Here is a 57671-nt window from a genome sequence, read left to right as displayed (position 1 = left end):
TCCGCGGTGACGCCGACGCGTGCGGCGACCTCCTCGTTGCTCACCTCGTGCTTGGGCACGTAGGAGCCGGTGGACAGGATGCCTATGCCGGTGGCGGTCATGACAGGGCGCCTTGCGCGGGGCGGGGCGTCGCGCCCAGGCCGCGCAGCGGGTTGAGCCGGGCGGCCCCGATCCTCTCCCGCAGGGCGGGGTCGGTGACGCCGAGTCCTTCCTCGGGGGCGAGGCACAGCACGCCCACCTTGCCGATGTGCCGGTTGAGCTGGACGAGGCGCGCCGCCTCGCCCACCTCGTCGAGCGGGAAGACGTCGGAGAGCACGGGGGCCAGGTGGCCGAGGCGGAACAGGCGGTTGCACTCGGCCTGTTCCTGGAGGTTCGCGGCGTGGCTGCCGATGACCTTCTTGAGGTTCATCCACAGGTAGCGGTTGTCGAAGTGGTGGTCGTAGCCGGTGCTCGATCCGCAGGTGACGACCGTGCCGCCCTTGCGGACGACGAACACGGAGATCCCGAACGTGGCGCGGCCGACGTAGTCGAAGACGACGTGCGGGTCCTCGCCGACCTGGCGGCGGATCTCCCGGCCGAGGCGCTTGCCCAGCTCGATGGTGCGTTCCGGGCCGGGCGCGCTGTCGTCGCCGAGGCCGATCTCGCTGCGGTCGATGACGACGTCGCAGCCGAGCCGGCGCAGCGCCGCGGCCTTGTGCTCGGAGCCGACGACGCCGACGGGGATGCCGCCCGCGTTCTTCACCATCTGCACCGCGTAGGCGCCGAGTCCGCCGGTGGCGCCCCAGACGAGCACGATGTCGCCCTGTTTGATGCGGGCGCCGTTGTCGCTGACGAGCATCCGGTAGGAGGTGGCCGCGGTGAGCAGGACGCTCGCGGACTCCTCCCAGGTCAGGTGGGGCGGTTTGGGCAGGAGCTGGCTGGCGCGGACCACCGCGTAGTGGGCGAGCCCGCCGAAGTTGGTCTCGTAGCCCCAGATGCGCTGTCCTGTGCCGAGCATGGCGTCGGCGTGGGTGGCCGGTTCCTGGTCGTCGACCTGGACGCAACTGGCCACCACGTGGTCGCCGGGCTTCCAGTGGCGTACGCCGGACCCGGCGCGCACGACGACGCCGGAGGCGTCCGATCCGACGATCTGGTACGGCAGGTCGTGCCGGGCGGCCCAACCGCCCTGCCGCGCATGGCGCTTGAGGAAGCCGAAGGTGGGCACCGGTTCGAACGTCGCCGACCAGACGGTGTTGTAGTTGATGGAGCTCGCCATGACGGCGACGACCACCTCGTCCGGGGCGAGCTCCGGCATCGGGACGGATCCGACGTGCAGCGACTTGCGCACGTCGGGATCGCTCACCCCGTCGAACATGCCGATGTCGGCGGCCAGCAGATGCGCGGCCCGGTACTGCGTGGGAAGCGCGTATCGCCCGATGTCGTCCGGGGCGGCCCCGGACAGCAGGGCTTCTGTCAAAGAATCCATGATTCCCTTCTCCTCCCCCGCTGATCGGGGCACTCGGTGGTCACAGGACTGCGCCGTCCCTGGTCCGCCTGCGCAGACTGGGCCTGCGGGCCTGCCCGAGGTCCTTCCACATGTCCGAGAGGCCGGTGACGGTACGGGCCGCGAACAGGCGGCGGATGGAGACTTCCTGCTTGAGTTCGGAGCGGATCAGGCCGACGAGACGGATCGCCCGCAGCGAGTTGCCGCCCAGGTCGAAGAAGTCGTCGTCGATGCCGACCCGGTCGAGTTCGAGGACCTCGGCGAAGGCCTTGGCCAGGATGCGTTCGGTGTCGTTGCGCGGGGCCCGGTAGGTGTCCTCGCCGGAGGCGGGCTCGGGCAGCGCCGCGAGGTCCACCCGGCCGCCCGGCGTCACCGGCAGCCCGTCGAGGACGGTGAACACCGACGGCACCATCGACTCGGGCAGCCGGCCCGCGACGAACGGGCGCAGCTCGTCGGCCGTGACGGTCCGGCCCGCGGCCAACGCGACGTAGGCGACCAGGCGCTGCTGGCCCGAGCCGTCGGCCGCGGCGAGGACGACGGATCCGGCGACGTGGTCGTGGTCGGCCAGCACCTCCTCGACCTCGGCCGGTTCGACGCGTACGCCGCGCACGTCGGCCTGGGCGGCGGCCCGGCCCACGTACTCGAGGCGGTCGTCGCTGCCCCAGCGCGCGCGGTCCCCGGTCCGGTACATGACCGTCCCGGCCGGTCCGAACGGGCAGGCCACGAAGTGCTCGGCGGTCGCCGCGGCCCGTCCGGTGTAGCCGCGCGCCAGGCCGGGCCCGGCCACGTACAGCTCGCCGGTCACGCCGGCGGGCACCGGGGCGAGGCCGGGGCCGAGGACGTGGAGGGAGGTGTGGTCCAGGGGGCGGCCGACCGTGCCCGCGGGGCCCGCCGGTTCCCCGGCGGCCAGGCGGTGGGACGCGGCGAACACGGTCGACTCGGTCGGGCCGTGGCCGTGGACGACGGTCAGGCCGGGGCATGCCTCGCGGACCCGGCGCAGCGCGGCGGCGGGCACCCGGTCGCCGCCGGTGACGACCTCCCGCAGCCCGGCCAGTGCCTCGGGGCGTTCGGCGGCGAGCGCCGAGAACGCGCCCGCGGGCAGCCACAGCGTGGTGATGCCGTGGGCGGCGCGGGCGGCGGTCAGGGCGTCGGCGTCGAGGTGGTCGCCTGCGGCGACGACCACGCGGCCACCGGCGAGCAGGGGCGCCCACAGTTCGAGGGCGAGCGCGTCGGAGGTGTGCGGGGTGTGCCACAGCACCGTGCTGTCCTCGGCGCCGCGCCACCGCCGGTCCTGGGTGAAGCGCTCCAGGTTCCGGTGGGTGAGGGCCACGGCCCCGTCGGTGCCGGAGGTCGCGGAGTCGGGGAGGACGGCCAGCAGGTTGTCCGGGTGGAGGACGGCCGGGGTGGCCGGGGCGTCAGCGGGGACCTCGGACAGGAGTGCGTCGACGGTGGTCATGGGGGCGCCCGCACCCGCGCCGAGGCGTTCGGCCGTCGCCGCGTCGGTGAGCAGCAGGCGCGCGGCGGCGCCGGTGATCCGCGCGGTGACCTGGTCGGCCGGGGCCGCCGGGTCGACGGGCAGGTAGGCGCCGCCCGCCTTCACCACACCGAGGAGGGCCGCGGCGAGTTCCGCCGAGCGCGGCAGCGCCACGGCGACGACCGTCTCGGGCGCCACGCCCTGTCCGCGCAGCGCCCGGGCCAGCCGGTCGGAGCGTGCGGCCAGGTCGCCGTAGGACACCTCGCCCTCCGCGTCGACCAGGGCGACGGCGTCGGGGGTGCGCTCGGCCCGGCGGGTGAACAGTTCGGGGAGCGTCAGGCCGGGCAGCGGCTCCCGCGTGCCGTGCGCCGCCGCGAGCACCCGGTCGCGGTGCTCGCCGCCGAGCACGTCCAGGGAGCCGACCGGCTTGTCGCCCGCGGCGAGGACGGCCCGGATGTGGGCGATCAACTCCTCGCCGATGAAACGGAGTTCGGCGCGGTCGTAGAGGCGGGCCGGGGCGTCGAGCCGGACGAACAGGTCGCTGTCGGGGCCGCCGTCGGTGTAGACGCCGATGGACAGTTCCTCGAAGGTCCCCGTGGTCGCGCCGCAGTAGCGGGCGGGGCTGTCGCCGAAGGACAGCCGCTCGACGAACTCGACGACGTTGACGACGGCGCCGTAACTGCCCCGGTCGCTCAGGGGCGTTCCGGCGGCGCGCTGGATGTCGGAGTAGTGGCAGGAGGTGTGGTCGAAGATCTCGTACGTGTCGTCGACGAGCGCGTCGGCGATGTCCGCGAAGGAGGTGTTCAGGCCGACCTTGGCGTGCACCGGGACCACGTTGACGGCGAGGCCCGGGGTGCGGCTGGCCACGCCGATCCGGTTGCCCACCGCCAGCGAGAGCAGGAACTCGGGGCGCTCGCAGCGGTGCCTCAGGTACACGGCCGTGGCGGCGGTGACCAGTTGCGACATCCACAGGCCCAGGTCCTGCGCGGTCTGTGTCCAGGTGTCGGCCTCGGCGCGGGGCACGGTCAGCGTGCGGGAGACCATGCCGATGGTCCCGGCCACCTCGGACCACCGGTCGGCGCTGCTGAGCGGCTCGGACAGGGCGGCGCGCCGCTCGTCGGAGAGGACCACGCGCGGGATCTGTGCGGGCGCGGGCGCGTCCTTGAGGTAGTCGCGCCAGAAGGCGGAGTCCTCGGTGAACTTCTCGGAGCCGAGGTAGTCGGTGGCCTCGGCGGCGAACGACGCGGTGTCCCAGGGGTGTTCGAGCTCGGGCACCGGCTCGCCGCGCACCAGGGCCGTGTACACGTCGGCGAGGCGGCGGGAGAGCAGGCCGCCCGCCCCGAACCCGTCGGATATCAGGTGGTGGTAGGCGATCACCAGCAGGTGGCGGGTGGCCGACAGCGTGACCACGCCGAGGCGGAACAGCAGGTCCTGGCCGAGGTCGAAGGGCCGGCGCACCAGCTCCGCGAGGGCGTCGCGGGCGGCCTGCTCGGGATCGGCCTCGGCGCTGAGGTCCAGGGTGAAGGGGCGCCAGTCGCCCAGTTCCCTGGGGACCAGGCGCAGCCCCTCCCCCTCGTCGCGGAAGGTGACGCGCAGCACCTCCGCCTCGCCCATGACGTGCAGGAACGCGGACTCGATGGCTTCCTGGTCCAGGTCACCGTCCACGTCCCACATGGTCAGGGCGTGGTTCGGAGTGTCAGGAGCCATTTCCTGCGCCCGCCACATGCCCTTGTGCGCAGAGGACGCACCGAATGAACGCACACAGATCAACCCCTAGACAAAAAGGCCCGGAAACCGGAGGAATTCGCAGATCACCCCCATGGTCGGGAGAGCGGGCCGGGCGTACAAGACAGTTCGGAACCCGGCGGGACACCGGGCCGTGACGGCTTGCGGTGTCCCGCCGGCGGGACAGGTGCCCGGGCGTGCCGTGCGCGGCCTACGCGGACAGCAGGGTCGTGAGGTATCCGGCGATGCGGCGCGGCGACGGGTGGCGCAGCACCAGGTTCGGCCGCAGCTTCTGCCCGGTCGAGGTGGACAGGCGCTTGCTGAGCTCCACCGAGAGCAGCGAGTCGAAGCCGAGCTCCTTGAACTCGCGGTCGGCGTCGACCGAGCCGCCGGAGGCGTGCCCGAGCACCACGGCGACCTTCTGGAGGACGTGGTCGAGCACGAGTTCCTTCGCCTCGTCGCCGCCGAGCGCGGCGACCCGTTCGGCCAAGGGGAGTTCGGCGTCGTCGGGCGCGGGCGGCTCGGCGACCGCCACCTGAGCGGTGGCCACGGTGTGCGCGGAGCTGAGCCAGTAGCGCTGCCGCTGGAACGCGTACGTCGGCAGGTCCACGCGGCGGCGCGGGCCGAACAGGGCGGCCCAGTCCACGGCGCCGCCGCGCGTGTGCAGCGTGGCCAGCGACGTCAGCACGGACTCCACCTCGCCTCTGCCGCGCCTCGACGACGACAGGACCAGCGCGTCGTCGGCGCCGCCCGCGTCGACGGCCTCGGCGGCGTCCTCGAGGATCTCCTGCACCGGCACCGTCAGCACGGGGTGCGGGCTCACCTCGACGAAGACCCGGAACCCGGCCTCGGCCAACTGCCGGGCGGAGGGCTCGAAGAGGACCTTCTCGCGCAGGTTCTCGTACCAGTAACCGGCGTCGAGGCGCGCGGTGTCGATGACCTCGCCGTACAGGGTCGAGTAGAACGGCACCGTCGACGTCGCGGGACGCACCTCGGACAGGGCGTCGACCACGCGGTCCCTGACCCGCGCCACATGGTGGGAGTGCGAGGCGTAGTCGACCTTGATCCGGCGGGCCTGGACGCCCTCGGCGTTCATCTTCTCCACGAACTCGTCGAGCGCCTCCGGTTCACCGGAGACCACGACCGAGGACGGGCCGTTGACGACGGCGACGCTCACCTGGTCGCCCCAGGGCGCCAGGTGCCGCTCCACCTCGTCCGCGGAGGCGCCCACCGACGCCATCCCGCCGTGTCCGATCAGGTCCACCAGGGCCTTGCTGCGCAGCGCCACGACCCTGGTGGCGTCGCGCAGGGACAGCGCGCCGCTCACGTACGCCGCCGCGATCTCGCCCTGGCTGTGGCCGATCACCGCGGACGGCTCGATGCCCCAGGACCGCCACAGGGCCGCCGTGGACACCATCACCGCGAACAGCGCCGGCTGCACCACGTCGACCCGGTCGAGGCCCGGGGCGTCGTCCGCGCCGCGGATGACGTCGAGCAGCGACCAGTCGACCCACTCGGACAGCGCCTCGGCGCAGGCGTCGACGCTTCGCGCGAAGACCGGGAACGCCTCGTACAGCTCGCGTCCCATCCCGGCCCACTGGGAGCCCTGGCCGGGGAAGACGAAGGCGACGCCGCCGAGCTTGCCCGCGCTGCCGCGGACGACCGCGGGGGACTCGGTGCCCTCGCTCAACGCGCCGAGGACGGCGAGGAGTTCGTCGCGGTCGCGGCCGAGGACCACGGCCCGGTGGGTGAACCGGGAGCGGTTCGACACCAGCGACCAGCCCGCGTCGGCGAGGTCCAGGGACGGATCGGCGGCGACGAACTCGCGCAGTTTCGCGGCCTGTTGCCGCAGGGCCTGCTCGCTCTTGGCGGACAGCGCCCAGGGCAGAAGACCACCGGGTACGGCGGCGGTGACCTCGGCGGGCACCTCCTCGGGCTCCGCCTCCTCCAGGACGACGTGCGCGTTGGTGCCGCTGACGCCGAACGAGGAGACGCCCGCCCGGCGCGGGCCGCCGGCGCGATCCCACTCCCGGCCCTCGGCGAGGACCTCGACGGCGCCGGACTCCCAGTCGACGTGCGACGTCGGCGCCTTCACGTGCAGGGTCTTGGGCAGGTAGCCGTTGCGCAGCGCCATCACGGCCTTGATGACGCCGCCGACCCCGGCCGCCGCCTGGGCGTGCCCCATGTTCGACTTCAGGGAGCCGAGCCACAGCGGCCTGCCCTCGGGGCGGCCCTGCCCGTAGGTGGCGAGCAGGGCGCCCGCCTCGATCGGGTCGCCCAGCTTGGTGCCGGTGCCGTGCGCCTCGACCAGGTCCACGTCGGCGGGGTCCACGCCCGCGTTGGCCAGGGCCGCGCGGATGACCTTCTCCTGGGCGCGGCCGTTGGGGGCGGTCAGGCCGTTGCTGGCGCCGTCCTGGTTGACCGCGCTGCCTCGTACGACGGCGAGGACGGGGTGGCCGTTGCGGCGGGCGTCGGAGAGCCGTTCGAGGAGGAGGACGCCCGCGCCCTCCGCCCAGCCGGTGCCGTCGGCGCCGTCGGCGAACGCCTTGCAGCGGCCGTCGGCGGACAGGGCGCGCTGCCGGGAGAACTCGACGAACATCGCGGGCGTCGCCATGACCAGCGCGCCGCCCGCCAGCGCGAGCGAGCACTCGCCCGAGCGCAGCGACTGCATCGCCATGTGCAGCGACACCAGCGACGACGAGCACGCCGTGTCCAGGGAGATCGCGGGCCCGGTGAGGCCCAGTTCGTACGCCACACGGCCCGAGGCCACACTGAGGGCGCTGCCGTACAGCAGGTAGCCCTCCAGGTCCTTCTGGCCGCCCTCCAGGAAGCGCCACCCGTACTCGGAGGAGCTGACGCCCGTGAAGACGCCGACGTCGCTTCCCCGTACGTCGGCGGGGACGATGCCCGCCCGCTCGAACGCCTCCCACGACGTCTCCAGGAGCAGCCGGTGGTGCGGGTCGACGGCCAGCGCCTCGCGCGGGCTGATGTTGAAGAACCCGGCGTCGAACCCGGCCACGTCCGTCAGGAACCCGCCCTGGCGGGTGTACGCCTTGCCGGTGGCGTCGGGGTCGGCGTCGTACACGTCGCGCCAGCCGCGGTCGTCGGGGAAGTCGCCCACGAGGTCGCGGCCCTCGCGGACCACCTCCCACAGCTCCTCCGGCGAGGCCACGCCTCCCGGGTAGCGGCAGGCCATGGACACCACCGCGATCGGCTCGCCGCGGCCCGCCTTCAGCGCGTCGTTCTCCCGGCGGAGCCGGTCGCGCTCCTCAAGGAGCGTGCGCAAGGCCCGCTGGACCCGGTCCGCGCCGTCCGCCGTGCGATCGGTCGAGTCGGTCATGCCGTTCACCTCTTCTCGTCCAGGGCCAGGTCGATCAGTGAATCCAGGTCGAGGTCCGACAGCGCGTCGGCCGGTTCGCCGGGTTCGGGGTCCCCGGCCGTCCCGGCCAGGGCGAGGACCGGTTCGAGCAGGCCCGCGGCGCGCAGGTCCTCGATCGGTACGGTGCGCAGCACCTCGCGGACGCGCGCCTCCTCGGTCTCGTCCGTCACGGGTGCGGCGTCTTCCTCGTCGCTCTCGGGGCGCAGCAGGCCGTAGAGGTGCTCGCCCAGTTCGCGCGGGGTCGGGTAGCTGAAGACGAGGGTGGACGGCAGGCGCAGTCCGGTCTCGGCCGCCAGCAGGTTGCAGAGTTCGACCGCGGTCAGCGAGTCGAAGCCGAGCTGGGTGAAGGCCTGGTCGGCGTCGACGCCCGCGCCCGAGCTGTGTCCGAGGACGACGGCGGCCTGCTCGCGGATCCGGTCCAGGAGCGCCTCGCGCGCCTGCGGCGCGGGCAGGGTGGCCAGCCGGTCCACGAGCCCCGCCGGGCCGGCGGAGGCGGTGGCGGCGGTCGCGGCGCGGCGGGGGCGGGCCGCCTCGACGAGGTCGCGAAGGAGCGGCGGCACGTCGTCGGCGGGCCTGCCGCGCAGCGCGGCGAGGTCGATGCGGGCGGGTACGAGGACGGGCCTGCTCTCGGCGCACGCGGCGTCGAACAGGGCCAGTGCCTCGTCGGTCGGCATCGCGGCGATGCCCGCGCGGCGCAGCCGGGACAGGTCGGCGCGGTGCAGTTCGCCGGTCATGCCGCTGCTCTCCTCCCACCAGCCCCAGCACAGGGAGGTGGCGGGCAGGCCCTCGGACCTGCGCCGGGCGGCGAGGCCGTCGAGGAAGGTGTTGGCGGCGGCGTAGTTGGCCTGTCCCGCGTTGCCGATCTGTCCGGCGAAGGCGGAGAACTCGACGAACGCCGACAGGGGCCGTTCGCGGGTCAGTTCGTGCAGGTGGTGGGCGCCGCCCGCCTTGGCGTCGAGGACGTGGTCGACGCTCTTCGCGGTCAGCGACTCCACGGTGCCGTCGGCGAGGGCGCCCGCGGCGTGCACGACGGCGGTCAGCGGGTGGCTGCCCGGCAGGTCGGCGAGGAGCGCGGCCACGGCGTCGCGGTCCGCCACGTCGCAGGCCACGGCCCGTACCCGGGCGCCCGCCGCCTCCAGTTCGGCGACGAGCTCGGCCACGCCGTCGGCGGCCGGTCCGCTGCGGCTGGCCAGCACCAGGCTGCGTACGCCGTGCCCGGTCACGAGGTGGCGGGCGACGAGGGAGCCCACTCCCCCGGTGCCGCCCGTGACGAGCACGGTGCCGCCGCCGAAGCCGCCGCCCACCTCCAGGACCAGCTTGCCGATGTGGCGTCCCTGGCTCATCTCGCGGAAGGTGCGGCGGGCGTCGCGGATGCCGGTCAGGGAGATCGGGCCCCGCTGTATCCGGCCGTCCGCGAACAGCTCCATGACGGCGCGGAACATCTCCTGGAGGGCGTCGGGGCCCGCTTCCCAGAGGTCGAACGCCTCGTAGCGGACGCCGGGGTGGTCGGCGGCCACCGTCTCCGGCTCGCGGATGTCCGTCTTGCCCATCTCGGCGAAGTGCCCGCCACGGGGAAGCAGGGTCAGCGAGGCGTCGACGAACTCGTGCGCGAGGGAGTTGAGGACGACGTCCACGCCCCGGCCGTCGGTGGCGCGCAGGAACTTGTCCGCGAACTCCAGGTCGCGGGAGGACGCCAGGTGGTCGTCGTCGATGCCCAGGGCGCGCAGCGCGGGCCACTTGGCCTCGCTGGCGGTGGCGTAGATCTCGGCGCCGACGTGGCGGGCCAGTTGCACGGCGGCCATGCCGACGCCGCCCGCCGCCGCGTGGATGAGGACCCGCTGCCCCTTCTCGAGCCGGGCCACGCGCAGCAGCCCGTGGTAGGCGGTGAGGAACGTGCACGGCACGGAGGCCGCCTCGGCGAAGCTCCAGCCGTCGGGCACGGGCACGAGCATGCGGTGGTCGGCGACGGCGGTGCGGCCGAAGGCGCCGGTGAAGATGCCGGTGACGCGGTCGCCGGGGGCGAGGTCGGTGACGTCGTCGGCGACGTCGAGGACGATCCCGGCGCCCTCGCTGCCGAGCCCGGCGTCGATGGCGGTCCTGCCGACGAGGCCGAGGGCGATGGTGATGTCCCGGAAGTTGAGCCCGGCGGCCTGGACGGCGATGCGGACCTGGCCGCTCTCCAGGGGCGCGTCGACCTCGGGGCACGGCACCCAGGTCAGGTTCTCGACGGTGCCCCGGTCCGTGATGCCGAGGCGGTGCGGGCCTGCGGGCGGCTCCGGGAGCCGGTGCTCGTCGGGCGTGGCGGCGGCGAGCCGCGGCACGAGCAACGCGCCCTCGCGCAGGGCGAGTTGGGGCTCGTCGCTGCCGAGCGCGTCGGCGATCCGCGCCCAGGAGGCGTCGGCGTCGTCGAGGTCCACGAGCCGGAACCTGGCGGGGTGCTCGCTCTGCGCCGAGCGGACCAGACCCCACACGGAGGCGCCGGGCAACGACTCGACGCGCTCCCCCGCGCCCGCGCCGACGGCCAGGCGGGTGACCACCGCCAGGGTGGACCCGGCCAGGCGGTCGTCGGCGAGGAACTGCTGGAGCAGGTCCAGGACGTGCTTGTCGGCATCGCGGGTGGCGGCGAGCGGGGAGGACGCCGCGCTCTCGGTGACGATGTCGTCCAGGCACAGGGCGATGTGCGCGGGCGGCTGCTGTCCGGCGAGGAGGGCGTCGAGGGAGGTGTGCGCGGTGGTGTCGCCGCCCTGCGCCGCGCACACCTGGCCGGCCTGGCCGTGCGGGGTGCCGATGACGGCCCACGGCACGCGCCCGGCCTGGGGCGCCGTCTCCTTCAGGGGACGCCACCGCACCTCGTACAGCGGCTGTCGTCCGCTGCCGCGTGCGGAGCGCACCTGCTGCGCACTGGCCGGGCGGAAGGCCAGCGCGCCGATTTCGGCGACGGGGCGGCCGTGCTCGTCGGCGACGGTCAGCGCGACCGTCTCCTCGCCCGCCGAGGTGAGGCGGACCCGTACGGTCGGGGCGCCGGGCCCGTCCGTCCGCACGCCGGACCAGGAGAACGGCATCACGCTCCGCTCGCCGCTCACCTCCACGAGACCACCGGCGATCGAGGCGTGCAGGACGGTGTCGAGGAGGGCGGGGTGCAGCGCGAACTCCTCGGCGGCGACGCCGTCGGCGGTGTCCGGCAGGGTGGCCAGGGCGAACAGCTCGTCGCCCCGGCGCCACACCTCGCGCAGGCCGCGGAAGCCGGGGCCGTAGTCGAAGCCCGCGTCGGCGAACGTGTCGTAGAGGGAGCCGATGTCGACCGCTCGGGCGCCGGCGGGCGGCCAGGAGGCCAGGGCGCGCGCGGCGTCGGCGTGTTCGGGTGCCGGTGCCGCGGCGGGCAGCACCGTGCCCATCGCGTGCCGGGTCCAGCCGTCCGCCCGCTGCTCCTCGTCGGCGGGGCGCGAGTACACGTCCAGGGTGCGGCGTCCGTCGTCGTCCGCCGCGCCGACGACGACGCGGATCCGTACGTCGCCGGAGTCCGGCAGGATCAGCGGCACTTCCAGGGTCAGTTGTTCCACCGCGCCGCATCCGACGTGGGCTGCGGCCGACAGCGCGAGGTCCAGGTGGGCGGTGGCCGGGACGACGACGGCGCCGAAGGCGGCGTGGTCGGCGAGCCAGCCGTGGGTGGCGAGCGACCAGGAGGCGGTGAAGACCGTCTCGTCGGTGCCGGGGAGGTCCACGACGGCGCCGAGCAGCGGGTGCCCGGGGGCGGTCAGCCCGGCGGAGGCGACGTCGGCCGTCCGCATGTCGGCCAGGAAGTCCAGCCAGTAGCGCTGGTGCTGGAAGGCGTAGGTCGGCAGGTCGACCCGGCGGCGGGTGCCGAACAGGGCGGCCCAGTCGACGCCCGCGCCGTGGACGTGCAGCCCGGCGAGGGCGGCGAGCAGGGCCTGCGGGCCGGGGCGGCCCTTGCGCGACGCCGACACGATGACCGCGTCGTGCACGCCCTGCCCGGCGAACGACTCCTTGGTGATGCTCGCGAGCGTCGCGCCCGGACCGACCTCGACGAAGACACCCGCCCCTGCGGCACGGGCACACTCCACGGCCTCGTGGAAGCGCACGGGCTCGCGCACGTGGTCCACCCAGTACCGGGCGGAGGTCAGCTCCCGCGCGGTGGCCTCGCGGCCGAGGCGGGTCGAGACGATCGGGATCGTCATCGCGCCGTCCGTGGGCAGTTCGCCGAGCGCGTCGGTGAACGCGTCCAGGACCGGGTCCATGAGCGGCGAGTGGAAGGCGTGGTCGACCGGGAGGAGTTTCGCCTGCACGCCGTCGGCGGTGAACCGGTCGCGGATCGCGTGGACCTGCTCGCGCAGGCCCGACACCACCACCGACTCGGGGCCGTTGACGGCGGCGACACCGACCCGGTCGTACGCGCCGAGCACCGCCTCCACCCGGTCCTGCGAGGCGCGCACGGCCAGCATGGCGCCGCGCTCGGTGACCGCCTGCATCGTGCGGCCGCGCGCGGCGACCAGCCGGACCGCGGTGTCCAGGTCGAGGACGCCGGTGACGTGGGCCGCGGCGATCTCGCCGACCGAGTGGCCGATGAGGCGGTCGGGGCGCGGGACGTACTGGGTGATCAGCCGGTAGAGGCCGACCTGGAGGGCGAACAGCGCCGCCTGCGCCATGTCGGTGCGCTCGCGCCGGGTGGCCTCGTCGATCCGGTCGGTGTCGCCCTCCCCGGCGAGGAGCAGCGGTTTGAGGGCGAACGGCAGATGGGCGTCGAACCGTGCGCAGGTCTCGTCGAGGCTCCGCGCGAACACCGGGTACGTGTCGTACAACTCCCGTGCCACGTCCGTCCACTGCGTGCCCTGGCCCGGGAACATGAAGACGGTGGAGCCGGGTTCGCCGGCGGTGCCGTGCACGACCGCGGGGGACTCCTCGCCCTCGCTCAGGGCGGTCAGCGCGGTCAGCAGCTCGTCGCGGTCCCGGCCGACGACGACGGCGCGGTGCTCGAACGGGGTCCGGCTCGACAGCAGCGACCAGCCCAGGTCGGTGAGGTCCTGGCCGGTGTCGGCGGCGGCGAAGTCGCGCAGCTTTCGGGCCTGCGCCTCAAGGGCCCGGCGCGAGCGCGCCGACAGCACCCACGGCACCGCGTCACCGCCGCGGTACGGAAGCTCCTCCTGCCCGGAGGTCTGGTCCTCCTCCGCGGGCGGCTCCTCCAGGATCACGTGGGCGTTGGTGCCGCTGACCCCGAAGGCGGAGACGCCCGCGCGGCGCGGCCGGTCCTCGGGGGTGGTCCAGTCGCGGGCCTCGGTCAGCAGCTCGACGGCCCCGGCCTCCCAGTCGACGTGCGAGGACGGGCGGTCCACGTGCAGCGTCCTGGGCAGGACGCCGTGGCGCATCGCCATGACCATCTTGATGATGCCGCCGACCCCCGCCGCGGCCTGCGCGTGCCCCAGGTTCGACTTCAGGGAGCCGAGCCACAGCGGGTCACGGCCCTCCCGCTCCTGGCCGTAGGTGGCCAGCAGGGCGCCCGCCTCGATGGGGTCGCCGAGCTTGGTGCCGGTGCCGTGTGCCTCCACCGCGTCCACGTCGCCCGCCTGGAGATGGGCGTCGGCGAGCGCGGCGCGGATGACGCGCTGCTGGGCGGGGCCGCTCGGTGCGGTCAGTCCGTTGGACGCGCCGTCCTGGTTGATGGCGCTGCCCCGGATCACCGCCCACACCTGGTGGCCATTGCGCCGGGCGTCCGACAGCCGCTCCAGGACGAGGACGCCCACGCCCTCGGAGAAGCCGGTGCCGTCCGCCGCGTCGGCGAACGCCCTGCACCGGCCGTCCTCCGACAGGCCGCGCAAGGTGGTCATCTCGCGGAACACCTGCGGCGTCCCCATGACGGTGACGCCGCCGGCCAGCGCGAGACCGCATTCGCCCTGCCGCAGCGACCGCACCGCCTGATGGACCGTCACCAGCGAGGAGGAGCACGCCGTGTCCGTCGACACGGCCGGGCCCTGGAGGCCCAGCGCGTACGCCACCCGCCCGGACGCCACGCTCAGCAGCGAACCCGTCTGCGCGTAGCCCGTGATGGCCTCGGGAGTGGCGAAGAAGTTCCCGTACCCGAAGTAGGCGATGCCCGCGAAGACGCCGGTGTCGCTGCCCTGGAGGCTCTGCGGGTCGATGCCCGCGCGCTCAAGGGCCTCCCACGACGTCTCCAGGAGCAGCCGGTGCTGCGGGTCGGCGGAGAGCGCCTCGCGCGGGCTGAGCCCGAAGAACTCGGCGTCGAAGTCGCCCGCGTCGTACAGGAACCCGCCCGCGCGGGCGGCGGAGCTGCCGGGCCCGGGGCCCTTCGGGGCGTGCAGGTCCTCCAGGTCCCAGCCCCGGTCGTCGGGGAAGTCGGAGACGACGTCCGCGCCGTCCCGCACCACCTCCCACAGGTGCTCGGGGGAGCTGACCCCGCCCGGGTAGCGGCAGGCGACGCCGACGATCGCGATCGGCTCGGCGGCGGCGTCGGTCAGCTCCTGGAGGCGCTTGCGCGTCTCCAGCAGCTCGATCGACGTCCGCTTCAGGTAGTCGAGGACCTCGGCATTGTTGTCGTGTGTCATGGCTCTCCCCTAGCCGAGCTCTTTGTCGAGCAGCGCGAGAAGGTCCCCCGCGGAGGCCGCACTGATCTGGTCGACGACGGTGGTGGGCGCTCGGTCGCCCGCCATCGAACGGACGCGGCCCTGCAACTCGCCGAGCAGCGTGGAAATGGTGGCCCGCTCGTCCTGGGCGAGCCTGGCGAACGCGTCCTCCAGCCGGGCGCCCAGTTGCTCGATCTCCTTGACCAGGTGCTCCGCCGGGTCCCCCGCGCCGGTGTCGGCTTCGGGGCGCCGGGTGATGCGCGAGGCCAGCAGCTCGGCGACGGCGGCCGGGTTCGGGTGGTCGAAGACGAGCGTGGCAGGCAGCTTCAGGCCGGTCGCCGCGGTCAGCTTGTTGCGCAGTTCGAGGGCGGTGAGCGAGTCGACACCGAGCTTCTTGAACGGTTCGGTGGCACTGACGCGCGCGGCGTCGGCATGGCCGAGAACGAGCGCGGTGTGGGTGCGTACGGTCTCCAGGAGCACCGCCCCGGCCTCCTCGGGCGACAGCGACGCCAACTGCTCGGCGAGCGCGGCGCCGGTGGGCTCCGGCTCGGCCGGGTCACCGGGCGCGGCGGACGCGGCGGCCAGGGTGGCCAGCAGCGGTGAGGCCATCTCACCGAGCGCCGTGAGGGTGAGGCGCACCGGCACGACGACCGGGTCGCCCGTCGTCATGGCCGCGTCGAAGAGCGCGAGCCCTTCCGCCGAGGCGAGCGGCTGCACGCCCTGGCGCTGCATGCGGACCACGTCGGCGTCGCCGAGGGCGGCGCTCATCTCGCTGCGCTCGGCCCAGAAGCCCCAGCACATCGAGGTGGCGGGCAGTCCTTCGGCGCGGCGGGTCTCGGCGAGTCCGTTGAGGAACGCGTTGGCCGCCGCGTAGTTGGCCTGGCCCGCGGTGCCGAGCACGCTGGCGATCGAGGAGAACAGGACGAACGCGGTGAGACCGAGGTCCTTCGTCAGCTCGTGCAGGTGCCAGGCGCCGCGCACCTTCGGGGCGAGCACCGTGTCCACCCGCTCCTCGGTGAGGGCTTCGACCACGCCGTCGTCGAGCAGGCCCGCGCAGTGGACCACCGCCGTCAGCGGGGCCTCGCGGGGCACGGCGGCCAGCAGTTCGGCCACGGCGTCGCGGTCGGTCATGTCGCAGGCCACGATCGCGACGTCGGCGCCGGCCGCCGTCAGCTCCTCGCGCAGCGCCGCCGCCGCGGGGGCGGCGGGGCCGCGCCTGCTGCTGAGTACGAGGCTGCGGACGCCGTGCTGTGCGACGAGGTGCCGGGCGAGCATCGCGCCGAGGCCGCTGGTGCCGCCGGTGATCAGTACGGAGCCGGTCCCGAGCGCGGGCACCTCGTCCGCGGGCCGTGCGGCGGCGTGGGCGAGGCGCGGCGCGCTCAGGGCGCCGGAGCCGATCCTGACCTGTGCCTCCCCGGTGGCGGCTGCCGTCGGGACGAGGGCCCGCGAGGCTTCCTGCCCGTCGGTGTCGACGAGGGTGAAACGGCCCGGGTTCTCGGTCTGCGCGGACCGTACGAAGCCCCAGACCGCGGCCGCGACGGGGTCGGGGCGGCGGCCGGTGGCGGCGTCGGCGAAGGCGTGCTCGGTGACGAGGGCCAGGCGCGAGCCGGCGAACCGCTCGTCGGTCAGCCAGCGCCCGGTCCACCGCAGTACGTCGTGGAGCGTGCGCTCGACAGCGCCGGGGACATCGCCGCCGAGCGGGCCGTCATCCGCCGTCGCGCTGCCGACGAAGGCGAGGACGACCGGCGGCAACTCGCCTTCGGTCGCCGCGAGTTGATCGATGTCCGGGTAGACGTCCGCGCCCTGCGGGACCGCCGCGGGGATGCCCAGGACCGCGTACCGGCCCTCGGGCCCGTCGCCCGGCGTCGGCACGGTGGCCCAGTCCACGCGGAACAGCGCGTCCTGCCGGTCGAAGCTCAGCTCGGTCAGCCGTGCCACGTCGGCCGGGGCGAGGGTCAGCTCCTCGATGGCGCCGACCGGTGTTCCGTTCTGGTCCGCGAGCGTCACCGACAGGGCGTGCTCGCCCGCGGGGGCGAGGCGTACGCGCAGCGCGGTCGCCCGCCGGGGGCCGATGCGCAGTCCGGTGCAGCGCTGCGGCAGCCAGCCCCCGGGGCGTGCGGACTCGACGAAGTCGCCGAGCCCCAGCGGCAGGAGGGCGGCGTGCAGCAGCGCCGGGTGGAGACGGAACCGGCTCTGGTCCGCCGCGTGCGTCTCCGGCAGCTCCACCTCCGCGTACAGGGCCTCGCCGTGCCGCCACACCTGCTTCGGGCCGCGCAGCAGCGGGCCGTGGGTGAAGCCGAGGGCGGCGAGCCGGGTGTACTCGTCCTCGAAGGGCACGGGGTCCGCGCCCGCGGGCGGCCATGCGGTGAGGCTGTCGGCGGTGGCGGGAGCGGTGGCCTTCTGGGCGGTGCCGACAGCGTTGCGTGTCCACGCGCTCTCGCCCTCGGGGCGCGAGTGCACGGTGATGGTGCGGTCGGCGTCGACGGTGATCCGCAGTTCGCGCTCGGCGGTGCGGGAGAGCACCAGGGGCGTCTCCAGGGTGAGTTCGCCGACGGTGTCGCATCCGGTGCGGTGTGCGGCCCAGGCGGCCAGTTCCACGAGGACGCCCGCGGGCAGGAGGACCGCGCCGTGGACGACGTGTTCGCCGAGCCACGGGTGGCGTTCGAGGGAGAGGCGTCCGCTGCCGACGACACCGCCCGACCCGTCCGGGCCGTCGCCGGGCAGGTCGATCACGGCGTCGAGGAGCGGGTGGTCCGAGGTACGGGCGGTGGTGGTCTCCTCAGGAGTGTCGAGCCAGTAGCGCCGGCGCTGGAACGGGTAGGTCGGCAGGGCGACCGGCTCGGCCGGCCGGGTGCCGCGCGGTGCGAACACCTCCCGCCACGCCACGTCCAGGCCCGCCACGAAGGCCTCGGCCGCCGACCGGTGGAGGCGGGCGAGGCCGCCCTCGTCGCGGCGCAGGGTGCCCACCGCGAACCCGGTGGCCCCGGGGGTCTCGTCGAACATCTCCTGGATGTTCATGACGAGCAGCGGGTGCGGGCTGACCTCGATGGCGACGCTGTCGCGCTCCCGCTCGACCAGGCGGCCCATGGCGGTGCCGAACTGGACCGGTTCCCGCAGGTTGCGGTACCAGTAGCCGGTGTCGAGCGCGGCGGGGTCGATGATGTCGCCGGTCACGGTCGAGTAGATCGTCACCGGTGTGGGCCGCGGGGTGATGCGGCCCAACTCCTCCTGGAGACGGCCGTCGAAGCGGTCCATGAGCGGCGAGTGGCCCGGCACGCTGGACTTGATGGCGCGGGCGCGGGCGCCCTCGGCCTCGCAGGCCGCGATCAGTTCCGCGACCGCCTCGCTCTCGCCCGAGACCGTCGTCGCGTTCGGCCCGTTGACCGCGGCGATCCCGATGCGCGCCTCCTTGCCCGCCAGCAGTTCCCGCACCCGCTGCTCCGGCAGCAGGATCCCGGCCATGGCGCCCTGCCCGGTGACGGTGGCGAGGAGCCGGGAGCGCAGGGCCACGATCTTGGCGGCGTCCTGGAGGGTGAGGGCGCCCGCGATGTGGGCGGCGGCGATCTCGCCCTGGGAGTGGCCGATCACCACGTCCGGTGTGACACCGAGCGAGCGCCACACCTGGGCCAGGGACACCATCACCGCGAACAGCGCGGGCTGGACGACGTCGATGTCCGCGAGGTCGGCCGCGTCACGGCCGCCGCACACGGTGTCGATGAGCGACCAGGAGATCCACGGCTCCAACGCCTCGGCGCAGGCGCGCAGGTGGTCGGCGAAGACCGGTGACGTCTCGTACAGTTCCCGGCCCATCGCGAGCCACTGGCCGCCCTGGCCGGGGAAGACGAACACCGTCCTGCCGACCGGCCGGGCGACGCCGGACACCGCGGCGGCGGTGCCGGGCTCCTCGCCCGCGGCGACGGCGGTCAGCGCGGCGAGCAGGTCGGCTCGTCCCGCGCCGATGACGACCTGGCGGTGGTCGAAGCGCGAGCGGGTCGTCACCAGGGCGTGGCCCACGGCCTCGGCCGGCACGTCCGGGTCGGCGGTCAGAGCGTCGCGCAGGCGCTCCGCCTGGTGGCGCAGTGCCTGCTCGGAGCGGGCCGACAGCACCCAGGGCACCGAGGAACCGGTGAAGGGCTGCCGGTTCTCCTCGGTGGTCCCCGGCGCCGGGGCCTGTTCGAGGATCACGTGGGCGTTGGTGCCGCTGATGCCGAACCCGGAGACGCCCGCGCGGCGCGGCCGGTCCTCGGGGGTGGTCCAGTCGCGGGCCTCGGTCAGCAGCTCGACGGCCCCTGCCTCCCAGTCGACGTGGGACGAGGGACGGTCCACGTGCAGTGTCCTGGGCAGGACGCCGTGGCGCATCGCCATGATCATCTTGATGATGCCGCCGACCCCCGCCGCCGCCTGCGTGTGGCCGAGGTTGGACTTCAGGGAGCCGAGCCACAGCGGGTCACGGCCCTCCCGCTCCTGGCCGTAGGTGGCGAGCAGGGCCTCGGCCTCGATGGGGTCGCCGAGGCGGGTGCCGGTGCCGTGCGCCTCCACCGCGTCGATGTCGCCGACGCTCAGGCCCGCGTCGGCCAGGGCGGCGCGGATGACGCGCTGCTGCGCCTGCCCGTTCGGCGCGCTCAGGCCGTTGGACGCGCCGTCCTGGTTGATGGCGCTGCCCCGGATCACCGCCCACACCTGGTGGCCGTTGCGCCGGGCGTCCGAGAGTCGTTCCAGGACGAGGACGCCCGCGCCCTCGGAGAAGCCGGTGCCGTCCGCCGCGTCGGCGAACGCCTTGCAGCGGCCGTCCTCCGACAGGCCCCGCTGGCGGGCGAGTTCCACGAACATGCCGGGGGTCGGCATCACCGAGACACCACCGGCCAGCGCCATCGAGCACTCGCCGGAGCGCAGCGACCGCACGGCCTGGTGGACGGCGACGAGCGAGGCCGAGCACGCGGTGTCCGTCGACACGGCCGGGCCGTGCAGTCCCAGGGTGTACGCGACCCTGCCCGAGGCGGCGCTGAGGTAGGTGCCGGTGAGCCGGAAGCCCTCCACCTCACCGGCGGCGCCGCCGCCGACCCGCGGGCCGTAGTCGACGTCGTACAGGCCGGTGAAGACCCCGGTCTGCGTGGAGCGCAGGGACTCCGGGTCGATGCCCGCGCGCTCGAGCGCCTCCCACGACGTCTCCAGCATCAGCCGCTGCTGCGGGTCCATGGCCAGCGCCTCGCGGGGGCTGATACCGAAGAACGACGCGTCGAAGTCGGCCAGTCCTTCGAGGAATCCACCGGAGCGGGTGTACGTCTTCCCGTGCGCCTCGGGATCCGGGTCGTAGAGCCCCTCCAGGTCCCAGCCGCGGTCCGACGGGAAGGTGCCCATCGCGTCCACGCCACCGGAGACGAGGTCCCAGAGCGCTTCGGGGGAGGTCACACCGCCCGGGAAGCGGCATCCCGCGCCGACGACGGCGATGGGCTCGCGCGCGGACTCCTCCAGCTCGCGCACCCGGTCGCGCAGCTCCTGCGCGTCACCGACCGCGCGTCGCAGATAGGACCGGAGCTTGTCGACTTCCTCCACCAGGGGCCTCCCTCAACGGAACACGTTGCATGTCAAAAGGTGTGGGCGCGGGCACGGCCTAGACGTATCCGCGGTCGATCAGTGCGTAGAGGTCGTCGTCGCTGCGGTCCTCCAGGTCGCTCCCCGCCGCGGGCTCCGGCTCGTCGGACGGCTGCGGTGCGAGGAGCGCGTGCAGGTGGAGGGCGAGTTCGTGGGCGGTGGGGCGGCTGAAGGCGACGGTGGCCGCGAGGCGCACGCCGGCCGCCGCGTTGAGCCGGTTGCGCAGCTCGACCGCCAGCGTGGAGTCGAAGCCGAGGGCCTTGAAGGTCTCGGTCGACCGGGCCCGCAGGTCCGCCCCGGTCAGGGCGGCGCCCTTGGTGCGCAGCAGGGCCGCCGTCTCGTCGCAGACCAGGGCGAGGACCGCGGCGGGCGAGGCGAGTTCCGCCGCGCGTGAGCCGGGCTGTTCCGCCTCGGCCCGCGCGCCCGCTGCGTCGGCGGTGTCGGTCGCGGTCAGCCAGTGCCGCCGCCGCTGGAACGGATAGGTCGGCAGGGGCACCCTGGGCGCCCCGGCCCCCGCGAACGTCGCCTTCCAGTTGACCGGCGCGCCGCACACGTGCAGCGCGGCGAGCGACTCCACCACCTTGGCGAGGCTGCCGTCGTGCCTGCTGAGGGTGGGGACCAGGGGCGGCGGGTGGGGCAGCGCGTCGGCGGCCTCCGCCATCGCGACCTGGAGGATGGGGTGCGGGCTGACCTCCACGTACACGCCGCCGCGCGCCCGCATGAGCTGGTCGACGGTCTCGCCGAAGCGGACCGGCAGGCGCAGGTTGTCGTACCAGTACGAGGCGTCGAGGCGGCGCGTGTCGAGCGGTCCCGCGGTGACCGTGGAGTGGAACTCGACCGCGGTCTCGCGCGGTGTGATCCCGGTGGCGGCCGCCAGGACCTCGTCGCGGATGCGTTCGACGTGCGGGGAGTGGGACGCGTACCTGACCTTGATCCGGCGCGCCCGTACGCCGTCGTCGCCCGCGAGCGCGGTGAACTCGTCCACGGCTGCGGGGTCGCCCGCGATCACCACGGACTCCGGTCCGTTGACCACCGCCACGGACAGCCGTCCCGGCCACCGGGTGAGGCGCTCCTCCACCCAGCTCACGGGCGCGGCCACGGCGCTCATCGCGCCGTGGCCGGCCAGCGCGGACAGGGCGCGGCTGCGCAGCGCGATGACGCGGGCGGCGTCCTCCAGGCTCAGGGCGCCGGCCGCGCAGGCCGCGGCGATCTCGCCCTGCGAGTGGCCCATGACCACGTCGGGGACCACGCCGAGGGAGCGCCACAACCGGGCCAGGGACACCATCATCGCGAAGAGCGCGGGCTGCACCACGGCGTCGCCGTCGTCGAGCGTGGGGCCCGATCCGGCGCCCGTCACCAGGTCGAGGAGGCTCCAGTCCAGCCACGGCTCCAGGGCCTTCGCGCAGGCGTCGACCGACTCGGCGAAGACCGGCGACTCCGCGTACAACTGCCGCCCCATGCCCAGCCATTGGCCGCCCTGGCCGGGGAAGACGAAGACGACGGGTCCCCTCGCGGCGGGGGCCGTGCCGCGCAGCGCGCGGGCCGACGTGTCGCCCTGTGCCAGCAGGTCGAGACCGGCGAGCGCCTCCGCACGGTCCCCGGCGACGACGGCCGCGCGGTGCGCGAACGTGGTCCGTGCGGTGGCCAGCGCGTGTCCGACGGCGGCCGTCGGCTGCGCGGGGTGGGCGGTCAGGACGTCGCGCAGGCGGGCGGCCTGGTCGCGCAGGGCCGCGTCCGTACGGGCCGACAGCACCCACGGGACGACGGCGGGGGCCTGCGCGGGCGCCGGGGCCGGGGGCTCGGGGGCCTGTTCGAGGATGAGGTGGGCGTTGGTGCCGCCCATGCCGATCGACGACACACCGGCCCGGCGCGGCCGTCCCGGCTCGCCGGTCCAGGGCCGCGGGGCCGTCAGGACCTCGAAGTCCGCCGCGAAGTCGGGCACGGCGGGGTTCGGGGCGCGGAAGTTCGGGTTGGGGACCAGCAGGCCGCGGTCCAGGCAGAGCACGGTCTTGACGAAGCCGGCCAGTCCCGCGGCGGGCTCCAGGTGGCCGACGTTCGCCTTCACCGAGCCGACCACCAGGGGGCGTTCGCGGCCGTGCTCGGCCCGCACCTCGCGGAGCCCCGCCAGCTCGGCCGGGTCGCCGAGCCGGGTGCCGGTGCCGTGCGCCTCGACGTAGTCGACGGAGTCGAAGGTGATGTCCGCGGCGCGCAGGGCGGACAGCACGGCCGACGCCTGGCCGGTGGGGCTCGGGTCGGGCATCCGGGACGAGGAGCCGCCGCTGCGGACGCCCCAGCCGCGCACCACGGCGTAGATGTGGTCGCCGTCGGCGACGGCGAGGTCGAGCCGCTTGAGCAGGACGAACGCGCCCCCCTCGCCGCGCACGAAGCCGCCCGCCCGTTCGTCGAAGGGGAAGCAGTGTCCGTCGGGCGAGAGGGCGCCCAGGTTGGCCAGAGCGGTGCCGGACGCGGGGTCCGTGATCAGGTGCACGCCGCCCGCGAGCGCCAGGTCGACGGCGCCGGACCGGATGCGGTCGCAGGTCAGCGCGAGGGACACCAGGGAGGAGGACTGACCGGAGTCGGCGCACAGGCTCATGCCGCGCACGTCGAAGAGGTGCGAGATGCGGTTCGCGATCAGCGCGCCGCTGGAGCCGAGGGCGGCGTAGTGGTCGTCCTGGTCGCTGCCGGTCCGCTTGCGCACCTGGTCGTAGCCGGAGGGCGCGGCGCCGACGACGACGTCGATCTCCCGGCCGGCGAGCGCGGGAGCCGCGATGCCCGCGTCCTCGACGGCCTCCCAGGCGAGTTCGAGGCCGAGGCGCTGCACGGGGTCCATGGCGGCCGCCTCCGCGGCGGACACGCCGAAGAACTCCGCGTCGAAACCGTCGACGGAGTCGAGGAAGGAGCCGGTGGTCAGGGTGGCGGCGTCCGGGTGGCCGGTGAGGTCCACCCGGGCGTCCGCCGCGCGGCTCGCGGGGAACCGGCCGACCGTCGACGCCCCGTCGGCCAGCAGACGCCAGAACTCGTCCGGGCCCTGCACACCGGGGAACCGGCACGACAGTCCGACGACGGCGATATCGGTGGCTGCGCCACTCATGTTGTGTCCTTCCGATTCTGCCGGGCCCCGCCGTCCGGCGGTCACGGCCAGCGGGTCAGCAGGTCGCGCAGTTCGCCGGGTGCGTCCATGAAGTCGTAGTGGCCGCCCTCGACCACGCGGAACTCGACGGAGTCCGCGTAGCGGCGCCAGCCCTGGAGGTCGTCGAGACTCACGTCGGTGTCGTCGCGCCAGTGCAGGACGACGACGGGGCAGTCCAGCGCCACCGGCTTCGCGCGCCGGTAGGCGAGGGCCGCCGCGGTGTCCCGCAGCAGCACCATGACGCCGAGGTCGAGCATGTCCTCGCGCGGTTCGATGCCCCGGCCACGGATGAACGACCGCACCTCGGCGCGCAGTTCGGGCTCGGTCATGGTGAGCATGCGGTCGCGGGACGCGTCGTGCGGGGCGGGCTGGCCGGACACGAACAGGCACCGCGGCGTGGGCAGTCCCGCCTCGGCGAGCCGCAGGGCGGTCTCGTAGGCGGGGACCACGCCCGAGCAGTGCCCGAAGAACGCGAACGGCCGGTCGAGCAGCGGCGTGAGCGGTTCGACCAGGGACTCGGCGAGGTTCTCGTACGTGCCGTAGTGCGGGTGGCCGAGCCGGTTCTCGCGGCCGGGGAACTGCACCGGGCAGATCTCGACGTCGTCGAGCGCGGCCGGCCAGGCGCTGAACGCCGACGCCCCGGATCCGGAGAAGGGGAAACAGAACAGCCGCGCGCCGTGGTCGGTGGACGGCGGCCGGACGAACCACGGCGAGGTGGTGATCGTGGAGGAGCCGGTTGTCATGGCGTCTGCCGTTTCTGCGCGACGACGGGGAAGCGGGTCAGACCGGCGATGAAGTACGAGCGCAGGTGCTCGGGATCGCCGGCGAGTTCCAGCGACGCGCAGCGCTGGAACAGTTCCTCGAAGAAGACCCGCAGGGTGAGCCGGGCCAGGGGCGCGCCGATGCAGAAGTGCGGTCCGAAGCCGAAGGCGACGTGGCGCTTGGCGTTGGGCCGGGTGAGGTCGAAGGCGTGCGGGTCGGCGAAGAGTTCGGGGTCCCGGTTGGCCGAGCCGATCCAGGCGACGACGGCGGCCCGGGCCGGGATGGTGCCCCCGGCGAGTTCGATGTCGTCGACGGCGTACCGCATGAAGTTGCAGGCGGCGGAGGTCCAGCGCAGCCCCTCCTCGACGAGGTTGGGGATCAGCGTCGGGTCGGCCTGCGCCTTGTCGAACTGCTCGGGCCGCTCGATGAGCGCCTGCACGGTTCCCGAGACGGTGTGCGGTGTCGTGACGTTGGCGCCGAGCAGGATGCTGTAGCCGTCGAGGGCGATCTCCTCGTCGGTCAGCGGCGCGTCGCCCGCGCGCACGCTCATGAGGTGGTGCAGCAGGCTGTCGTCCGCGAGGCCGCTGGCGCGGCGTCCCTTGACCCACTCGGTGACGTAAGTGACCAGCTCGTGGTGGGCGATGGCCAGTGTGGTGGCCTCGGTGCCGACCTGGAAGTGCGGATCGGAGGGGGCCGTCACCATCGCGGTGAGCTGGACGAGTTCCTCCCAGTCCGCGGCCGGGATGCCGAGGAGCGGTCCCGTGACCATCGCGGGGAGCAGCAGCGCCCGCTCCGCCAGGTCGAACACCTCGCCTTCGAGGGCGGGTTCGAGGAAGCGGGCGACCGTCCCGCGGATGGAGTCCTCCCAGGACTTCACGGCGCGGGCGGTGAGCTTGGCACCGAGCGGCCTGCGGACCTCGGTGTGCCGGGGCGGGTCGGTGGAGGTGAGGAGCTTGCCCGCGGCCGGGTCGTCGATGCCGACGTGGGTGGGGGTGGTGCCGCGCTCCGAGGTGAACTCGCGGTGGTCGCCGAGCACCCGGCAGACGTCCTCGTACCGGGTCACCGACCAGAACTCCCGCCCGTCGGGCAGGACTTGGTGGTGCACGGGGGCCTTGTCCCGCATGACGTCCCAGACGGGGTGGGGGTCGCCCGAGGTGTACAGGTCGAGATCGAACAGGTCGAGGGCGTCGAGGTCGACGTCGCGCGGGGCTCCCGGCGTCAGCCTCACGCCGCCGCCCTCCCCTGCTCTATCAGCGCGGCGACCCGCGCCGGGGTCTGGGCCAGGTAGAAGTCGCGCACGGAGAGCCGTACGCCGTAGTCCTGCGCCACCTGGTCGATGATCTTGATGCCGGACAGCGAGTTGCCGCCGAGCGTGAAGAAGTCGTCGTCGACCCCGACCTCGGCGCGGTCGAGGTGCTGGGCCCACAGCTTCGCGATGTCGTGTCCGAGCGCATCCATTGCCAGTCTTTCCTTCCTTCACCGACCGGGAGCACCCGCTCGTGTCCTTTTCGGTCCCGGATAGCGCGGCCCGTCCGCTGTCTCGCCGGCGGGACACGTCTCCCCGCCCCGCCGCGGCCCGCTGCATGGACCGAGCCTCGTCCCGCCGGCGGGACGGCGACAAGCGCTCCCGCGTCCCGCACGCCCCAGGGACGAGGTGTCTTGAACGGGTGGCGGGCCGGGCCCGACGGTGAGGGTCAGACACCCATGCCACAGGCGCGCGGGCGCACGGCGGGATCACCGGGATTGAGGGGAACGACGTGGCAGACACCGGCTGGGACACGGACGTGGTGATCGCGGGGGCCGGGCCCACGGGCCTGATGCTCGCCTGCGAACTGCGGCTCGCGGGCGTCGATGTGACGGTGGTCGAACCGCTCGCGCGGCGCTCGGGCGAGTCGCGGGCCGGCGGGATCCACTCCCGCACCCTGGAGATCCTCGACCAGCGCGGCATCGTGGACCGCTTCCTCGACGAGGGCGAACTCCAGCCGGTGGGTCACTTCTCCGGCCTCTACCTGGACTTCGACGAGTCCGAGTCGCGCCACCCCTACCCGCTGATGATCCTGCAGTCCGCCGTCGAACGGCTCCTGGAGGAGCGGGCCGACGAGCTGGGCGCGCGGGTGCGCCGCTCGTGCGAGGTCACCGGCCTCGTACAGGACGCGACCGGAGTCACGGTCGAGCTGCGCTCGGGCGAGGCGGTGTCCGCGCCGCTGCGCGCCCGCTACCTGGTGGGCTGCGACGGCGGTCGCAGTACGGTGCGCAGGCTGGCGGGGATCGGCTTCCCCGGCACCGAGGCGACGATGACCGCGCTGATCGGTGACGTGGAGGTGCCCGATCTGCCCGAGGACTACGTGTGGGTGCGGCGCACCCCGGCAGGTGACTACTCGGCGATCGCGTTCGAGCCGGGCTGGCACCGGGTCATCACGTCCGAGTTCGACCGGGTGGCGGGGCGCGACGAGCCCGTCACGTTCGAGCAGTTGCGGGAGTCGATGGTGCGGGTCGCGGGCACCGACTTCGGCATGCGCAACCCGCGGTGGGTCTCGCGGTTCAGCGACGCCGCGCGCCAGGCCGACCGGTACCGGGCGGGCCGGGTGCTCCTCGCGGGCGACGCCGCCCACATCCACTTCCCGGCCGGCGGCCAGGGTCTGAACATGGGTGTGCAGGACGCGGTCAACCTGGGCTGGAAGCTCGGCGCCGTGGTCCGCGGCGACGCCCCGGACGGCCTGCTCGACACCTACCACGCCGAACGGCACCCGGTCGCCGAGCGGGTGCTCCAGAACACGCGGGCGCAGTCGGCGCTCGTGCGGCCCGGGCCGCAGACGGAGGCGCTGCGCGAGGTGTTCGGCGCGCTGATGGTCTTCGACGACGTCAACCGGTACCTGCGCCACCTGCTGACCGCCCTCGACCTGCGCTACCCGGTCGACGGGGACCATCCGCTGGCGGGGCGGCGGGTGCCGGACGCCGACCTGAAGACGCCCGAGGGCATCGTGGGCGTCCACGAGCTGCTGCACGCCGCCCGGCCCGTCCTGCTCGTCCTGGACGGCGGCGGCTGGGCGGCGCGGGCGGCCGAGGGCTGGGCCGACCGCGTCGACGTGGTCGAGGCACACAGCGAGGACGACCACTGGCCGGTCCCCGCCGTCGGTGACGTCCCGGCGCCCGCCGCGCTCCTGGTGCGGCCCGACGGCCACGTGGCCTGGGCCACCGACAGCGACGAGACACCCGACACGGCGGCGCTCCGGGCGGCGCTGACCACCTGGGTCGGAGCCGAACGGCCCCGGTGACCCGCAGGCCACCGGGGCGGGGGCGGTGCGGTCAGGACGGGTGCGCCGCCCCTGCGCCGGCGACGCCCCGGACGGCGCCGGCGATGATCTCGTTGACCGCCGCGCCGTGCTCGTCGAGGTAGAAGTGACCGCCCTGGAAGACGTGCAGGTCGAACTCGGCGGTGGTGTGCTCGCGCCAGGACTCGGCCTCGGTGAGCGTGGTGTGCGGGTCGTCGGTGCCGACCAGCATGGTGATCGGGCAGTCGAGCCGGACGCCGGTCGCCCGGGGGTGGGTCTCGATCGCCGTGTAGTCGCCCCGGAGGGCGGAGAGGATGGACGCCCTCAGGTGTGCGTTCTCCAGGTAGACGGGGTCGGTGCCGCCGACCAGGAGCAGTTCCTCGACGAGACCGGCGTCGTCACGGAGGTGGACCGTGCCACCGCGCAGCAGGGACGGCGGGGGGTAGCCGGAGGCGACGAGGTGGACCGGCGGGGCGCCCGCGTCGTCCTGGTAGCGGCGCGCCACCTCGAAGGCGAGGATCGAGCCCATGCTGTGGCCGAAGAAGACCAGGGGTCGGCCGTCCTCGCAGCGCCGCAGGGCCGCGTAGGTGAGGTCGGCGAGTTCGGCGAGGTTCTCGACGCAGCCCTCGGCGCGCCGGTCCTGCCGTCCCGGGTACTGCACGACGAGCGTGTCCAGGTGCGGTGAGAGCGCTTCGGAGAGCGCGTAGAAGTAGCTCGCCGAGCCTCCCGCGTGCGGGAAGCAGACGAGGCGGAAGTCGCTGTCGTCGGTGGGGTGGAAGCGGTGCACCCACTGCCCGTCGTAGGTCCCTGACCCTGTCATGGCCGGCCTTTCCGTGTGTACCGATACGTCGATGGGGCGGCCCGGCGGGGCCGGTTCACGTGGGGTTGTTCAGGAGCTTCGCCACGAGGGCCGTCTCGACGTTCCCGCCCGAGACCAGCACCCCGATGTCGCGGGCGCGGCCCTCGGCGGCGAGGCGCAGCGCGCCGGCCACCGCGGTGGCCGCCGCCGGTTCCACGAGCAGCCGGGCGTGGACGAGCACGAGACGCAGCGCCTCCGCGATGGCGCTCTCCTCGATGGTGTAGACGCCGGTGACCGCGTCGTGGGCCAGGTCGTACGGGAGTTGGCCGATGCGGTCGGGTCGCAGACCGTCGGCGATCGTGGGCCGCGCGTCCACGGTGACGGGACCGCCGGCCCGCAGCGCCGCGGTCAGGGCGGGGACGGCGGCGGGCTCGGCGCCGTAGACGTCGATGCCCTGCCCCGCGGTGGCGAGGCAGGCACCGGCCAGCGCGCTGCCGCCCCCGACGGGCAGCACCACGGCGTCCAGGCGGTCGCCCGCCGCCGCCACCTGGTGCAGCAGATCCGCGGTCGCGGTGCCCTGACCGGCCACCACGTCCAGGTTCTGGTACGGGTCGATCTCGTCGTAGCCGCGGGCGCTCCTGACCTCCTCCAGGACCGCGATCCGCTCGGCCAGTGTGGTGCCTGCCTGGAGCACCTCGGCGCCTGCCTCGCGGATGCGCCGCACCTTGGTCGGTGGGGCGTCGACGGGCAGCACGAGGACGGCCGGGAGCCGGTGCTGGGCGGCGGCCATGGCCACGGCGATGGCGTGGTTGCCGGTGGACTGCGCGACCACGCCGAGGCTGCCGGCCGCCACGAGCCGCTCGACGGCCAGGAGCGCGCCGCGCATCTTGAAGGAGCCGCCGCGCTGGAGGTTCTCCGCCTTCAGCCACAGCCGGGCGCCGGCCACGCGGTCCAGTTCCTCGCTGCGTACGACGGGCGTCTGGAGCACACGGCCCGCGATACGGTCCCGGGCGTCGTGCACGCCTTCGTAGCTCAGCAGGGGCTGGTCGACGACGGCCACGAGGTGCGCGGCGATCGACATGATGGGTCTCCGTTTCTCCTCGGCTTCGAGGCGTCGTCGGGTCGTCGGGGCGTCGGGCGTCGGGGCTCAGTGGCCGGGCGCCGACTGGGCCTCGATCACGTCGAGCACCTGGCGGCCGCTGTCGACCAGGTACATGTGGTCTCCGGGGAACTCCGCGTAGGTGAAGTCGCCCGTGGTCGCGGATCGCCACTGCCGGGCCTCCTCGGCGGTGACCAGGCCGTCGCGGTCGCCCCGCAGCGAGCAGATCGGCACCGACAGCGGCTCGTCGGTGCTCGGCACGTACGCCTCGTGCATCGTGCAGTCGGCGTGCAGCGCGGGGAGGATCATCTCCCGCATCTCCGGGTGGTCGAGGGCCTCGTGGCGGAAGCCCGCGAACTCCTCGACCCTGGCGAGGAACTCGTCGCCGCTCAGGCCCGCCGCCCGCCGCTCGCGCTGGGTCCACGGCCCCGGCGAACCGCTGACGACCAGCCGCTCGACGCGCACGCCGCGGGCGCCCAGCAGGTGCGCCAGTTCGTAGGCGAGCACCGCGCCGAGGCTGTGCCCGAACAACACCGTGCGCGCGCCTTCGCCGAGGTCGCGGGCGATGGTGTCGATCTCGGCCTTGGCCGCCTCGACGACGTTCAGGTACGGCTCCTCCAGGAACCGGCGCTCCCTGCCGGGGAGTTCGACCGACGTCACCCGCCACCGGCCGGCGGACAGCTCCCGCCAGGGGTGGAAGAACGAGGGACCTGCTCCGGCGAACGGCACGCACAGCAGCGTGGTCCGGTCCCCGTCTTGCTCCGACATGCCGGGCCTTGTCACCCCGACCAACCCCAATCGTCCGTAGGAAAGTGCGTCGCACCGGTCGCGCGCACGCGCTGCCGTGTCATCCCGCCAACTTGCGGTTGAGTACCTCGAAGACCTCGGCCACGGGTCCCGGCATGTGCATCTCGTGGTGCACGGCGCGCACGTCGTGGACCTCGATGTCGCCGAGCACGTACGGCCGCCACAGGTGCGCGTACGTCTCGTCCTGGAGCGTCGCGCTGAAGAAGACGACGTCGCCGCGGTAGACCGGCGACTCGAAATCCATCATGAGCGTCGTGTTGTTGGTCAGCACCTTCGCCATGGTGTCCAGGAAGTCGCCCTGGTTGCCGGTGCCGATGTACTGGCCGAAGTACTCCTCCAGCTCGCCCCGGTAGTCGGCCTCCGTCTTGCCGGCGTGGATCTCGGTGAACCCGTGGCCGCCCGGCTGCGAGTCCAGGATGGCGACGAAGGAGATCTCGTGCCCGCGCCGGTCGAGCGCTTCGGCGACCGCGTGCACCACCGTGCCGCCGTAGGACCAGCCGATGAGGTGGAAGGGCCCCTCGGGCTGGATCTTCAGCATCTCGGTGACGTAGTCCTCGACCATCTCCTCGACCGACCCCGCCAGCTTGTCCTCGCCGTCGGAGCCGCGGGCCTGGAGCGCGTAGGCCTGCCGGTCCTCCACGTGCAGGACGAAGCTGAAGTAGGCCCAGCCGAGGCCGCCGCCGCCGTGGAAGAACCAGACCGGTTCCTTGCCCGTGCCGGGGTCGGCGTTGAGCGGCAGCACGACCGCGAACGGGTTGGCGGTCTCCACGGGGATGTCGCCGGTGAGCAGCAGCGCGGCCAGTTCGGCGACCGTGGGGAACTTGATGATGGTCTTGAGCGGGACGTCGACGCCGAACGTGTTGCGGATGCCGGCGCTGAGCCGGGTGGCGAGCAGGGAGTGCCCGCCGAGTGCGAAGAAGTCGTCGTCGATGGCGATGTTCTCGCGGTCGAGCAGTTCACCGAAGAGCGCGCACAGCTTCTCCTCGTGGGAGTTGCGCGGTCCCCGGCCGGTCCGGGTGCTCGTCTCCTCCGCGGGGAGTGCCGCGCGGTCGAGCTTGCCGTTCGGGTTGAGCGGGATCTCCGCGAGGGGGATCACCGCGGCGGGCACCATGTACTCCGGGAGGCGGCGGCGCAGGTGGTCGGTGAGCCGGGTGATCAGTTCCTCGCTCGCGTCGCCTTGCCCCGCGGCGTCCGACTCGGGCACCACGTAGGCCACGATGCGCTTGTCGCCGTCGTGGTTCTCGCGGACCACGACCGCCGCCCTGGCCACCGCGGGGTGCCCGTCGAGGGCGTGCTCGATCTCGCCCAGCTCGATCCTGAATCCGCGGATCTTGACCTGGAAGTCGGTGCGGGCGATGTACTCCAGTTGCCCGTTGCGGTCCCATCGCACCAGGTCGCCGGTGCGGTACATCCGGGTGCCCGCGGGGCCGAACGGGCAGGCCACGAACCGCTCGGCACTCAGGTCGGGGCGGTTCTGGTAGCCGCGGGCCATCCCGGCCCCGGCGATGTACAGCTCGCCCTCCACGCCGCGCGGGACCGGGCGCAGCCGCGCGTCGAGGACGTACATCTGGAAGTTGCCCATCGGCCGTCCGATCGGGGCGCCCTCCCCCGGCACGACGAGCGCCTGGGTGCACCACGTGACGGTCTCGGTCGGGCCGTACATGTTGAAGACCTCGGTGGCCTGCTTCGCCAGGGTCTCGGCCAGGCGTACGGGGACGGCCTCCGCGCCGATAATGATGCGCAGCCCCTTCGCGGCGAGCGGGTCGTGCATGAGGAGCATCTGGAAGAAGGCGGGGGTGGCCTGTACGGCGGTGATGTCGTGGCGGCGTATCAGCGCCAGCACGGCGGCCGGGTCGGAGACGGTGCCCTTGTCCGCGACGACCATGGTCGCGCCGGAGACGAAGGGCAGGTACAGCTCGGTGTTGGCCATGTCGAACGCCACGGTGGTGCTGAACAGCATCCGCTCGCCCGCCGCCAGCGGGAAGGTGCGCCCCGCCGTGGCCAGGTAGTTGGCGACCGCGCCGCGCGGGATCGTGACGCCCTTCGGCTTGCCCGTCGAGCCCGATGTGTAGATCACGTACTGGGTGTTCTCGGGCCGGACGGTGACCTGCGGGGCTTCCTCGGAGAGTGCCGACCAGTCCACGCCTGCCAGCGCCTCGGCGTCGAGCACGAGGACCGGGTCCGCGTGCTGGAGGATGTAGTCGATGCGGGAACGCGGGTGGTCCGGGTCGATCGGGACGTAGGCACCGCCGGACTTGATCACCGCGAGCAGCGCCACCACCAGGTTGACGGTCCGGGGCAGGGACACGGCGACGCGTGACTCCGTCCGCACGCCCTGCTCGATCAGCCAGTGCGCCAGGCGGTTCGAGCGTGCTTCCAGCTCCTGGTAGGTGAGCGTCTCCTCCTCGCCGATGACGGCGAGCGCCCCCGGTGTGGCCCGGACCCGCTCGCGGATCGCCGACACCAGCTCCAGGGTCGGCTCGGCGGTGTCGTTGACCTCGACGAGCAGGTGGTGACGTTCCTCGGCGCTCAGTACGTCGACATCGCCGACGCGCACGCCGGGGTCGGCGACGAGCTGTTCGAGGACGCGCGCGAACCGTCCGGCGATGGCCTCGACCGTGTCCCGGTCGAACAGGTCGGTCGCGTACTGGATGTCGCCGCGCAGCGCTCCCGTGGCGTCCGTGATCACGTTGAAGAACAGGTCGACCTTGGAGGTGGAGGGGGTGGCCTGCTCGACCTCCACCGTGAGTCCGGCGAGTTCGAGGTCCGGCCGCTCGTAGTTCTGCACACCGAGCATCACCTGGAACAACGGCTGGTACGCGGCGGAGCGCTCCGGGTTGATCGCCTCGACCAGCATGTCGAACGGCACGTCCTGGTGCTCGTAGGCCGCCAGTGCCTTGTCCCGCACCTGTCCGAGAAGGTCGGTGAAGGTGGGGTCGCCGGACAGGTCCACCCGCAGCACCTGGGTGTTGACGAAGAACCCGATCAGGTCGTTGAGGGCTTCGTCGGTGCGTCCGGCGATCGAGCTGCCGATCGTCACGTCCTGGCCGCCGCCGAGCTGCTTCAGCAGGACCGCGAGCGCGGCCTGCAGAAGCATCGACAGGGTCGATCCGCGCCGGTCGGCCAGCTTCTGCAGCTCCGTCGCCACCTCCGCCTTGATCACGAGGTCGACGGTGGCGCCGCGCCCGCTCGCCTCGGCGGGCCGCGGGCGGTCGAGCGGCAGGTTCAACGGCTGGGGGACCCCGGCCAGTTCCTTGCGCCAGTACTCGACCTGCGCGGCGGCGAGGCTCTCGGGGTCGGTCACGTCGCCGAGGACCTCGCGCTGCCACATCGTGTAGTCCTTGTACTGCACGGGCAGCGGCTCCCAGGCCGGTGCCTCGCCGCCGCGTCGGGCGGTGTAGGCGGCGGCGAGGTCGCGCACCAGCGGGGCGCCCGAGCTGCCGTCCGTGGCGATGTGGTGGATGACCAGGACCAGGACGTGTTCCTCGGGTGCGCAGCGGAACAGGTGTGCCCGCAAGGGGAGTTCGGCCGCCAGGTCGAACCGGTGGGCGATGGCTCCGTCGACGGCGGCGGCCACCTCGTCCTGTGCCACCTCGGTGAGCGGGAGCTCCGGCGACGCCTGCGCGATCGGGAGGATGCGCTGGTGCGGCTCGCCGTTGTCGTCCGTCGTGTAGAGGGTGCGCAGGATCTCGTGCCGCTCGACCACGTCGCGGATCGCCGCGGCGAGGACGTCCCGGTCCAGGGATCCGGTGAGCCGGAAGGCGGCCGCCATGTTCCAGGAGTCCGAGCCTCCCTCCAGCTCATGCAGGACCCACATGCGGCGTTGGGCGAATGACAGCGGAATCATTGCTTCACTCCTCTACGAACATCTTGCGCAAACCGGGACGACGGGGAGCGGCCAGTTCCTCTGTCCACGCGGCGAGCGCGGCCACCGTCGGAAGGTCGAAGATCTTGCGAATCGGTATCTCGATGCCCATCTCGGCGCGGGCCCGGCTGATCAGCCGGGTCGCGAGCAGGGAGTGCCCGCCGAGCTCGAAGAACCCGTCGTCGGCGCCGACCCGGTCCACACCGAGCACCTCGGCGAAGAGGGCGGCCAGACCCTTCTCGCGGGCGGTGCCGGGCGCCCGGTAGGCGGCGCCGGTGAACTCCGGCTCGGGCAGGGCGGCCCGGTCCAGCTTGCCGTTGGGGGCGAGCGGGAGCCGGTCCAGGGCCACGAAGGCGGACGGCACCATGAACTCCGGCAGCCGCTCGGCGACGAAGGCCTGGAGCTCCCTGGCGTCCGGGGCGGCGCGGCCGTCGCCGGTGGGCACGACGTAGGCGACAAGCAGCTTGCCGGCGCCGTCGCCGCGTCCGTCGCGGGCGATGACGGTGGCCTGCGCGAGGTCGGGGTGCGCGGTGAGAGCGGCCTCGACCTCGGCGGGCTCGATGCGGAAACCGCGCACCTTCACCTGTGCGTCGCCGCGGCCCACGTACTCCAGTTGTCCTTCGTCGTTCCAGCGGGCCAGGTCGCCGGTGCGGTACATGCGGGCGCCCGCCGGGCCGAACGGGTCGGCGAGGAAGCGCTCGGCGGTCAGTGCGGTGCGGCCGTGGTAGCCGCGGCCCACGCTCCCGCCGACGTACAGGTCGCCGACGGCGCCGGGCGGCACCGGGGTGAGGCCGGGGCCGAGGACGTAGACCCGCATGTTGCCGAGCGGGGTGCCGACGGGGGCGCTGCCCGCCGCGTCGCCCGGCTCGCCGGTGACGGTGCAGGTAGTGGCGTAGAAGGTTTCGCTCTGCCCGTAGGCGTTGACGATCCGGGCGCCGGGGAAGGCGCCCCGCACCTTCGCGACCAGGGGTGCGGGCAGTGCCTCACCGGCGAAGACGAGTGTGTCGACGTCGGTGCGGCCGGCGATCTCGTCGACGAGTTCCGCGAAGGCGGACGGGACGGTGGAGATGACGCCACCGCTCCAGCCCTCCTTGCGCTCGCCCAGGACCAGGACGTCCCGGACCAGTTCGACGACGCCGCCGACGGCGAGGGCCGTGAAGATCTCGAACGCGGAGACGTCGAAGTTGACCGAGGTGCCCGCGAGGATCCGCTTCCCCGGCGCCATGCCCACGCGGTCGGCGAGGCGCAGCACGCCGTTGACCACGTTGGCGTGGGTGATGGCGACGCCCTTGGGCCTGCCCGTGGAACCGGAGGTGTACATCACGTACGCCAACTGTTGGGCTCGGGCCGGGTGTTCGAGCGCCGGACCGTCTCCCTCGGACAGGCCGGACAGGTCGGTCAGGTCGGACAGGTCGAGCGTGTCGAGGAGGACGTCCGGGGCGTCGTGCTCCGGCAGCGCCCCGGCCGTCGCCGTGTCCGTCAGGACCAGGCGCGGTCGCGCCTCGCCGAGGATGGCCGCCAGGCGGTGTCCGGGGTACTTGGGGTCGACGGGCAGATAGGCGCCGCCCGCCTTCAGGACGGCGAGCAGGGCGATCACCAGGTCGGCGGTGCGCGGCAGGGACACCGCGACAAGGGACTCGGCGCCCACCCCGCGGCCGGCCAGCTCACGCGCCAGGCGGTCGGCCCTGGCGTTCACCTCGCGGTAGGTGAGCGAGACGCCCTCGGCGATCACGGCGACCTCGTCCGGTGTCCGTGCCGCCTGCGCCTCGACGAGCCCGGCGATCGTGACGTCCGGGGTCGGGGCGTCGGTGTCGTTGACCGTGACGAGCAGGCGCTCGCGTTCGGCCGGGTCCAGGACGTCGAGCTGGGCGACCATCCGTTCGGGCGCGGCGGCCAACTGCTCCAGGATGCGGACCAGGCGGGCCGCGTACGCCTCCACGGTCTCCTGGGTGAACACGCCGTGCGCGTACTGGAGGATGAACTGGAGGTTCGGTTCGACCGCCGCCATCAGGCCGAGTGGGTAGTGGGTGCCGTTGGACGGGCGCAGGCCGGTGAAGGCGACGCCGTCGGCGGCCTCGGTCGCGGCGCTGATGCCCTCCTCGTCGACCGGGTAGGACTCGAAGACGACCAGGGTGTCGAAGAGGGACGGCAGGTTCGCGGCCTGCTGGATCTGGGCGAGCCCGTGGTGATGGTGGTCCATCAGGGCGGCCTGCCGCTCCTGGAGCCGGGTCAGGACCTCGGCGAGGGTGTCGCCGGGGGCGTACGCGACGCGGACCGGGAGGGTGTTGATGAACATCCCGACCATCGTCTCGACCTCCGCCACGGCGGGCGGGCGACCGGAGACGGTGGCGCCGAACAGCAGGTCGCGGCGGCCGGTGAGTTGCCCGAGCAGCAGGCCCCAGGCGCCCTGGACCATCGTGTTGACGGTGACGCCCAGTTCGGCGGCGCGCCGGTCGAGCCGGGCCGACACCTCGGCGGGCAGCGCGAACTCGACCTGCCCCAGGCCCTCGTCGGTGCCCTGGGAGCCGGGCGCGAGCAGCGTCGGCTCCTCGACCCCGGCGATCTCGGCGGCCCAGGCGCGGGCCGCCTCCGCCTCGTCCTGCCGGACCCGCCAGGCCAGGAAGTCTCCGTAGCTGCGGGTGGCGGGCAGACCGGACGGGTCGCCGTGGGCCGCGTAGAGGAGCAGGAGGTCCCGCATCAGGAGCGGGATGGACCAGCCGTCGAACAGGATGTGGTGGGCGGTCACGACGAGTTCGGCGCGGCCGGGTTCGAGCACGGCCAGGGCGAGCCGCATCAGCGGCGGGGCGGTCATGTCGAAGTGGTCGGCCCGGTCCTGGGTGAGGAACTCCTCGAACGTGTCGGTCGCCTCGGCCGCGCCGACGGAGGTCAGGTCGAGGTGGCGCCAGGGCAGGGTCACCCCGTGCGCCGGAACCACCTGGACGATGTCGCCGTCGGCCCCGGCGACGAAGGCGGCGCGCAGGTTGGTGTAGCGCTCGATGAGCGCCTGCCCGGCCCGGTGCATCCGCTCCGCGTCGACGTCTCCGGAGAGGTGGAACACCAACTGCATGTGGTAGGCGTCGAACGACGATCCGGCCATCTGGGTGTGGAAGTGGATGCCGGACTGGGCGGGGGTCGTCGGCCATATCTCGGCGAGCGCGCCGTAGCGGGCCTCCCAGCCGTCGATCGTCTCCTGGTCCACATCGACCAGGGGTGCGTCCGACGGGGTCAGGCCACCGGCCTCGTCCGTCTCGGCGTACCGGGCGAGCGCGGTCAGGGCCCGCACCCACAGTCCGGCGAGCTCGGTCACCTCGTCGTGGGAGAGGACGCCGGTCGGGAAGCCGAAGTAGGCGGTGAGTTCGTCGCCGTCACCGGTGTCGGTGGCCACCGCGTTGATCTCCAGGGCGGAGAGGACCGGCATGTCGGCGTCCGGGGCGGCGATCAGGTCCTGGTAGGTGCTGTCCGGGGTCCAGCCCGCGCTCTCCTGCCCGGCGGGGGCGGCGGAGGTGCGGCCCAGGTAGTTGAAGCCGATCTGCGGTTCCCGTGCGGCGGCGAGCACCGCGCCGGTCTCCGCGTTGAGGTGGCGCAGCACGCCGTAGCCGATGCCGTTGTCCGGCACCGCCCGGAGCTGTTCCTTGACGGCCTTGAGCGCGCGGCCCGCGGCGGCGCCGCCGGCGAGCGCGTCCACCACGTCGACGCCGGTCAGGTCCAGGCGGACGGGGAACACCGAGGTGAACCAGCCGACCGTGCTCGACAGGTCCGCGCCGGGTATCACGTGCTCCTCGCGGCCGTGGCCCTCCATGCGCACGAGCGCCGAGGAGCCCGACTCGCCGCGGGTGCGGCGCCAGTGGGTCAGGGCCAGCGCGAGCGCGGCGAGCAGCCCGTCGTCGACCCGGCCGCGGAAGACCGCGGGCACCTGGGTCAGCAGGGTCTCCGTGACGTCCGCGGGGAGTTGGACACGCACGGTCTCCACGGTGGCCGCGACGTCCCGTGTGCGGTCCAGGGCGCGGGCGCCGAGCACGGGCTCGTCACCGTCCAAAATCTCCTGCCACACCGGCAGTTGGGCCGTGGCCTTCTCCTGGTCGGCCGCCAGGTCGACCAGGGCGTGCGTCCAGCGGCGCAGGGAGGTGCCCTTCGGTGCGGGTTCCTGCGCGCCACCGTCGCGGACCCGCTGCCAGGCGGCGGCGAAGTCGGGCACCAGGATCCGCCACGACACCCCGTCGACGACGAGGTGGTGCAGGACGATCAGCAGCCGGTCGGCGTCCGTGGCGGAGGTGAACCACACGAACTGGGCCATGACACCGGCGTCCGGGTCGAGGCGGCCCGCGGCGGCGTCCAGTTCGGCGTGCACGTCGGCGCCGTCGAGGGGGACCTCGCGGAGCAGTGCGGCGGGGTCGACGCCGCCGGGCGGCGCGATCAGCAGTCCGGGCTCGTCCCGGTCGAGCCGGGAGCGCAGGGCGTCGTGCCGGTCGAGGACGGCCCGGAGGGTGGCGAGCAGGCCCGCGCGGTCGATGTCGTCGGGCAGGGTCAGCATGCCGGACATGGAGAACCGGCCGATGCCGCCGCCCAGCGCGAGGACGTGTGCCGCCATGGGGGGCAGCGGGGTCCGGCCGACGCCGCCGCCGGGCAGCTCGGCCAGGGTGACGCTCGTGTCCTCGCGGCCCTCGACCAGTTCGGCGAGGCGCGCGACCGTGCGGTACTCGAAGACTTCCCGCGTGCTGACGGCCATGCCGAGCGCCCGGGCGCGGGCGACGACCTGGATGGAGCGGATGCTGTCGCCGCCCGTGGTGAAGAAGTCGTCGTCGATGCCGACGGTCCGCAGGCCGAGCACCTCGGCGAACAGCGCGCAGAAGGACTCCTCGATCTTGTTGCGCGGCGCGCGTCCGGTCGAGGCCCGTGCGTAGTCCGGCGGCGGCAGCACGCGCCGGTTCAGCTTGCCGCTCGGGGTCAGCGGGATCTCCGAGAGCGGGACGAGCGCTGCGGGCACCATGTAGCCGGGCAGCCGCTCGCTCAGGTAGTCGGGGAGTCCGGCGAGGAGCGGGCCGATCGCCTTGGCGAGGGCCGGGGCGTTGGGCCTGGCCCGACGGCCCGCGGGGGTGGCGAGGAACGTGCCGGTGACGGCTGCCTCGGCGGGCAGCTCGGGCAGCAGCACCGCGTCGTAGCAGCGCGGGTCCTCGCCGGAGAGCGTGAGGACGGCTTCGAGGCCGTTGTCGCGGGCCCAGTCGGACAGGTCCTGCGGGTCGACCGCTTCGCCGGGCAGCGCCGTCGGGTCGAGGAGCCCGGCCGCGACCGCCACGGCGGCCTCCTCGGCGAGGCGGGCGCTGGGGATGCCGGTGACGCGCAGGGGACCTGCGTCCGTGCGCCCCGCCAGGTCGGCGGGGGCGGTGAGCTGGCCGCCCCACGGCACCGTCGGCAGGCCGGCGAGGTCGAGCACGTCGGCGGGTGCCTTGTGCAGGACGACCTCGTAGCGGTGCCGGGTCAGTTCGTTGTGGGCCCGTCCGGGCTTGAGGCGGATGTCGACGGGGACGGAGTGCCGGGCCGCCCAGTCGGCGAACCACTCCGGGGGCACCACGAGTTCCCGCTCGGCGAGCAGTTCCTTCTCCACGAACGTCCGCAGCTCGTCGTGGGAGGCGTGCGGGTGTGCCGCACGCTGGACGGCGGTGAGCAGGACGCGCAGGGTCGAGGCGTTGCGCACGTCACCGACGATCATTCGGCCGCCGGGTTCGAGCAGCTCCATGACCTGGCACAGCACGTGGTCCAGGTAGTCGGCGCTCGGGAAGTACTGGGCGACGGAGTTGAGGACCACCGTGTCGAAGCGGCCCTTGGGCAGGTCGGAGAGTTCGTCGGCGGTGCGGGCGCTGAGGTGGACCCGGTCGCCGAACCCGGCCCGCTCGGCCTGGGCGGTGACGCGCTCCACGACGGGCGCCGAGATGTCGGTGCCCCAGTACTCCTCGACCTCGCCGACGATCTTGGCGAGGAGCAGGCCGGAGCCGACGCCGATGTCCAGGACGCGCCGGGGCGCGTAGCGCAGCACCTGGGCCACGGCCGCGTCCCGCCACTGCCGCATCTGCTCGACGGGGATCGGCTCGCCGTCGTACGACGACGTCCACATCTGGAAGTCCTCGCCCCACGCCTCGTCCTCGGAGGCCCGGTAGCTGTCGTCGTAGAGCTCGCGCCAGTCGTCCTGCTGGTCGTCGGCGTCCTCGACGGCGGCGCCGGGGTCGGGCACGACGTAGCCGACGAGGCGCTTGCCGCCCTCGCTGTCCTCGCGGACCACCACGGTGGCCTGGGCCACGCCCGGGTGGTCGGTGAGGGCTTGTTCGATCTCGCCGAGTTCGATACGGAAACCACGGACCTTGACCTGGAAGTCGGTCCGGCCGATGTACTCGACCTGGCCCTCACGGTTCCAGCGCACCAGGTCACCCGTGCGATACATCCGCGCACCCGGCCCACCGAACGGGCACGCCACAAAACGCCCCGCCGTCAAAGCCGTCTGACCCACATACCCGCGCGCCAGCCCGGCACCCGCCAGATACAGCTCACCCGCAACCCCGGGCGCCACCGGCTTGAGCGCGGCATCCAGCACATACACCTGCGTGTTCCACACCGGTGCCCCGATCGGCACCCGCTCCGAACCCGGCACATGCCGATACGCCGTCACCTCCACCGACGCCTCCGTCGGACCGTACAGGTTGAACACCCCACACGCGGGCAGCACCTCGGCCACCTTGTTCGCGAGCGCCGGCGGGAACGCCTCACCCGCCACCTCGATCCACCGCAGGCTCGTGCACTCCTTCGCCCCCGGCTCCGAGACGAACACCTCCAGCAACGACGGCACGAAGTCCGCCCCCGTCACCCCCTCACGCCGGATCAACTCCGCCAGATACGCCGGATCCCTGCGCCCGTCCGGACGCGCGATCACCACCGCCGCACCCACCTGCAACGCCGCGAACAACTCCGGCACCGACACATCGAAACTCGCCGTCGTCGACAACAGCACCCGGTCCTTGGGCCCCACGTCGAAATACCCGAGACCCCACGCCAGCCGGTTCATGATCGAACGGTGCGCCACCTGCACACCCTTGGGCCCACCCGTCGAACCCGACGTGAAGATCACATACGCCGCATGATCCGGAGACAGCTCCCGCACCGGATTCGACACCGGATACGACGACACATCCGGCAGCACCTCATCCAGAACCAACAACGGCTGCGCCACGTCCAGCACATGCCTCACCCGGTCATCCGGCAACTCCGGATCCACCGGCACATACGCCGCGCCCGACTTCACCACCGCATAGACCGCCACCAGCAGATCCACCGACCGCGGAATCCGCACCGCGACCAACCGCTCCGGACCCGCACCCCGCTCGATCAGCCAATGCGCCAGACGATTCGCCCGCGCATTGAACTCCTCATACGACAACGACTCCGACTCACCCACCAACGCCACCGCACCCGGCGACCGCTCCACCTGCGCCTCGAACGCACCCGGCAACGTCCCCGCAACCACCTCACGCGCCGTCGCGTTCCAGTCGTCCAGGAGCAGGTTCCGCTCGGCCGGGTCGAGGACGTCGACGTCGCCGAGGCGTACGGCCGGGTCGGCGGCCACCTGTTCCAGGATGCGGACGAGGCGGTCGACGACGGCGACCGCCGTGGAGTGGTCGAACAGGTCCGCCGCGTACTCCAGGCGTCCGTGGGCGCGGCCCGCGGCGTCGGGGACGATGTTGAAGAAGAGGTCGAACTTGGCGGTGTCGGTACCGGCCGGGACGGGGGTGACCTCCAGGCCCGGCATCTCGATGTCCGGCCACACGAACTGCCAGGCCAGCATGGTCTGGAACAGCGGCGGGTACGACGTCGAGCGCTCCAGGTTGAGCAGTTCCACGAGCCGTTCGAAGGGGACGTCCTGGTTGTCGTACGCGGCCAGGGCCTTGTCCCGTACCTGTTCCACCATGTCGCCGAACGACGGGTTCTTCGACAGGTCGGCGCGCAGCACCCAGGTGTTGACGAAGAAGCCGACCAGGTCGTTCAGCGCCTCGTCGGTGCGCCCGGCGATGGGGCTGCCGATCGTGACGTCCTCGCCGGCGCCCAGCTTGTTGAGGAGGACGGCGAGCGCCGCCTGGGCCACCATCGGAGGGGTGGCGCCGCGGTCGGCGGCCACCTTCCCGAGCCGGCCGACGAGGTCGGAGTCGAGCAGGAACTCGACGTGGCCGCCGCGGTGTCCGACGACCGCGGGCCTCGGCCGGTCCAGCGGGAGCTGGGTGGGCTGCGGCACCTCGTCCAGTTCCTTGCGCCAGTAGGCGATCTGGGGGGCGGCGACGCTCTCGCGGTCGCCGTCCTCGCCCAGGAGCTGCCGCTGCCACAGCGTGTAGTCCTTGTACTGGACCGGCAGCGGCGCCCACTGGGGTGCGTTCCTGTCGTGGCGGGCCGTGTACGCGGCGACCAGGTCCTTGAGGAACGGGGCCATCGAGGAGCCGTCCGCGGCGATGTGGTGGAACACGAACGCCAGGACGTGTTCCTGCGGCGAGAGGCGGAACACGGTGGTTCGCAGGGGGAGTTCGGTCTCCAGGTCGAAGCCCGTGACCAGCTCCTCGTGCAGGGTGGCGTCCAGGGCGTCGGCGCTCACGTCGACCACCCGGAAGGGCAGGACCGCCTCCTCGGTGGGCAGGACCCGCTGCTCCGGTGTGCCGTCCGCGTTCTCGGCGACCAGGGTGCGCAGGCTGTCATGGCGGGCCGCGACGTCCGTGACCGCGGCGGCCAGGGCCGCGGTGTCGAGCGCCCCGTCCAGACGCAGCACGAACGGGATGTTGTACGTCGCGGACGGCCCTTCCAGGCGGTGCAGGAACCACATCCGCCGCTGGGCGAAGGACAAGGGGATCATCGACGCTTCTCCTAAACGGTCGTCTGGCCCAGCTGGGGACGCAGCCGGGGGCGGTTCGACGTGGCCAGTTCCTCGATCTGAACCGCCAGTTGGGCGACGGTCGGATGACGGAAGACCGTTGTGACTTTCACGTCGACGTGAAGCTCATTGCGTATCCGGCCGGTCAGCCGGGTGGCCAGTAGTGAATGCCCGCCGCGGTCGAAGAAGTCGGCGTCGATGCCGATCTCCGCCACGCCGAGCAGGTCGGCGAAGAGGCGGCACAGGACTTCCTCGGTGCGGTTGCGCGGTCCGCGTCCGGGCGCCGCCTCGGTGTGGTCCGGCGCGGGCAGCGCCTTGCGGTCGAGCTTCCCGCTGGTCGTCGTGGGGAACTCGGCGAGCGGCACGATCGCGGTGGGCACCATGTACTCGGGCAGGTGGGCGCGTACGTGGTCCGTCAGGGCGGTGAGGTCCAGTGCGGACTCGGGCTTGCCGCCGGCCGGTACGACGTAGGCGACGATCCGCTGGTCGTCGGCCCGGTCCTCGCGGACGATGACGACGGCGCCGTCGACGTCCGGGTGGTCGGTGAGGGCTTGTTCGATCTCGCCGAGTTCGATACGGAAACCACGGACCTTGACCTGGAAGTCGGTCCGCCCGATGTACTCGACCTGACCCTCACGGTTCCACCGCACCAGGTCACCCGTGCGATACATCCGCGCACCCGGCCCACCGAACGGGCACGCCACAAAACGCCCCGCCGTCAAAGCCGTCTGACCCACATACCCGCGCGCCAGCCCGGCACCCGCCAGATACAGCTCACCCGCAACCCCGGGCGCCACCGGCTTGAGCGCGGCATCCAGCACATACACCTGCGTGTTCCACACCGGTGCCCCGATCGGCACCCGCTCCGAACCCGGCACATGCCGATACGCCGTCACCTCCACCGACGCCTCCGTCGGACCGTACAGGTTGAACACCCCACACGCGGGCAGCACCTCGGCCACCTTGTTGGCCAGCGCCGGCGGGAACGCCTCACCCGCCACCTCGATCCACCGCAGGCTCGTGCACTCCTTCGCCCCCGGCTCCGAGACGAACACCTCCAGCAACGACGGCACGAAGTCCGCCCCCGTCACCCCCTCACGCCGGATCAACTCCGCCAGATACGCCGGATCCCTGCGCCCGTCCGGACGCGCGATCACCACCGCCGCACCCACCTGCAACGCCGCGAACAACTCCGGCACCGACACATCGAAACTCGCCGTCGTCGACAACAGCACCCGGTCCTCGGGCCCCACGTCGAAATACCCGAGACCCCACGCCAGCCGGTTCATGATCGAACGGTGCGCCACCTGCACACCCTTCGGACCACCCGTCGAACCCGACGTGAAGATCACATACGCCGCATGATCCGGAGACAGCTCCCGCTCCGGATTCGACGCCGGATACGACGACACATCCGGCAACACCTCATCCAGAACCAACAACGGCTGCGCCACATCCAGCACATGCCGCACCCGGTCATCCGGCAACTCCGGATCCACCGGCACATACGCCGCGCCCGACTTCACCACCGCATAGACCGCCACCAGCAGATCCACCGACCGCGGAATCCGCACCGCGACCAACCGCTCCGGACCCGCACCCCGCTCGATCAGCCAATGCGCAAGACGATTCGCCCGCGCATTGAACTCCGCATACGACAACGACTCCGACTCACCCACCAACGCCACCGCACCCGGCGAACGCTCCACCTGCGCCTCGAACGCACCCGGCAACGTCCCCGCAACCACCTCACGCGCCGTGTCGTTGACGCGGTGGACGAGCCAGTCGTGTTCGTCCTCGCCCAGTACGTCCACCGCGCCGACCGGCACCGTGGGGTCGGCCAGGACCTGTTCCAGGACCCGTACGAGGCGGGCGGCCACGGTCTCGGCCGCGTCGCGTCCGTAGAGGTTGCGCTGGTAGTCCAGGGAGAGCCGCAGGTACGGGTCGGAGGAGTTGAGGGTGAGGGGGTAGTGGGAGCCGGCGAAGGGGCGGATCGCGTCGATGGTGAGGCCCGCCGAGTCGTTCGCCTCGATGATGCCCTCACGATCGATGGGGTAGTTCTCGAAGACGACGATCGTGTCGAACAGGGAGGGCAGGCCCGTGCCGCGCTGGATGTCGGCCAGGCCGTAGTAGTGGTGGTCGAGCAGACTGATCTGCCGGTTCTGGAGGCTCGTGATGACGTCGGCGAGGCTCTGCTCGGGCCGGCACTCGGCCCTCGTCGGCAGGGTGTTGATGAACAGGCCGACCATCTCGTCGGAGCCCGTCAGATCGGCGGGGCGGCCGTTGACGGCGGCGCCGAACACCACGTCCTGCTGCCCGGTCAGCTTGGAGAGCAGGATGGCCCAGGCGCCCTGGAGGAGCGTGTTGAGCGTGACGCCCAACTCGGCGGCACGGCGCGCCAGTTCGCGGCCCTTGTCGATGCTGAGCGGCACCTCGACACGGCCCAGTGACGTCGCGTCGCCCTCGGCGACCAGCTCCGCGGCGACGAGGGTCGGCTGGTCGAACCCGTCTAGTTCTTCCTTCCAGCGGGCGGCCGACGCGTCCCGGTCCTGACGGGACAGCCAGGCCAGGTAGTCGCCGTAGGAGCGGACCGGGCCGAGCGCGGCGGCGTCGCCGTACAGCCGGATCAGGTCCGTGATGACCAGCGGTGACGACCAGCCGTCGAAGAGGGTGTGGTGCGCGGTGATGATGAGCTTGGCCTGCCGCGGCCCGCAGGTGAGCAGGGCCAGGCGCAGCAGCGGCGGCCGGGCGGGGTCGAGCTGTTCGCCGCGGTCGGCGGCGAGGGCCGCGTCGAGCGCCGCGTCCTGCTCGGCGTCGGTCTTCCCCGTCAGGTCGAGGTGGCGCCAGGGCAGCGTGACGTGCTCGGCGACGACCTGGACCGGCTCGCCCTCGGCGGTGGTGAGGAACGCGGAGCGCAGGTTCGGGTACCGCTCCAGGAGAGCCTGCCCGGCCGCCCGCATGCGCTCCGGGTCCACGGTCCCGGACAGGTGCAGGACGAACTGCATGTGGTAGACGTCGAAGCTGCCGTCCGCGAGGGCCGCCTGGAACTGGATGCCGGACTGGCCCGGGGCCTGCGGCCACACCTCGGCGAGGCGGCCGTAGCGCTCCTCCCAGGTCTCGATGTCGGCCTGGCCGACCGTGACCAGCGGGGCGTCCGACGGGGTCAGTCCCCCGGCCTCCCCGCTCGCGGCGTGTGCGGCCATGCCGTGCAGGACCTCGACCCACAACTCGGCGAGTTCGCCGGCCTGTTCGCGGGAGAGGACGCCGGTCGGGAACATGAAGGCGGCCTGGAGCCGGGCGCCGTCGGGGGTGTCGGTGGCGACCGAGTTGACCTCGAGGGCGGAGAGCGCGGGAAGGTCGGGGTCGGGCTCGGCGATCAGCTCGGCGGACCACGCGGAGGGGCCCCAGCCGTCGGTGCGCAGGTGCTCGGGCACATCGCTGTCGGAGATCCGGCCGAGGTAGTTGAACCCGATCTGCGGTACGGCGAGGTCGTCGAGCTGCTCGGCGGTCTCGGGGTTGAGGTGGCGCAGCAGCCCGTAGCCGATGCCCTTGCCGGGGACGGCGCGCAGTTGCTCCTTGACCTGCTTGATCGCCCGGGCGACGGCGGGGCCTCCGGCGAGCACGCCGGACGTGTCCACGCCCTGCACGTCGACGCGGGCCGGGTACATGGTGGTGAACCATCCGACGGTGCGCGACAGATCGGCGCCGGGGACGACCTCTTCCTCGCGGCCGTGGCCTTCGAGGCGGACCAGGGTGGACTCGTCGGTGCCGCGCCAGCGGTTGACCGCCAGGGCGAGCGCGGCCAGCAGCACGTCGGTGCCGGTGGCGCGGAACGCGGCGGGCAGCTCGGTCAGCACGGCCTCGGTGACGTCGGCGGGGAGCTGCACCCGTACGGTCTCGACGGTGGACCACACGTCGACGGACGGGTCGAACGCGCGGGAGCCGAGCGGCGGGTTGGGGCCTTCGAGGACCTCGCGCCAGTGGTCGAGCTCGGCCTCCCGCTCCTCGCTGAACGCCTCGTCCTGGAGCGCGGCGGCCCAGCGGCGGGCCGAGGTGCCGACGGCGGGCAGTTCGGGGGTGCGGCCGGCGCGGACGTGCTGCCAGGCCTCGGCGAGGTCGGACATCAGGATGCGCCAGGAGACGCCGTCGACCACCAGGTGGTGCAGCACCACGAGGAGCCGGCCGGGGCCCGACGGCGGGGCGAACCAGACGAAGTCCGCCATCGTCCCGGCCTCCGGGTCGAGGCGGCCGACCGCGTCGTACAGCTCCGCCTTGGCCGCGGCGAGCGCGGACGGCGCCTCCCAGTGGCCGTCGCAGTCGACGCGACGGATCAGCCCGGCCGCCCGTACGGTGCCGGGCGCGGCGGCCACGAGGGTGGGCTCGTCGCCGGGGACCAGGCGGGAGCGCAGCAGGTCGTGGCGGTCGAGGACGGCGTCGAGCGTCGCGGCGAGGCCGTCCGCGTCGACGGTCTCGGGCAGTTCGAGCACCATCGACATGGCGAAACGGTTCGTCCCGCCGCCGTGCGCGAACACCTCCCGGGCCACGGGCTGGAGCGGCATCGGGCCGACGCCGCCGCCCTCCAGCTCGGCGAGGACCGGTGCGGCGCCCTGCCGGGCACCGGCGACCTCGGCCAGGCGGGCGGCCGTGCGGCACTCGAAGATCTCGCGCGTGGACAGTTCGAGGCCGCGGGCGCGGGCGCGGGCCACCACCTGGATGGAGCGCAGGCTGTCGCCGCCGACCGCGAAGAAGTCGTCGTCGATGCCGACCCGGTCGACGCCGAGCACGTCCGCGTAGGCGGCGGTGATGATCTGTTCGGCCTCGGTGCGCGGCTCCCGGTACGCCTCGCCCAGGAACTCGGGCTCGGGCAGCGCCGCGCGGTCGAGCTTGCCGGTCGGGCCGAGCGGCAGGCGGCCCAGGGCCACGAACGCCGAGGGGACCATGTAGTCGGGCAGTCGCGCCGCGACGAAGGTGCGCAGCTCGGCGGCGGACGCCCCGGCGAGCACGTCGACGTCGCCGATGCCGCCCGCGCCGTCGTCGCCGACGCCGCCCTCGCCGGTGTGCACGACGTAGGCGACGAGGCGCTTGCCGCCCGCGGGGACCTCACGGCTGATGACGACGGCCTCGTCGATGCCGGGGTGCGCGGTGATCGCGGACTCGACCTCGGCGGTCTCGATGCGGAAGCCGCGCACCTTGACCTGGCCGTCGCCGCGGCCGACGCACTCCAGCCGCCCGTGCGCGTTCCAGCGGGCGAGGTCGCCGGTCCGGTACATGCGCTCGCCGGGAGATCCGTAGGGGTTGGCGACCCAGCGTTCGGCGGTCAGGGCGGCGCGGCCGTGGTAGCCGCGGCCCAGGCAGGTGCCGACCACGTACAGCTCGCCGATGACGCCCTGCGGCGCGGGGGCGAGGCCGGGGCCGAGGACATAGGCGCGCATGCCCCCGAGGGGGGTGCCGATGGGGGCGACGTCGCCGTCCGCCCAGTCGTCGGTCGCGGCGAGGGAGAACGTGGTGGCGTAGAAGCTCTCGCTCTGGCCGTAGGAGTTGACGATCTGGACGCCGGGCAGGGCCTCGCGCACCTGGCGCACCAGGCGGCCGGGCAGCAGGTCGCCGGCGAGGACGACGGAGCGGACGCCCGGCGCCTTGTGCAGGTGCGGCACGAGTTCGGCGAGGACGGAGGGGACGCCGCTGATCACGTGGCCGTCCCAGCTCTCGCGTTCGGCGAGGGCCAGGGCGCTCGCGACGAGTTCGACGGTGCCGCCGGTGGAGAGCGTGGTGAGCAGTTCGAAGACGGAGACGTCGAAGTTGACGGAGGTGCCCGCGAGCATCCGCCACCCGGCGGGCGCGTCGAGCACCCGCACCAGTTCGCGTACGCCGTTGACCACGCCGCGGTGGGTGAGGGTGGCGCCCTTGGGCCTGCCCGTGGAGCCGGAGGTGAACATCACGTACGCCACGTGGTCCGGGTCGAGGGGCCGGGTCCTGGCCGTGTCGTCGGGGGCGCCCTGGAGGGTGTTCCACTGCGCCCGCTCGTCCACGTTCAGGGTGGTGACGCCGTCCGCCGCCGGGAGGCGGTCCCGGGTCGCGGTGTCGGTGACCGCGAAGCGGGGGGCGGCCTGCGCCAGGACGCTCTCGGCGCGCCCGGCGAGGTACTGCGGGTCCAGCGGCACGTACCCGGCACCGGACTTGAGGATGCCGAGCAGCGCGGCCACCAGGTCCTCGGTGCGGTCGAGGGCGAGCAGCACCAGGTCCTCGGGGCCCGCGCCGCGCGCGATGAGCTCCCAGGCGACGGCGTTGGCGCGGTCGTCGAGCTCGCGGTAGGTCAGGGTCCGGCCGTCGCACACCAGGGCCGGGGCGTCGGGCGCCGCCGCCACCTGCTGCTCGAAGAGGGCGGGCACGGTCTCGCGGGAGACCGGCGCGGCGGTGTCGAGCGGGGCGATCAGGCGTGCGCGCTCGGCGTCGTCGAGCACGTCGACGGTGCCGATGGTGCGTCCGGCGTCGGCGACGAACTGCTCCAGGACGCGGACGAAGCGCCGTGCGAGACCCTCGGCCGTGTCCCGGTCGAACAGGGCGGTGGAGTACTCCAGGCGGCACCGGGCCCCGCCGGAGGCGTCCGGCAGCAGGTCGAAGAAGAGGTCGAACTTGGCGGTGGCCGTCTCCAGGCGTTCGGTGCGCACGGCGAGGCCGGGTATCTCCAGGTCCGGCACGGGCGGCTGCCAGGAGAGCATCACCTGGAAGAACGGGTTGTACGCGGTGGAGCGGTCCGGGTTGAGCAGCTCCACGAGCCGCTCGAAGGGCATGTCCTGGTTGTCGTACGCGGCCAGGGACCGCTCGCGCACCTGGTCGAGCAGGGCGCGGAAGGTCGGGTTGCCGCTCAGGTCGGCGCGGAGCACCCAGGTGTTGACGAAGAACCCGATGAGGTCGCGCAGGTCCTCGTCGGTGCGGTCCGTGATCGGGGCGCCGATGGGCAGGTCGTCGCCGCAGCCGAGGTGATGCAGGAGCACGGCGAGCGCCGTGTGCATCACCATCGACACGGTGGCGTCGGCCTCCGTGGCCAGCTTCTCCACGGCGCCCAGCAGCGCGGGGTCGATGCGGAAGGGGACGCGGTCGCCGTCGGGGCTCATCGCGCGGGGGCGGGGGCGGTCCGTCGGCAGTTGGATCGGCTGCGGCAGGTCGGCCAGCATCTCGCGCCAGTAGGCGAGTTGGCGGGCGGCGACGCTGTCCGGGTCGGACTCGTCGCCGAGCACGTCGAGCTGCCACAGCGTGTAGTCCGCGTACTGGACCGGCAGCGGCTCCCAGGCCGGGGCGGCTGCCTCGCGGCGGGCCGCGTACGCCGTGGTCAGGTCGCGGAACAGCGGCCCGAAGGACTCGCCGTCCACGGCGATGTGGTGGGCCACGACGACCAGGGTGTGCTCGCCCGGCGCGCTGCGGACGAGGCGGGCGCGGAGCGGTATGTCGGCGGCCAGGTCGAAGACCTCGGTGGCCACCGCGTCGACCGCCGCGGCCCGCTCCTCCTCCCCCGCGACCTCGACGAGCCCCAGCTCGAAGGGGCGCTCCCCGAGGGCGATGACCTGCTGGTGCGGGACACCGTCGTCGCCCTCGACGATCACCGTGCGGAGGGCCTCGTGCCGCTCGACGAGGTCGCACAGCGCCGCCCGCAGCGCCGGCACGTCCAGCTCACCGGTCAGTCGCAGGGCGAAGGCGCCGTTGTAGGTCGGCGAAGGGCCTTCGAACCGGTCCATGAACCACAGCCGGCGCTGCGCGAACGACAACGGGATCATCGTGTCTCCAAATCGGCGACCGGGAAGCGGTCGTCACTCAGCTCTGGTCGAGCAGGGTCAACAGGTCGTCGTTGTAGAAGTCGTCGATGGAGCACGCGCCCGACAGCGTCGAGAAGTACCGGTCGATGTGCTCCTGGTGGCCGACCAGCTTGCGCAGCATGTCGGTGCGTCCCGAGGGCTTGAGCTCGGCCACGTTGAGGGCGCCCTGGTACTGGCTGAGGGCCTCGCCGCTCAGGTTGAGCTCGTAAGCCTCGAGGGCCGTGTCGAGCGCGGCGTCGTCGTGCAGTTCCCCGCCGATGTACTCGGTCAGGGTCTGCGCCTGGACGAAGGCCTCGGTGATGCCGCGGGCGGTGATGGAGTCCTTGTGGGTGACGGCGTCGCCGACCAGGACCCAGCCGGGCCCGTACGCCTTGCGGAAGAAGTTCTCCTGGTGGCCGGTGCCGTAGAGCTGCTCCACGCGTCGGCCCGCGCGCATCCGCTCGTACAGCTCGGGGGCCGTGGTGCGGAAGGTGTCGAGGTAGAACGGCTCCACGCCCTTGCGGACGTCCTGGTACTCCTCCTGCGGGAAGTACGTCATGAGCAGGGTGAGGTCGTCGTTGGTGGGGATGACGCCGATCCAGCGCCCGGGCCGCTCGTACAGCTCGAAGTGGGCGGGCACGTCGGCCCAGTAGCTGTAGTAGGTGCAGGTCACGCGCGGGTGCTCGATGACGTTCGGCGCCCCGGCCTTGCGGGCGACCAGCGAGCGCATGCCGTCCGCCCCGACGACGAGGCGGGCCCGCTCGACGGCCATGGTGCCGCTGGGCGTCGTGTAGCGGACACCGGCGACCCGGTCGTCCTCCCACACCAGGTCCTTGACGGCGCAGCCCTGGCGGAACTCCACGCCCGCCTCGGCGGCGCCCTCCGCGAGCAGCGGGTCGAGCACGTAGCGGCGCGGCGCGTAGGTGTAGGTGACGCCGTCCAGCGGCAGGGAGAAGCCGTCGATGCGGACACCGGGGCCCTCGTAGCTCTGCCGGGTGATCTTCCGGCAGCCCGCGTCCTGGAGCTTGCCGAGCAGCCCCCAGCGGTTGAGCAACGCCATTCCCTGCATGTGGATGTAATGCGAGGAGAGCGTGTCCTGCGGGAAATTCGCCTTTTCCAGAAGCAGTACGCGATAGCCCTGCCGCGCAAAGAGCATGGCCGTCGGCGAACCGGCGCAACGGGCGCCCACGACAATCACGTCGTACATGGCTCTCCTCTCTTACCAGATGGTTTTTGGCACAACTCGGCAGCAGCCGGAATTCGTTTTCGATGCTAAGCGCGGCGTCCCGCCGGCGGGACACAACTGGCGTGCGGTCAGGCGCTGTTACGGAGCAGCTACCGCACCCAGGGTTTCGATGTATGCGGAGATCGACGCCACCGTCGGGTGGAGGAACATCTGGTCCATCGGGACCTCGACGTTCAACTCGTCCATGAATGCACCTTGAATCCGCACCATGATGACGGACTGACCGCCCAGGGCGAAGAAATCGTCTTCGGGCGAAATATCGTCGCGGTTCAGCTCCCGGCACCAGATGGCGCGCACGAGGTCGGCGGTCATCGCTTTCCTTTCGATGGTCGTGGCGGTCTGCGCCGTCTCATGCCGCGGTGCCGCTGGGCTGGAGGACCTGGTGCTTCTCCAGCGACGCGACGAGCGCCGCGCGGTCGACCTTCCCGTGCGGGCTGAGCGGCAGGCGGAGGATGTTGACGAACCGGGCGGGGACCATGTTCCGCGGCAGTTCCCGCAGCAGCCGGGAGCGCACGTCGTCCTCGGTGAGTTCGTGGCGCGTGGGCACGAGGAAGGCGGTCAGCTCGGCCTCCCCCGCGGCGCTGTGCGTGACCGCGACGGCGGCCTCCCGGATGCCGGGCAGCCGGCCGAGGGCCCGCTCGATGTCGGTGGGGTCGATCCGCATGCCGCGCACCTTGACCTGCGCGTCCATCCGCCCCGCCACGACGAGTTCACCGGAGGCGTCGATGTGGCCGCGGTCGCCCGTGCGGTAGAGCCGGACGGGGACGCCGTCGATCTCGACGGTCGTGAACTTCGCGTTCTCGGGGCCTGAGCCGCCCAGGTAGCCCGCGCCGACGCCCGCCCCCGCGATGCAGATCTCGCCGGACTCCCCCGGCGCGACACCGCGCAGTTCCGCGTCGAGCAGGTGGATGTCGGTGTTGTACGCGGGCCTGCCGACCGGGGCGATCGCGTGGTGGCCGGGCCGGTACGCGGACAGGTCGTAGGAGGTCGCGACGTCCGTGCACTCGGCGACGCCGTACTGGTGCAGCAGCGTGCACGTGTTGCCCTCGCGGCGCATCCAGTGGGAGAGCCGCTCGGGCTTGAGCGCCTCGCCGCCGAAGAGCACGTAGTCGAGCCGGGTGAGCGCGTCGCCGCCCCGCGCCGTCTCCCAGTCCACGAGGACGTACAGGGTGCTGGAGGCGCAGTGCACCACGCGGATGTCGCGCTCGTTGAGGATGCGGTAGGCCATCATGGCGTCGAAGTTCCGGCTCGCCATGAAGTGCTGGGTCGCGCCGCAGAACAGCGGTGTCATCAGGGCGCGTTGGGACAGGTCGAAGCCGAACGCGCTGACGACCAGGTGGTGCGATCCGCTGTGCAGGCCGTATTCGAGCGTCAGCCAGTTCATGAGGTTGAACCAGCCCTCGTGGCGCACGGCGGTCAGCTTCGGGGTGCCGGTCGAGCCGGACGTGAAGACCGCGTAGCACAGGTCGTCCCCGGTGACCTCGGTGCCGGGGCTGGTCGCCGGCAGGCGGTCCAGGGTGTCGGCGAGCCGCTCCAGGTCGACGACGTCGACGGTGGCGGCGGCGACCATCGGTGCGGTCGCCTCGGAGGCCACGATCAGCGCGAGGTCGGGCACCTGCCCCAGGAGCTGTTCGAGGCGGGCCGCCGGGTAGGCCGGGTCGAACGGCACATAGGCGGCGCCCGCCTTCAGCGTGCCGAGGAGGGCGACGAGCAGGTCGAAGGAGTAGTCGAGGCACAGCCCGACCTTCGCGCCGCGCCCGTGACCGCGCCGGATCAGGTAGTGCGCGAACCGGTTGGCGGCGGCGTCGAGTTGGGCGTACGTCATGTGCTCGCCCGCGCGGACGACGGCGAGGGCGTCGGGGGTGGCCGCCGCGTTCGCCTCGAACCGGTGGTGGACGACGGGCGCCGGGGGCAGGGCGACCCGCTTTCCCTGAAGAATCATCAACGGACTCCGATGTGAGAGGTCCCTCTAGGCGGATCGCCGGTCGGCGGTGTCCAGCACCTGGGCGACCCACTTGTCGACGGGCAGGCCGTGCGCGGCGGCGGCCTTCGAGTACTGCTCGAGCTGGCCGGCGGAGAGCTCGATGGTGAGGGTGGTGACCTGCTGACGGCGCTGCCCGCCGTCGGCGCCGGACGCGGTGGCCGCGGTTTCCGAGGCGGGCGCGGTGTCCCCGGCGGGCGGGTCGGCGGGCGAGTCGCCGCTCTGCACGGCCAGGCTGGCGCGGACCGCCTTGCGCAGTTCGTTGCGCGACCACTTCTGCTGCTCGGCCGTCCGCAGCCAGTAGTCCTGCTCGGGCGGCGAGAGGCGGGTCACCTCGGCGTGGTGGGCGAAGCTGAGGGCGTCGCGCCTGCGGTGGTGCTCGAACCGCCGGGCCACCCACGCGTAGTTGCGCAGGGTCTGGTAGTCGAGGCCGGTCCGCTCGATGGCCTCCTTGTACCGGCGCCACCCGTAGGTGGCCTCCCCGAAGAGCAGCCAGTCGGCGAGCCACCACGCGGAGGAGTTCACCAGCTCGCGCAGGTTGGTGCCGATCTCCTCCCAGGCCCGCTCCGGCAGGTTCTGCGGGAAGGTCATCCCCGACTTCCGCACCTTGGCCGGTGTCCCGACGAAGTTCGAGACCACGTCGCGCGCGGGCGCACCGCCGCCGGTCACCGGCCTCGCCCCGTGTCTGCTCGCGGTTCTCACGGCGCCCGTCGCCACGTTCATCTCCCCCATCCAGTGTGATTTGCGGGCTCGGGGGCGGAGGTCAGTCCCCCGCCATGGCGTCCTGAAGGCTCTTGGGCCGCAGGTCGGTCCAGTTCTGCTCGACGTACTCCAGGCACTCGGCGCGGGAGGCCTCGCCGAAGACGGCGCGCCAGCCCTCCGGCACCTCGGCGAACGCCGGCCACAGGGAGTGCTGCTCCTCGTCGTTGATCAGAACGTGGAAGCGGCCGTCCTCGTCATCGAAGGGGTTCGTGCTCAACTGGCACCGTCCTTAACCGTCATGGAATGGATCGGGATCGCGATGCGGCGGTCCGGGTGCGCCACAGCACCAGGCACGCGCGCCGTTCGCCGTTCGGCATCGTCCGGTCGGCCGTGGACACGGTGTCCGGCGAACCGGACGACGGTGTCGGGCGACCCCGGCGCTGCCACGTCACCGTAGGGACCCGGACAAGGCGGCTACAAGAGCCGAAGGGCCGAGTCGTCCCGGGCTCAAGCGGTTCTGGAGCCGACCCGCAGGGCGCCCTCGGGCACACCGGCCGAGACCCGCTGGAGGCGCGCTCCATGGCGGCCGGAGCGGGCCTGGAGCGGGGCCCGTACCGCGGCCGGACGCACTATCGTCGGCAGGCGCGCCCGAGGGCCGCCGACCCCTTTCCTGCCCGGCCTCCGACCGGGAGGCGTCGGACGGGCCCGGGCCGAGGGAGAGCGATGGACCCCGCCCGACCGGAGCTTCGGCTGTTCGTCCTGCACCACGCGGGCGGCTCGCACGTGCCCTTCCGCCACTGGCCGGCCCGGCTGCCGGACACGTGGGACGTACGGCTCCTCGACGCGCCGGGGCACGGCCATCTCATGGACCTCGCGCCGATCCCGGACGCCGGGCGCCTCGCCGACTTCCTGCTGCGCGTCATCGAGCCCGCGCCGGAGGTCCCGTACGCCCTGTTCGGCCACAGCATGGGCGCCCTCCTCGCGTACGAGATCGCCTGCCGGGCCGTCGAGCGGGGTCTGCCCCGGCCGGTGTGGACGGGCGTCTCCGGGCGGCCCGCACCGGGCACGGCCGGTATCTCCGCCGCTTACGGCGAGCTGTCCGACTCCGCGCTGCGGGACCGTCTGAAGCGGCTCGGCGGCACACCCGGCGAGGTCTTCGACGACCCGGACCTGTGGGCCGTGTTCGCCCCGATCATCCGGGCCGATCTGCGGGTGGTGGAGGGCTGGCGCCCACGGCCGGGCGCGGGCCCGCTGCCGGTGCCCCTGTCCGCGTTCGCGGGCGCCGACGACCACGCGGCCTCGGCGGCGCGGATGGCCGGCTGGGCGGAGCACACCGAGGACTTCCTCGGGCTGCGGGTGCTCGACGGCGGTCACTTCTACTTCGCGCCCGACCCCGGCCCGCTGCTGCGCCGGGTGGAACGCGACGCGCGCACGGCCCTCGCGGCGACGGCCCACCTCCTCTGAGAGCCCGCGTCACCACCCCGGGCGCCCCCCCTTTTTTGGTCCCGAGTCCGGAACGCGACCGACCGCTTCCGGCCGCCCGAGTACCGCCGCCCGGCGCCGATCCCGCCCGGGGATCCGGCTGCCACCGCACCCCAACTGCCTTTCGCCACAGGCCTGTTCCCGCTGTCGTCCCTGGTCATCCCGTTGCCGGTCGGCGAAATAGCCGCACAAGCTACCGGCCCGGGACACGGCTGACCTACGGTCCCCGTCAGAGCGCACAAGTAAGGCATCGGCCAATCACGGGCGAGGACAGGGGAGCGGGCCATGACGAGACGACGGATGAGACCGAGAGCCGGCGTGGTGGGCCTCGCGGCCTGCGCGATCATGGCCACCGCCTTCGGGGGCCCCGCGCGGGCCGCGCAGGACACGGACGGGTCGGCGGGCCCGCACGCCGCGACGCAGCGCGCGATCGACGCGGCCGTCGCGTCCGGGGTGCCCGGCATCACCGCGGAGGCGCGCGACGCGTCCGGGGTCTGGAAGTCGGCCACCGGCGTGGGCAATCTGCGGACGGGCGCGCCGCGCGGCCCCTACGACCGGTTCAGGACCGGCAGCATCACCGCCAGCTTCGTGGCGACGGTGCTGCTCCAGATGGAGGCGGAGAAGAGGCTCAGCCTCGACGACAGCGTGGACCGCTATCTGCCGGGTCTGGTGTCCGGCAACGGCAACGACGGCCGGGCGATCACCGTGCGGCAGCTCCTCAACCACACCAGCGGCCTGTTCGACTACTTCTCGGACACCGCGTACGTCCAGACGTACGTGCTGGGGGACGGCTACCTCCAGCACCGCTACGACACCATGCCGCACGATCAGCGGGTCAAGGTGGCCCTCTCCCACCCGCCGGCGTACCAGCCCGGCGTCCGGCACTGGTTCTCCAACACCAATGACCTCCTGGCCGCGATGGTCGTCGAGAAGGTCAGCGGCAGGAAGTACGAGGACGAGGTGCGGCGCCGGATCATCGCCCCGCTGGGTCTGACGGCGACGTCCCATCCCGGTACGGGCACCAAGCTGCCGCAGCCGAGCAGCCGCGGTTACTCCAGGCTCTTCGCCGACCAGCCGGACCGCGTGGAGGACGTCACCGAGGTGAACGGTTCGCAGGCCTGGGGCAACGGCGACATCATCTCCAGCGCCGCCGACCTGAACCGGTTCTACACGGCCCTGATGAGCGGGAGGCTGCTGCCCGCGCAGCAGTTGAAGGAGATGCGGACGACCGTCGTCAACCCCGACGTCCCGGCCTCGTCCTACGGGCTCGGCATCGAGCGGCTGACGCTGGGCTGCGGCACCGACGTCTGGTACCACGACGGCGGCGCCGTGGGCTGGATCTCGGTCTCGTCCTTCACCGAGGACGGGAGCCACGTGTTCACGTTCAACTACAACAGCGACTGGGGCGGCGCGTCGCTCCTGTCCCTGCTGGACGCCGAGTACTGCGGTACTCCGGCCGGCTGACCTCGCGGGCGCCGTGGGGGGGGGCGGGCCCCCCCCCCCCCCCCCCCCCCCCCCCCCCGCCCCCCCCCCCCCCCCCCCCCCCCAATAATTGCCCGCCCCCCCCCCCCGGACAACACAAATAATGTAAACC

23 protein-coding genes and 1 pseudogene (1 of these 24 cut by a window edge) are annotated in these 57671 nt (G+C 73.1%); 3 read left to right on the top strand and 21 right to left on the bottom strand.

Going from position 1 to position 57671, the window contains the following annotated elements; translation table 11 throughout:
• The 10 genes and pseudogenes from ACIRF8_RS33735 to ACIRF8_RS33690 all read right to left on the bottom strand — a co-directional run.
• On the bottom strand, positions 1-101 hold the beginning of the coding sequence (locus tag ACIRF8_RS33735; protein WP_404221286.1) for a 3-oxoacyl-ACP synthase III family protein. The gene continues 895 nt to the left of window position 1, outside the view; the window shows 101 of its 996 coding nt (coding positions 1-101); it begins with the start codon at positions 99-101; the stop codon falls past the left edge of the window.
• On the bottom strand, positions 98-1465 hold the full coding sequence (ccrA, locus tag ACIRF8_RS33730) for a crotonyl-CoA carboxylase/reductase (RefSeq protein ID WP_404221284.1): 1368 nt from the start codon (positions 1463-1465) through the stop codon (positions 98-100). Before ccrA ends, ACIRF8_RS33735 begins: the two co-directional genes overlap by 4 nt.
• Before the next feature lie 40 nt (positions 1466-1505).
• On the bottom strand, positions 1506-4718 hold the full coding sequence (locus tag ACIRF8_RS33725) for an AMP-binding protein (protein WP_404221282.1): 3213 nt from the start codon (positions 4716-4718) through the stop codon (positions 1506-1508).
• 175 nt (positions 4719-4893) lie between these two features.
• The gene (locus ACIRF8_RS33720) at positions 4894-8022 is read right to left on the bottom strand and encodes a type I polyketide synthase (RefSeq protein WP_404221280.1); all 3129 of its coding nucleotides are present in this window, start codon (positions 8020-8022) and stop codon (positions 4894-4896) included.
• A gap of 5 nt (positions 8023-8027) precedes the next feature.
• Positions 8028-14636: a type I polyketide synthase gene (locus ACIRF8_RS33715; RefSeq protein WP_404221278.1), complete on the bottom strand. Its 6609-nt coding sequence runs from the start codon at positions 14634-14636 to the stop codon at positions 8028-8030.
• Between the two features lie 9 nt (positions 14637-14645).
• A pseudogene (locus tag ACIRF8_RS33710) lies at positions 14646-20204 on the bottom strand (SDR family NAD(P)-dependent oxidoreductase); the annotation flags it as partial.
• A gap of 61 nt (positions 20205-20265) precedes the next feature.
• The gene (locus ACIRF8_RS33705) at positions 20266-23337 is read right to left on the bottom strand and encodes a type I polyketide synthase (protein ID WP_404221276.1); all 3072 of its coding nucleotides are present in this window, start codon (positions 23335-23337) and stop codon (positions 20266-20268) included.
• A gap of 41 nt (positions 23338-23378) precedes the next feature.
• Complete coding sequence (locus ACIRF8_RS33700; RefSeq protein ID WP_404221274.1) at positions 23379-24119, bottom strand: thioesterase II family protein; 741 nt, start codon at positions 24117-24119, stop codon at positions 23379-23381.
• A complete protein-coding gene (locus tag ACIRF8_RS33695; RefSeq protein WP_404221272.1) occupies positions 24116-25366 on the bottom strand; it encodes a cytochrome P450 in 1251 nt (416 codons plus the stop codon). The genes ACIRF8_RS33700 and ACIRF8_RS33695 overlap by 4 nt, the downstream gene beginning before the upstream one ends.
• Positions 25363-25596, bottom strand: coding sequence for a phosphopantetheine-binding protein (locus ACIRF8_RS33690; protein WP_404221270.1), 234 nt, complete (start codon positions 25594-25596; stop codon positions 25363-25365). The genes ACIRF8_RS33695 and ACIRF8_RS33690 overlap by 4 nt, the downstream gene beginning before the upstream one ends.
• Positions 25597-25895: 299 nt before the next feature.
• Here ACIRF8_RS33690 and ACIRF8_RS33685 point away from each other — a divergent pair, with 299 nt between their 5' ends.
• The gene (locus ACIRF8_RS33685; protein ID WP_404221268.1) at positions 25896-27413 is read left to right on the top strand and encodes an FAD-dependent monooxygenase; all 1518 of its coding nucleotides are present in this window, start codon (positions 25896-25898) and stop codon (positions 27411-27413) included.
• A gap of 31 nt (positions 27414-27444) precedes the next feature.
• Here the strand turns inward: ACIRF8_RS33685 and ACIRF8_RS33680 are convergent, their stop codons facing one another.
• The 11 genes from ACIRF8_RS33680 to ACIRF8_RS33630 form a co-directional block, all read right to left on the bottom strand.
• A complete protein-coding gene (locus ACIRF8_RS33680; protein WP_404221266.1) occupies positions 27445-28230 on the bottom strand; it encodes a thioesterase II family protein in 786 nt (261 codons plus the stop codon).
• Positions 28231-28285: 55 nt separating this feature from the next.
• On the bottom strand, positions 28286-29290 hold the full coding sequence (locus ACIRF8_RS33675; RefSeq protein WP_404221264.1) for a threonine/serine dehydratase: 1005 nt from the start codon (positions 29288-29290) through the stop codon (positions 28286-28288).
• Positions 29291-29356: 66 nt separating this feature from the next.
• Positions 29357-30076: a thioesterase II family protein gene (locus ACIRF8_RS33670; protein WP_404221262.1), complete on the bottom strand. Its 720-nt coding sequence runs from the start codon at positions 30074-30076 to the stop codon at positions 29357-29359.
• Positions 30077-30155: 79 nt separating this feature from the next.
• Entirely contained in the window at positions 30156-33962 is a 3807-nt protein-coding gene (locus ACIRF8_RS33665; RefSeq protein WP_404221260.1) for an amino acid adenylation domain-containing protein, read from the bottom strand.
• A gap of 4 nt (positions 33963-33966) precedes the next feature.
• Entirely contained in the window at positions 33967-42858 is an 8892-nt protein-coding gene (locus ACIRF8_RS33660; RefSeq protein WP_404221258.1) for an amino acid adenylation domain-containing protein, read from the bottom strand.
• Between the two features lie 11 nt (positions 42859-42869).
• Positions 42870-50648: an amino acid adenylation domain-containing protein gene (locus ACIRF8_RS33655; RefSeq protein ID WP_404221255.1), complete on the bottom strand. Its 7779-nt coding sequence runs from the start codon at positions 50646-50648 to the stop codon at positions 42870-42872.
• 37 nt (positions 50649-50685) lie between these two features.
• Positions 50686-51873, bottom strand: coding sequence for an NAD(P)/FAD-dependent oxidoreductase (locus ACIRF8_RS33650; protein WP_404221252.1), 1188 nt, complete (start codon positions 51871-51873; stop codon positions 50686-50688).
• Between the two features lie 117 nt (positions 51874-51990).
• Positions 51991-52224, bottom strand: coding sequence for an acyl carrier protein (locus tag ACIRF8_RS33645; protein WP_404221250.1), 234 nt, complete (start codon positions 52222-52224; stop codon positions 51991-51993).
• A gap of 37 nt (positions 52225-52261) precedes the next feature.
• Entirely contained in the window at positions 52262-53854 is a 1593-nt protein-coding gene (locus ACIRF8_RS33640) for an amino acid adenylation domain-containing protein (RefSeq protein WP_404221248.1), read from the bottom strand.
• 27 nt (positions 53855-53881) lie between these two features.
• Positions 53882-54562, bottom strand: coding sequence for an LmbU family transcriptional regulator (locus tag ACIRF8_RS33635; RefSeq protein ID WP_404221246.1), 681 nt, complete (start codon positions 54560-54562; stop codon positions 53882-53884).
• 94 nt (positions 54563-54656) lie between these two features.
• Entirely contained in the window at positions 54657-54872 is a 216-nt protein-coding gene (locus ACIRF8_RS33630; RefSeq protein WP_404221244.1) for an MbtH family protein, read from the bottom strand.
• Positions 54873-55318: 446 nt separating this feature from the next.
• Here ACIRF8_RS33630 and ACIRF8_RS33625 point away from each other — a divergent pair, with 446 nt between their 5' ends.
• Entirely contained in the window at positions 55319-56059 is a 741-nt protein-coding gene (locus ACIRF8_RS33625) for a thioesterase II family protein (RefSeq protein ID WP_404221242.1), read from the top strand.
• A gap of 318 nt (positions 56060-56377) precedes the next feature.
• Positions 56378-57541, top strand: coding sequence for a serine hydrolase domain-containing protein (locus ACIRF8_RS33620; RefSeq protein WP_404221240.1), 1164 nt, complete (start codon positions 56378-56380; stop codon positions 57539-57541).
• Positions 57542-57671 lie beyond the last annotated feature (130 nt).

Source organism: Streptomyces sp. NPDC102406 (genome assembly GCF_044765725.1).
Classification (GTDB): domain Bacteria; phylum Actinomycetota; class Actinomycetes; order Streptomycetales; family Streptomycetaceae; genus Streptomyces.
The sequence above is the reverse complement of the archived record's forward strand: the minus strand, read 5'-3'. Positions and strand labels throughout refer to the sequence as shown.

Coding starts and splice junctions, on each gene's coding strand:
- ccrA (WP_404221284.1), bottom strand. CDS start 1,465: ATGGATTCTTTGACAGAAGCCCTGCTGTCCGGGGCCGCCCCGGACGAC.
- ACIRF8_RS33720 (WP_404221280.1), bottom strand. CDS start 8,022: ATGACCGACTCGACCGATCGCACGGCGGACGGCGCGGACCGGGTCCAG.
- ACIRF8_RS33715 (WP_404221278.1), bottom strand. CDS start 14,636: ATGACACACGACAACAATGCCGAGGTCCTCGACTACCTGAAGCGGACG.
- ACIRF8_RS33705 (WP_404221276.1), bottom strand. CDS start 23,337: ATGAGTGGCGCAGCCACCGATATCGCCGTCGTCGGACTGTCGTGCCGG.
- ACIRF8_RS33700 (WP_404221274.1), bottom strand. CDS start 24,119: ATGACAACCGGCTCCTCCACGATCACCACCTCGCCGTGGTTCGTCCGG.
- ACIRF8_RS33690 (WP_404221270.1), bottom strand. CDS start 25,596: ATGGATGCGCTCGGACACGACATCGCGAAGCTGTGGGCCCAGCACCTC.
- ACIRF8_RS33680 (WP_404221266.1), bottom strand. CDS start 28,230: ATGACAGGGTCAGGGACCTACGACGGGCAGTGGGTGCACCGCTTCCAC.
- ACIRF8_RS33675 (WP_404221264.1), bottom strand. CDS start 29,290: ATGTCGATCGCCGCGCACCTCGTGGCCGTCGTCGACCAGCCCCTGCTG.
- ACIRF8_RS33670 (WP_404221262.1), bottom strand. CDS start 30,076: ATGTCGGAGCAAGACGGGGACCGGACCACGCTGCTGTGCGTGCCGTTC.
- ACIRF8_RS33665 (WP_404221260.1), bottom strand. CDS start 33,962: ATGATTCCGCTGTCATTCGCCCAACGCCGCATGTGGGTCCTGCATGAG.
- ACIRF8_RS33660 (WP_404221258.1), bottom strand. CDS start 42,858: ATGATCCCCTTGTCCTTCGCCCAGCGGCGGATGTGGTTCCTGCACCGC.
- ACIRF8_RS33655 (WP_404221255.1), bottom strand. CDS start 50,648: ATGATCCCGTTGTCGTTCGCGCAGCGCCGGCTGTGGTTCATGGACCGG.
- ACIRF8_RS33650 (WP_404221252.1), bottom strand. CDS start 51,873: ATGTACGACGTGATTGTCGTGGGCGCCCGTTGCGCCGGTTCGCCGACG.
- ACIRF8_RS33645 (WP_404221250.1), bottom strand. CDS start 52,224: ATGACCGCCGACCTCGTGCGCGCCATCTGGTGCCGGGAGCTGAACCGC.
- ACIRF8_RS33640 (WP_404221248.1), bottom strand. CDS start 53,854: ATGATTCTTCAGGGAAAGCGGGTCGCCCTGCCCCCGGCGCCCGTCGTC.
- ACIRF8_RS33625 (WP_404221242.1), top strand. CDS start 55,319: ATGGACCCCGCCCGACCGGAGCTTCGGCTGTTCGTCCTGCACCACGCG.
- ACIRF8_RS33620 (WP_404221240.1), top strand. CDS start 56,378: ATGAGACCGAGAGCCGGCGTGGTGGGCCTCGCGGCCTGCGCGATCATG.